Consider the following 53693-nt stretch of genomic DNA (forward strand, 5'->3'; position numbering starts at 1 on the left):
GACGCTCGGGCGCCGAACCGCCGCTCCCGTGGGGGGAGTCGACGGTCGGGCCGGCGGGCGGCGGGGCCGTTCCCGCCGCCCGCCGGTCGCCGGGTCACTCGGGGAGGCGGTCCCCGATCAGGGCGAGGTTCTGGATGGCGGCCAGGCCGTACAGGGCCGTGGTGTTGGTGTCCACCCAGGAGGCCCCGCTGCCCTCGACCAGCGCCATGGGGCCGGTGATCCTCTCCGTCTTCCAGGGGGAGGACTCGGAGTAGCCCCACTGGTCCTTGGTGTGGAACTCCCGCCAGGCGCGGGTGGCGTACCTGTCCCGCTCGTCCTTCAGTCGGGAGGCCGCGTAGGCGGTGAGGCGGGAGTGCCCCTGCTGGAGGATGAGGTTGCCGGCGTACCCGCCGAGTTCGGCCTGCTGCTCCTCCCTCGTGGCGCCGTAGAGGCGGCAGTACTGGAGCCACGCCTCCTCGAAGCCCTCGACGTCGGTGATGTGGATCAACTCGGCGCAAATCTCCACCTGTCCGAACATCGCGCTCAGGTGGCTCATCGAGACTTTCTTCTCCGCTTCGGCGAACTCCCCGGTCTCGATGTCGTACAGGCCCTCGCCGGTGCAGAAGCCGTTGGGCATCCGCGCGATGGTGCGCATGGTGGCCTTGAGCTTCTTCTCGGCCTGTTCCGCCTTGGGGCCGCGGCGTTCCCACTCGGTGAGCCAGGCGGCGGCCAGTCCGCTCCAGTCGGTGCCCAGCCCGATGGCCAGCGCCCTGGGGTCGGGCTCGTAGGGCTCGGTGCGGATCTTGCGCAGGGGGTCGAGGGCGAGGAAGGTCTCGTCGGAGTCGACGAGGGCGTGCATGAGGTCGCCGCAGCGCTCGTCGGCGGTGAGGAAGTAGTACGGGCGCCGGTAGACGGCGGTGGAGATGCGCTGCTGCTTGGCGCTGTCGGCGTAGTGCTGGACGCCGTGGCGGGTGCCCAGTCCGGCCCACTTGCCGATGTGGTAGACGTCGACCTCGCCGGTGTGGCGGGTCATGGCCTCGGCGAAGCGGAAGATGTCGGCGCGGCCGGAGCGCAGGTAGGCGTACCACAGCCACAGGTCCGGGGAGAGTTCGGAGTTGTCCCAGGCGTAGCCGCCGACGTCGTACCGCCACTGGTGCCGGTCCGGGTCGTAGGTGTGCATGATGTCGCCGTAGTCCCAGAAGCCGTACCAACGGCGCTGCTCCACCTGGTCCTTGTAGTAGGCGAAGAGGAAGTCCAGGTGGTCCTCCAGCCTCGCCTTGGCGGGCGTGGAGCGGTCGACGGGGGCGAACAGGCCGCCGAAGACCCCGGTGGCGGCGAGGTGTTCGGGCGGCGCCACGAGTTGGGGCGGGGTCCGGACGGCCTCGGCCTGGCGGGCGAGGGTCTCGGCGTCGGGGGTGGCGGCGTTGGCCCAGAACATCAGCTCGCTGGTGCGGGCGATGCCGTAGGGGGTGCCGAAGCCCGGCTCGTGGTCCTCGTAGGTGATGTTGAGGCCCTCCAACTGCTCGGCGTGGGTGTCCTGGCCCAGGCCGTCGTGGTAGAAGCGCAGGTCCATCGGCTGGGCCTCGGGCGACCAGAGCCACAGGGTGACCTCGGCCTCGTCGCCCGCGGCGCCCCGGACGTCGAGCTGGGCGGGGTGCTTGCGCCAGAAGTCGCGCAGTCCGAAGGAGAGTCCGCCGCTCGCCCCGCCGACGTAGCCGAAGCCCGAGGCCCGGCGTCCGCCGCCCGCGGGGATCCAGCCGTGGCCGGGCCTGGTGCGCTTGCGGACGGTGAAGCCGTCGGCGGACAACTGGCCGAGGGTGTAGTCGCCCCAGGTGGGAACGAGGTGGAGCCGGCTGGTGACGCGCTGGTCCCAGGTGGCGGGGTCGGGCAGCTTCTCGCCCTTGACCTGCTTGGCGCGCACCTCGGCGCCGGGGTCGCGGCGCAGGCCGGTGATGCCCCTGACGGCCTCCGACAGCAGGCCCCTGCCCTCGCCGCCGAGGCGAATGTGCCGGTCGTGGGGCTCGTCGCGCATCGGGACGGTGAAGCGCACGCCGAGGCCGCGGATGAAGTCCTTGTGCTCGTCCCCGTCGTAGGTGATGGTGTGCAGCATCCGGAAGGACTCGGCGCCCGCGTGGAAGTACAGGCGGATGCCGAACGGCAGCCAACCTCGTTTCCCCCTGCGGTGCCTGCCCTCGACGCGGACCACCGCCCGTACGGGGCCGTCCTGTTCGACGGTGACCTTCTCGATGTCGCCGTCGAAGCGCTCCCACTTCTGTGAGCCCTGGTCGCCGTCGTCGATCTCCCCCTGGCGGAGGAGGACGAGGCGGCCGTCCCTGGCGATCTCGGTGCCGCCCCTGCGGACGGACTTCACCAGGGACGTGCCGTCCTTGCCGATGCGGACGGTGACGACGCCGGTGTCCACCTCGACGGTGCCGCCCTTGCGGCCGACGGTGACGGCCTTGGCGGGCGCGGCCGGGGCGGCGCCGGGGGCGAGCCGGTAGGAGGAGGCGTTCCCGGCCTCGGGGCCGACGGCGTGCGCGGTCCACTTGACGGTGCCGTCGGGCCAGTAGGCGGTGGTCCAGGTCTGGACGGGGACCCGCCTGCCGTCGGCGGTGGTGAGCGAGAACTCGGTGCCGGCCTTGACGCCGCCCTGGGGCCAGGGCACTCCGAAGGTGTTGCCGGGGGCCTCGCCGAGGCCGCCGTCCTCCAGCCAGGTGATCTTCACCGGACCGTCCGCGCCCTGGGGGCCCGCGGTCGTCGCGGTGGTGCGGGCCGCGTGGGCGGGTGCGCCGCCCAGCAGCCAGGACGCCTGGGCGGCGGCGCCGGCGACGGTCGCGGCCCGGAGGACGCCGCGTCGGGGGATCGAGGACATGGACACTCCTGTTCGTATGTCAGGCACATGACAGAAGAAGGTGTCGCCCGTGCCGTGCCGAGCCCGTTCCGGCCCGGCACGGACGGTGTGGGGGGAGGTGGTGGCGGGGATCAGCGGCGGGCGGACCGCCGTTCGACGGCCACCGCGCAGGCGGCCAGGGCGCCGAGTGCCGGCGCGACCAGCGGCGGCAGCATCCAGCCGGCGACGGCGACCACCGCCAGCCCGCCGGCGAGCAGCAGCGAGCCGCCCGGATCGGTGCGCCAGGCGCGGCGCACCACACGGCGGCCGGTGCGCAGCCAGTCGTCACCGGGCCGCCAGGCGGCGGCCGTGCGCAGTCCCGTGACCGTCACGGCCACCGCGCAGGCGGCCGTGACGGCCCCGACCGCGGTCGCCGCCGGGCCGCCGGGCAGGACTCCGGAGGAGACCACCCGCAGGTCGAAGGCGAGCAGCGCCAGGGCCGCCCACCACAGCAGCGAGAACCGCAGACCCCGGCGGAGGGCCGTCCGCAGGTCGGCGCCGAACTCCCGCCACCCGGCCCGCTCGGCGTCCAGGTACCGCCGCAGGTGCCCGCAGGCCGCGGCGAACGCGGGCAACGCGGTGACCAGGGGAAGCGCGGCGACCAGCAGCCAGACGCCGGCGAGCAGGCACTCGGCGAAGAGGGCGAACCGGGCCGCCAGGGGCCCGCGCTCCGCGGGGTCCGCGGCCGGGCCCGTCCCGTCCGCGGTCTCCGGGTCCGCGCGGCCGGCGGCCACGGCGGGTGCCTCGGTCCTCGTCGTCATCGTCCTCGCCTCACCCCTTGAGCCCGGAGGTGGCCGCGCCCTCGACGAGATGGCGCTGGAAGGCCAGGAAGAACAGCAGGACCGGCAGCAGGGCCGCCATCGACATGGCGATCATGCCTCCGTAGTCGGCGAGGCTGTCCTGGTCCATGAACATCTTCAGGCCGAGCGAGACGGTGTACTTCTCCGGCTCGTTGAGGTAGAGCAGCGGCCCGAGGAAGTCGTTCCAGGCCCAGATGAAGCTGAAGATGGAGCTGGTGATCAGCGCGGGGCGGCACAGCGGCAGGACGATGGTCCAGTAGATGCGCCAGTGGCCGCAGCCGTCGATGCGGGCCGCCTCGTCCAGCTCCCTGGGCAGGTTCCGCATGAACTGCACCATCAGGAAGACGAAGAAGGCGTCCACCGCGAGGAACTTGCCCAGCAGCAACGGCACGTAGGTGTTGACCAGTTCCAGCTTCTGGAACAGCACGTACTGCGGCACCAGCAGGACGTGGACGGGGAGCAGCAGGGTGCCGATCATCAGCGTGAACAGCAGGTTGCGGCCCGCGAAGCGGATGCGGGCGAAGGCGTAGGCCGCCAGGGAGCAGGAGAACAGCACCCCGACCACCGACCCCGCCGCCACGATCAGGGAGTTGAGGAAGAAGGTCTCGATGCCGATGCCCGCGATGCCGTCGGCGAGCCGCTCGTAGTTGTCGACGATCGGGTCGGTGGGCAGCAGTTCGAGGCTGCCCACGATCTCGTCGCCCGGTTTGAAGGACGCGCCGATCACCCACACCACCGGGTAGAGCACGACGACCAGGACGGCCAGGGCACCGACGTGCCACAGGACCGGCCCCAGCCGACGGCGCGCGGCGCCGGCGCGGGCGGGACGGACGGTTCCGGCGGGGGCGCTCATCGGCCTCCCTCCTCGTAGTGCACCCAGCGGCGCTGGGACCAGAACAGGACGGCGGTCACCACGGCGATCCCGGCCAGCAGCATCCACGCCATCGCGGAGGCGTAGCCCATGCGGAGGTTGGAGAAGCCCTGCTCGTACAGGTACCAGGTGTAGACGAGCAGGGAGTCGCCGGGGCCGCCCGCGCGTCCGCCGCCGGGGCCGGCGATCACGAGCGCGGAGGTGAAGATCTGGAAGGAGTGGATGATCTCCAGCAGGAGGTTGAAGAAGACCACCGGGGAGATCATGGGCAGGGTGATGGAGCGGAACCGCCGCCAGGCGCCGGCTCCGTCCACCTCGGCCGCCTCGTACAACTCGCGCGGCACCTGCTTGAGTCCGGCCAGGAAGATGACCATCGGCGCGCCGAACTGCCAGGCGGACAGGGCGATCAGCGTGGGCATCGACCACTCGGGGTCGCCGATCCAGCCGCCGCCGGACCAGCCGAACAGGCTCAGGGACCGGTCCACCACCGCGTCGTCCTGGAACAGGGCGCGCCAGACGATGCCGACGCTCACGCTCGCCCCGATCAGCGAGGGGGCGTAGAAGGCCGAGCGGTAGAAGCCCTGTCCCTTGCGGGGCCTGGCCAGCAGCATCGCCACGCCGAGCGCGAGGGCGAGTTTGAGCGGGGTGGCGATCAGCACGAACACCCCGGTGACCTTCACCGACTGCCACCAGCGGTCGTCGGAGAACATCTCGGAGAAGTTCGCCAGACCGACCCAGCGGGGCGAGTCGAAGAGGTTGTAGTCGGTGAACGCCAGGTAGAGCGAGACGAGCATGGGCCCCAGGGTGAGCAGCAGGATGCCGACGCACCACGGGGAGAGGAACAGGTAGCCGGCCAGGGTCTCCCGGCGGCCCCGCCGCCGGGCGGAGGCGGCGGGCGTGGGGGACGGCGCGGGACGCCGGGGCCGCCGGGCGTCCCGCTCCTTGCCGTCCACGGCCGGGGCGGAGATGTCGGTGCTTGTCACGGAGCTTTCCCCTCGGGTCAGGAGCCGAGCGCGGTCTTCGCCTCGTCGAAGAACTGGGCGACTCCGTCGTCGACCGAGGTGGTGCCCTGGGCGACCGAGCCGTAGATGCTCAGGAAGGCGGCCTCCACGGTGTCGGCGCCGGCCGGGTGCGGCGTGATCGGCTCCAGGTACTCGGTGACGCTGTCCTCGTACTCGGCGATCAGGGCGTCGGCGCCCTTGGGCTCGTACGCCTCGAACTGCGCGTTGGTCGGCAGGACGCCGCGGTTGTAGCCCATGATCTTCCCGACCTCGGGGTCGTTGACCATGAAGTCGATGAACGTGGCGACCTCCTCGGGGTGCTTGGTGCGGGCGGAGGCGCTGAGCATCAGCGAGGAGAGGTACTGCCCGGTCTTCTTGCCGTCCATGGTGGGGATCGGCGCCAGGGCGAGTTCCCTGTCGGTCTCGGAGGTGTAGCGGACCAGGAAGTTGTCCCAGGTGAACTCGGCGGCCGACAGGCCCGCGCTGACCGAGGACTTGGGCTTGACCTGCTCGGACTGCTTGGCCGGGACGAGCAGTCCGGCCTTGCTCTTCTCGTTGTGGTCGCCCCACCACTTCCTCAGGTCGGCCTCGGTGAAGCCGAGCCCCTTCTCGGTGAAGAACGCCTTGCCCTGCTGGCGCAGGTACAGGTCGTACAGGTACATCACGCCGCCGTTGTCGCTGGCGCCCCAGAAGTCCTTCTCCCCGCCGCTGATCTTCTCGACGGCCTTGTCGAAGTCCTCCCAGGTCCAGCCGGGCTCGGGGGTGACGCCGGCCTTCTCGAACGCCTCCACGTCGTAGACGAGGGTGAAGGTGTTGGCGCCCACCGGCACGCCCAGGAGCTTCCCGTCGACCTCGCCGGCCTTGTCCAGGCCCTGCCGGAAGTCGCCCAGGTCCAGGTTGCCCGCCTTCACCTGGGCGTTGAGGTCCAGCAGCAGGTTCTTCTGCCCGTACTTGCGCAGGAAGGCGTGGGAGTTCTGGAAGACGTCCGGCGGGTTGCCGCCCGCGGCCTGGGTGTTGAACTTCGTCCAGAAGTCGCCGTACTCCTGGAAGTCGGTCTTGACCTCGATGTTCGGGTGTTCCTTCTCGAACAGGTCGATGGTCTTGTTGATCAGGTCGGCCCGGTCCTGCGCGCCCCACCAGGAGTAGCGGATCGTCACCGTGCCGCTTCCGCTGTCGCCGCCGGCGCCGCATCCGGAGGCGAGCAGCCCCAGTGCGACAAGACCGGCGCCGAGCGTCCGCAGGCCCGCGGTCCTGCTCCGTCGAGAACTCATGACACGCCCCTCCCGGGCGGGTTCGTCCCGCCATCCCGAGTGCTTGAAACGTTTTAGGCAAGCGCTTGCCGGGCTAACCTAAGGACGAGGGACAGGGGCGTCAACGGTTCGGACAGAATTCGCCGGCGGGCATGCGCGATTCACCTCCGGACATCCGCGCGCCCCACGGGCGGACAGACGAAGAGCCGGGGCTCCGGAAGGCACTGCCGCCTTCCGGAGCCCCGGCTGTCTGTGGGCGATACTGGGATCGAACCAGTGACCTCTTCGGTGTGAACGAAGCGCTCTCCCGCTGAGCTAATCGCCCGGGTGCGTCGCCAACATTACCGCATGTCAGCGACTGCTCGTGACCCCCGCCCCCCGAGGGGACGGCACCGGCTCACCCCTTGATCTCCCACGGCATCGCCAGTCCGTACCACGCCAGATAGACGCCCACCAGGACCGCGGCGACGGCCACGCCGATCGCCGTGAGGAGCATGTTGCGACGCCGAACCTTCGGGTCGAGCGCGCGCTTGGCCGCCTCGGAGACCTTGTGCCGCGTCCACCGCAGGGCGATCTGCGCCCAGACGAACTCCGTCGCCCAGACCGCGAGCCCCGTGAAGATCACCAGCCAGCCCGGCCCGGGGAGCGCGAGCATCAGCACTCCGGCCACCACGATGGCGAGCCCGACGAGGAAGACACCCACCTGCCAACTCAGGTGGAGCGCGCGGGAGGACTTGATGAAGTGCGGCGCCCGCGAACCGAGGGCCCGTTCCTTACTCTCGGTTTCCACCCGCCCCACACTACCGGAGCCGCTCGACCGTTCGCCCGAACGGCAGACCTCCCCAAAAGCCCATTCCGCCATCTGAATGATATGAAGGCCAACAAAAGGGGCAGAGGTGTTTACAACAGTCTCGTAGGTGGCATGTCGACCTCGCCGACGTGCGAATCCCCGAGCGCACACTGAGCGAAAGGCCCTGGCGCTTATGAACACCACGGTCAGCTGCGAGCTGCACCTGCGCCTCGTTGTATCGAGCGAGTCCTCCCTGCCCGTACCCGCGGGCCTGCGGTATGACACGGCCGACCCGTACGCCGTCCACGCCACCTTCCACACCGGCGCCGAAGAGACCGTCGAATGGGTGTTCGCCCGCGATCTTCTCGCAGAGGGTCTGCACCGTCCGACCGGAACGGGCGACGTCCGCGTGTGGCCGTCCCGCAGCCACGGACAGGGCGTCGTCTGCATCGCTCTCAGTTCCCCGGAGGGCGAGGCACTGCTGGAGGCCCCCGCGCGGGCCCTGGAATCCTTCCTCAAGAGGACCGATGCCGCGGTGCCCCCCGGCACCGAACACCGGCACTTCGATCTGGACACCGAGCTCTCCCACATCCTCGCGGAGAGCTGAGAACCACCGAAGCCCCGCTGCCGTCCGACTCGGGGCGACGGCTCGGGGCCCGGCTCCCGGCTGCCGACGACGGCCGTGCCGCCGTCACGGATCACCGTGGCGGCGGCGTCGTCGTGTCCGGAAACGGCTAGAGTCTCACCGCAGCAAGGCCCGCAGGGCTGCCGACGAGACACCGGCCAGGGAGCGACGACCGTGCTGATCAACCATGACACCCGGTGTGCGCTCGACTGCGTCGTCGATCTGCTGAACACCGCCCCCGACGAGCACACGTCCGACTCGCTCACGGACGTCGAGGCCCTGCGCGCCTTCGTCGACCGCAACTCCATCAGCGGCGTGAACGACCTGGACGAGACGGACCTGGCCGCCGTGCGGAGCGTGCGCGAGCGGTTCGGCGAGGTGTTCGCCGCCCCCGACGCGCGCAGCGCGGCCGAGCTGGTGAACACGATGGTCGCCGCGGCCGGGACCACGCCGCAGCTCACCGACCACGACGGCTACGACTGGCACATCCACTACTTCGCGCCGGGCGCCTCCGTCGCCGAGCACCTCGCCGCCGACGGGGGCATGGCCCTGGCCTTCCTGCTCGTCGCCGGGGAGCGCGAGCGGCTGCGCCGCTGCGCGGCCCCCGACTGCCGCCGCGCCTTCATCGACCTGTCCCGGAACCGCTCGCGCCGCTACTGCGACAGCCGCACCTGCGGCAACCGTCTCCACGTGGCCGCCTACCGGGCGCGGCAGCGCGAGTCCGCCGGAGGCTGACCGCGCGGAGCCGCCCCGGAAGGAGGCGGCCGCGTCCGGCCGGGCCGCGCGCCGCGGGGCCCGCGACGGGGCTCACAGCAGGAACAGGTCGTGCACCGCGGCCAGGAAGACCAGGGTTCCGACGACGGCCAGGAAGAGCATCAGCGGAGGCTGGGAGAGGGCGAACAGACAGCCGCGGGCCTCCGCGGGGGCGTCGGGCGGTCCGTCGGGCCGGGACGCGGGCCGGACGTCGGTGCCGGTCCCGAGGTCGGTCCCGGTCCCGAGGTCGGTGCTGGTGCTGGTGCGGGGGAGGCGGTCCCCGGTGGTGTGCTGCATCTCGCCGCGATCATGGCGCAGAACGGACCGCCGTGTGGACCCAACACACCTTCGGGGCAGCGGGGTTCACCGGATTCAGATGCCGTGCTTCCGCAGAATCGCTTCGATGTCCGAGAAGTCGTCCGTGTCGCCGGCACCCGCCGCGGGTCGCCGCTCGCGGTCCTCGCCGCCCAGGGCGGGCCGCGACGCGCCGGACTCCGCCGGGCGCCGCTCCCCCCGCGCGGGTCGGCCGCGCGACCGCCTCCCGGCGGCACGGCCCACCACGTAGAGCACCACCGCGAGGGCGAGCACGCCGAAGCCCGCCCAGACCGTGGGTTCGAGCACCAGGTCGGAGGCCCAGGTCGCCACCGCCCCGCCCACCGTGCCGAACAGTCCCAGCAGGCCGGACATCGCCAGCCCGATGGGCACCAGGGACAGGGCGGCGATACGCGTGGCGGCGGCGTAACGGCGACGGAAGGCCGTCAGGAAGGCGACGGCCAGGCCCGCCGCGGAGAGCGCTGCGCAGACGGTCGTGGTCAGCATCTCTCCATCCTCTCGCCATTCGCCCCGTATGTGCCATGCCTCGTGGAACGGTTCGGGGGGATCTCCGGGGCGCCCTCCTCCCCTCGGCCGAGGCCCGGCCCTTCCGGCGGCGGGTACGCCGGAGCTGGGAGACTGTCACCATGAACGACACCCTCCCCGCCCACCCCACCCGTCCCGTCCTGGACGTCTGGTGCGAGTTGCAGTGTCCCGACTGCCACCGGGCCCTGGCCGACCTGCGCGCGCTGCGCGAGCGCTACGGCTACGCCCTGGAGATCCGGCTGCGGCACTTCCCCCTCGACAAGCACCGCCACGCCTACGCCGCCGCGCAGGCCGCCGAGGAGGCGTACGCGCAGGGGCGCGGCGACGAGTACGTCGCGGCGGTCCTGGCCCGCACCGACGAGCTGGGCAGGCGCGGCGAGGAGCTGCTGCTGGAGGTGGCCCGGGAGCTGGGCCTGGACGCCGAGGAGATGGAGATCGCCCTGATCGACGGGCGGCACACGCTGGTCGTCGACGCCGACCAGGCCGAGGGCCGGGCGATCGGGGTCACCGGCACCCCGACCTATGTGATCGGCGGCGAGCGGTTGGACGGCGGGAAGAGCCAGGAGGGCCTGCTCGAACGGATCGAGGAGATCGCCGACCGGCTGCTGGCCGAAGCGGGCGGCCGGGGCTAGAGCAGCGGTTTGTGCAGGTGGTGGACGGTCGCCCGGTAGCCGAGCGACTCGTACAGCCGCAGGGCCGGGACGTTGTCGGTGCAGACGTTCAGACCGAGCGTGCGCCTGCCCGCCGCCAGGCACTCGCGCTCGGCGGCGAGCATCAGGGTCCGGCCGTGGCCCCGGCCGCGGTGTGCCGGGGCCACCTCGACGTCGAAGACGTGGGCGGCGGACGCCGGCGGACCGCTCAGCGCGAGCCAGAGGGTGCCGACGTCCGTGTCCCGGTGGACCAGGACCCGCAGGACGGCACCGGCCGTGCCGGGTCCCCGGGGCAACAGCGCGGCGTGGGCCTCCCCCGCCCTGCGCCCGGCCTCCTCGGGCGGCAGGCCGAGATCGGTCCAGAACCGGGCGGCCCCGGCCCGGCGGGCCTCCAGCCACGCCGGGTACTCCGCCGCCTCCACCGGGCGCACCACGCTGCCGGCGGGGAGGGCGGGGGGCTCGGACAGCTCCTTGCCCATGGTCCGGTTGTGCTCGGCGTAGCCCAGCGCGGCGGCGAGCCGCAGGGCGGGGCCGGCGTCCGCCGGGACGCTCGCCTCGACCCGCCGACAGCCCCAGCCGCGCAGCACCTCCTCCGCGGCGAGCGCGGCGACGGTGGCCCGCCCCCGGCGGCGGTCGGGTTCGTCGACGACGATCTCCTCGATCCGGCCGACGGACGGGCCGAAGCGTTCGTCCGCGGCCAGTCGGACGCGGCCGACGGGCCGGCCGTTGACGCGGATGTCGTACGCGCGCGAGCGGGCGCCGTCCTCGGCGCGCCGCTCCGGTCCGGTGGGGCGCAGGGTCGTGGTCATCGCCTGGTTCCTACCCCCGCGGCGCGCCGCTGTCACCGGGGCGTCGGGCGGGCGGTCCTCACGGGTCGACGTCGGCCGCGGAGCGCTCGGCGAAGACCCGCATCGCCTCGGTGGTGACCGGTCCCGGAGCGGGCAGTTCGCGGTCGTCGATCCGGTGGACGGCCTGGACGTCGCGGGTGCTGGAGGTGAGGAAGACCTCCTCGGCCCGCGTCAGCACGTCCAGCGGCAGGTCGGTCTCCTTCGCCCCCAGCCACTCCAGCACCAGGGCGCGGGTGATGCCGGCGAGGCAGCCGGAGTCCAGCGGCGGGGTGTGCAGCTCCCCGTCGAGGACGACGAAGACGTTGGTGCCGGTGCCCTCGCACAGCCGGCCGACCGTGTTGGCGAACAGGGCCTCGGAGGCGCCCTGCCGGTGGGCGCGGGCGAGGGCGACGACGTTCTCGGCGTACGAGGTGGTCTTCAGGCCGGTCAGCGCGCCCCGCTCGTTGCGGACCCACGGCACGGTGATCACGGCGGTGGTGTCGGGACGCCGCTTGATCTCGCCCACCGCGACGACCAGGGTGGGCGGGGCGTCGCCGCGGTCGGAGCCGAGCGGGGACAGCCCGCCGGTGTAGGTGATCCGCAGCCGCCCCAGCGGCACGGGGTTGGCCTCGACGACGGCGGCGCAGGCGCGGCGCACCTCGTCCGCGTCGGGCTCGGGCAGGCCCAGGCCGCGGGCGGAGGCGGCGAGTCGGTCCAGGTGGCGGGTGAGGGCGAAGGGGCGCCCGTCGACGACCTTGGCCGTCTCGAAGACCCCGTCGCCGACGGTCAGTCCGTGGTCGAACACGGACACCCGTGCGCCGTCCGCGTCGCGCAGCTTCCCGTCCACCCAGATCCGCGTCATGGTGTTGTTCCTCCGGTCCTGCCTGCCGTGCTCGTCGCACGCGCCGCGGCGGTCTCGGGGGCCGCCGCCCCGTACGTCCCCGACGCTACCGCGAGCAGCCGGGACGCCTTGAGCTCGGTCTCCGCCCACTCCCGCTCCGGGTCCGACCCCCAGGTGATGCCGGCGCCGGTGCCGAAGCGCAGCACCGGGCCGGCGGGCGCGGCGCGGTCGATCCAGAAGGTGCGGATGCCCACGGCCAGCTCGCCGGTGCCGCGGTCGGCGTCCACCCAGCCGATGCCGCCGCAGTACGGGCCGCGCGGGGCGGTCTCCAGGGAGCGGATGACGCGCAGGGCGCTGGACTTGGGGGCGCCGGTGACCGAGCCGGGCGGGAAGGTGTGGGCCAGCAGGTCGGCCCAGCCCCGGCCCGGGGCCAGTTCGCCGCGGACGGTGGAGACGAGGTGGACGAGGCCGGGGTGGGGCTCGACGGCGCACAGGGCGGGGACGGTGACCGAGCCGGTGGCGCAGACCCGGCCGAGGTCGTTGCGGACCAGGTCGACGATCATCACGTTCTCGGCGTGGTCCTTCTCCAGCAGGTCCGCCGCGTCGCGTCCGGTGCCCTTGATGGGGCGGGACTCCACAGTGCGGCCGCGGCGGCTCAGGTACAGCTCGGGCGAGGCGGTGGCGACCTCGACGCCGTGGGCGGGGAGGCGGACGGTGCCCGCGTGGGGGGCGGGGTTGCCGCGCGCGAGGAGCGCGGTCAGCTCGTCGGGGTCGGCGGCGTCCGGGTCCGGCAGGGGCGCGGTGAGCACCCGGCAGAGGTTGGCCTGGTACACCTCGCCCGCCGCTATGTGCTCGCGTATCCGGCGCACTCCGGCGGTGTAGGCGTCCCGGTCCAGGGAGGACGTCCAGGCGTCCGCGGCCGGCCCCCGCCATCCCCCCGGGCGCGGACGGGGCACGGCGGCGGGCCGGACGTCGCCGAAGCGGGCGCAGACCAGGCGTCCTTCGAAGTCGGCGACGACCGCCCACCAGCCCGTGGAGTCCAGGGCCGCGGGATCGCTGGTGACGTCCCGCAGGTCGGAGGCGACGAGGCCGCCGAAGCGGGCGAGAGGGGCCGGATCGTGCACGTGGCGAGTCTATGGCGGGCACGCTGCGGAAACGGAATTTGAGCTGGCGGGGGAATCCGCTAAAGTTCATGACGTCACCGAGCGCGCGGGCGTTCGGGGGCGGCAGATCCCGGGCATGGTCCGGGGGATGCGCTGCGGACGTAGCTCAGTTGGTAGAGCACCACCTTGCCAAGGTGGATGTCGCGAGTTCGAGTCTCGTCGTCCGCTCGATGGGGGTCTCCCGGCCCCCGCGTTGGTGGAGTGGCCGAGAGGCGAGGCAACGGCCTGCAAAGCCGTCTACACGGGTTCAAATCCCGTCTCCACCTCGGACGATTAGCTCAGCGGGAGAGCGCTTCCCTGACACGGAAGAGGTCACTGGTTCAATCCCAGTATCGTCCACTGAGGGCCCCGCGGGGTCCTTGCCCAGCGCGATTAGCTCAGCGGGAGAGCGCTTCCCTGACACGGAAGAGGTCACTGGTTCAATCCCAGTATCGCGCACGCGGAACAACCGCCTGGCGGACGATTAGCTCAGCGGGAGAGCGCTTCCCTGACACGGAAGAGGTCACTGGTTCAATCCCAGTATCGTCCACGCGCGACAAGGGCCGGAGCACCTCAGCTCCGGCCCTTCGTCGTTCCTCCGCCGTCCCCGGTGCCCACCGCCTCCCGGCGCTCACCGCGAGCCGGTGAACGCCGGGAGGCCCGGCGGGACGCTCAGGAGGAGAACAGCATCCGGCTGAAGCTCTTGTGGTGGCCGTGATGACCGTGGTGGCCGTGGTGGCCGTGGTGCGGGGCGCCCCAGGCGGGCGCGGCCGGATAGGGCTGGGCGGCCGGGCCCGGCGGGGGCGGGGCGGGCTGCGACCACTGCGCCTCGAGGCGGGTGAGCGCCTCCAGCTCGCCGTAGTCGAGGAAGACCCCCCGGCAGCCGCTGCACTGCTCGATCTGGACTCCGCTGCGGTTGTACGTCTGCATGGGCGCTCGGCACTTGGGACACTGCATCTGCGGCCTCTTCTCGTGTGTCTGTGGCGGCTGGGCGGCCGTCACGTTCTTCTGGACGCGCGCGGGGCGCGTTCCGGATGCGTTCCGGGCGCGTCGATCGTCGCGTCCGACGCGGGGCCGCGGTCTCGCGCGGTCCCCGCGATGCGTGCGCAGGCGTCGATCAGCGCCTGCTCGACCTCGTCCAGAGGACGTCCCTCCGCACCGGCCTTGGTCAGCGCGCGGGCCGCCATCTGCGCGGTCAGGGCCCGCGCGGGCACGTCCAGCCACGGCCAGGGGTCCTCCGCCCCGCCGGGCAGGGCGGTGCCGCCCGCGGCGCCGTAGGCGTTCAGGAAGCGGCCGAAGTCGGCGGGGGGCAGCAGCCCGCCGGCGAACCAGGCGGCCGGTCGGGCCAGGTCCCAGGCCGGGTCGCCCAGGCCCAGGTCGTCGACGTCGATGAGCCGCCAGGGACCGTCGGGCGCCGGATGCCGGACCAGCTGTCCCAGATGGACGTCGCCGTGGCAGAGGACGTCGGCGCGCGGCGGTGCCGCGTCGCGCACCCGGGCGGGCAGGGACGCCCAGGCCGCCTCCACGGCCCGGGAGGCGGCCGTGCGGCGGACGGCGCGGCGCATCGATTCCAGGGCGCGGGCCGCCTTGGCCGGGCCGCGCGCCGGGGGGATCGGACCGGGGAGCTCGGCGACGGGCACGGCGTGCAGCCGGGCGAGCAGCGCGCCGGCCTCCTCCCAGGGCGCCGCCTCGGGGGCGCCGGGGTCGACGGGGACGCCGTACGGCCACAGGGTCACCAGGCGGCCGTCGGGCAGCGTCTCCAGCAGCGTCCCCTCCGGCTCCGGGACGCGGTTCGGGGCGACGGGGCGGGGGGCGGGCAGGGGCGCGAGCAGGACGGGGCGCAGCAGGGGGTGCGCGGCGACGCGCAGCCGGGCGGCGAGACGGGCCGGGTCGGTGTCCGGGGCGTGCGCCTTGGCCACGACGCTCCCGCCGCGGACGACGGTGGTGTCGGCCCGCCGGGCGAGCACCACCGCCCGGGAGGCGGCGGTGGCCGCGCCGGTGTCCGCGGCGCCGTCGGCGGCCGTCGCCCGGTGTGCCAGGTGTGCGGTGAGCGGTGCGTCCATGGCCTCCCCAGCCGTGGCCCGCGGCGCGGGCCGTCCACGGATCCTACGGCCCGTGCCGGGCGGACGACCCGGTGCGTACGCGCCCGTGAACGGCGCGATGCCCGGGCAGCTCCCCAGCTGCCCGGGCTCCACGCCGTCCGCCGTACCCCCGTCCCCACGGGGTGAGTGCCCGGATGTCCCCGGCTCGGGCCGCTCTCCCGAGCCCGGGGCCCTGCGTCAGAGCCCCAGCAGTCCGGCCACGGACGACGCCTGTGTGATCACCGCCTCCACACCGCCGAAGACGACGGCCAGGAGGGCGGCCAGGGGGAGGACCATGGCGATCGCCACCAGCGGGTGGCGACGGCTGCCCGGCCGGGTGCCGAGGGCGGAGATCTCCGCCAGGCGTCCCCGTGTCCGCGCCGCCGGACGCCCTGCCGTGTGCGTCATGGTTCCGCTCCCGTCGTGGTCTGGGGCGGCGGGTGTCTTGACCTCGGGGGACGAGTGCTGCACCCGCCGCTTGACCTCAACACTAGGCGCGGTGCCCACCCGCCGGCGTCATGCCCGCGTACCGACCCGGGGCCTCCCCCAGGATGACTCCGCGCCGCCCCGCGTACTCCCCAGGGTGGAGAACGCCCCCCACGGGCCCGGGACTTCCCGGAGGGGACGTGCCGTCACCGCGGGTCAGCGCGGCGCCTCCGCCGTGCTGTCCTCACGGGGTATCGGGTGCTCCACCAGGGCCAGCACCCGGTTGGCCATGAAGCGGGCGGTGCGCACGACCGAGCCGTTGCGCGTCACCTCGCTCACCTCCACCACTCCCCTGCGCACCTGCGTCTCGACCCTCCGGCCCGCACGTGTGGCCGCCATCTCGTAGGTACGAGTGGTGTCCCCGGCGTCCACCACGATCTCCACCCAGTCGCCCTTCATAGCGCAATCCCCCTTCTGCGAAGGCTTGTTGAGCGCCTCTGAACAGGACTTCTCCCCCGGTGGGCCACCGCTCGCCCACCTTTCAAGTGTCCCACCGGGCACCGACAATCGGCATGGCGCCGCGTGCGCGGCCTATCGGCAGCGAAGGGCGGCAGTCCGTAAGCTGTGGCACGTCAGAGGGACCGGGCAGTGTCGGGCCGACCCGCCGCGAGGGCGGGGACGGGCCTGTCGGCCGGAGGCAGGGGAAGGACATGGCGATGATGCGGCTCCGACGCGAGGACCCGCGAGTCGTCGGCTCGTTCAGGCTCCACCGGCGGCTGGGCGCGGGCGGCATGGGCGTGGTGTACCTGGGATCCGACCGGCGCGGACAGCGGGTGGCCCTGAAGGTGATCCGACCGGATCTCGCGGAGGACCCGGAGTTCCGTTCGCGCTTCGCGCGCGAGGTGTCGGCGGCGCGGCGGATCCGCGGCGGCTGCACGGCCCGGCTGGTGGCGGCCGACCTGGAGGCGGACCGTCCCTGGTTCGCGACACAGTACGTGCCGGGGCCGTCACTGCACGACAAGGTGAACGAGGAGGGCCCGCTGCCGGTGGCGCAGGTGGCCTCGATCGGCGCGGCGCTGGCCGAGGGGCTGGTGGCGGTGCACGAGGCCGGCGTGGTGCACCGGGACCTGAAGCCGTCGAACATCCTGCTGTCGCCCAAGGGCCCGCGCATCATCGACTTCGGCATCGCCTGGGCGACGGGGGCCAGCACGCTCACGCACGTCGGCACGGCGGTGGGCTCGCCGGGCTTCCTCGCGCCCGAGCAGGTGCGGGGCGCGGCGGTGACCCCGGCGACGGACGTGTTCTCGCTGGGCGCGACGCTGGCGTACGCGGCGACCGCGGACTCCCCGTTCGGCCAGGGCAGTTCCGAGGTGATGCTGTACCGGGTGGTGCACGAGGAGCCCCAACTGCAGGGAGTGCACGCGGCGTTGGCGCCCCTGGTCCGGGCCTGCCTGGCGAAGGACCCGGAGGATCGGCCGAGCACGCTGCAACTGTCGCTGCGACTGAGGGAGATCGCCGCCCGGGAGGCGCGCGGACTGCCGGAGGGCGCCGCCACCGGAGCCGCCGTGCGCCCGGCCCGTCCGTCGGCGGGACGGCGCACGGAGCAGTACGCGCGGCAGCGCACCGCGCGCGACGGCGACCGCCCCTCGGGGGGCCGCGGCCCCCAGGGGGCGTCGAGACGCCGGGAACAGGGCCGGCCGGGCGCCGTCCCGCGCACGCCGTCCCGGAACACCCCTCCCCGGAGCTCTCCTCCGCGCGACACCCCTCCCCGGAACACGCCTCCCCGCAACACTCCGCGTCCGGCCGGTGGAGGCGGGCGGACGCCGCGCCCGGCCTCCCGGGGGCCGGCGCGCGCCGGGGGCGCCCCGCGGAGCGGGACGCGGCGTCCGGGGTCGAACCGGCACCTGCTGCGCCAGCGTCTGGTGGTGTTCGTGACGGTGACGCTGCTGGTGGCGCTGGGCATCGCGGCGGCCCAGGGCTGCCAGGGCCCGGCACACGGACTGGAACGGCCCGCGGGCTCCGGCGTCCCCGGCGCCTCCTCCCCCGACACCGCGGGACCCGCGCGCGGCTGACGGCTCGTCACCGGCGGCCGCTCAGAGCACGGAGAGCGCGGAGAGGACGGCCAGGCACAGGGGGAGGGTCACGGCGAAGGCGCCTCCCGCCTGCAGAACGGCCTCGGGGAAGGATCTGCCCGTCACGGTGGCGAGGATGCCCGCCACCAGGGCGACGAGGGCGGAGAACAGGACGGTCACCAGGACCCACAGGGCCCTGACCGTACGGGGGTGCGAGATGGGCTCAGTGCTCACCGGTCGTCTTCCTTCCCTTCGGGAGGACGATCGGAGCGGAGCCTGGACGGTCTCGACCCGACCATCCTCTGGATGGGGCAAAGTCGAGGTCTGCGCCCCCGGTACAGACCTTGGAGTTGTCGACATGAGCGGGCGGGCCTGCGGTCTCCTCCTCGCCGGCCGACCCGCCGACCGAGTGCGGATGCGACCATTTTATCACTGAGTGTCACCAAATGCCGTTTTTCGGGTGAATGGGCGTCGTCGGTCCGGTCGCGGCCGGGGTCACCGCGCGGCGGGGCCGGTGGCGTAGAAGGCCACGGCGGCGGCCGCGGCGACGTTGAGCGAGTCGACGCCCGCGCTCATCGGGATCCGCACGCTCACGTCGGCGGCCGCGATGGTGGACGGCCGCAGGCCCTTGCCCTCCGAACCGAGGATCAGCGCCAGCCTGGGGGGTCGGCGGGCCACGAGTTCGGCGAGGTCGATCGACTCCTCGTCCAGCGCGAGCGCCGCCGTGACGTACCCGGCCTCGCGCAGTGCCGCGATGTCCCCGGGCCACGCCTCCAGGCGCGTCCACGGCACCTGGAGGACCGCGCCCATGGAGACCTTGACCGAGCGTCGGTAGAGCGGGTCGGCGCAGTCCGGGGAGAGCAGCACCGCGTCCATGCCGAGCGCGGCGGCGCTGCGGAAGAGGGCGCCGATGTTGGTGTGGTCGTTGACGGCCTCCAGGACCACGACGCGGCGCGCGTCCGCCAGCAGGTCCGCCGGCGCCGGGAGGGGTTTGCGGTGCATCGAGGCCAGGGCGCCGCGGTGGACGTGATAGCCCGTCACCCGCTCGGCGACCTCCGGGGCGACGGTGTAGACGGGCGCCGACACCTCCTCGATCACGTCGCGCATCGTCTCGACCCACTTGGGCGTCAGCAGCATCGACCGCATCGCGTACCCGGCGCCGAGGGCACGCCGGACGACCTTCTCGCCCTCGGCGATGAACAGCCCCTCCGCCGGCTCGCGCCGGCGCCGCAACTGGACGTCCGTCAGATCGGTGTAGTCGGCCAGGCGCGGATCGCCGGGGTCCTCGACGGTGATGAGCTCCTTCGTCACGACCGTCCCCGCCTCCTCCGTCCGTTCCCCGACCCCGTCACCGGGCGGTGGGGGCGGCCGGACCCACGCCGACCACCTCGCCGACGACGATCACCGCGGGCGGCCGTACGCCCTCCGCCTCGACCGTCTCCGCCACGGTCTCCAGGGTGGCGTCCACCCGGCGCTGGGCCGCCGTGGTGCCCTCCTGGACCACGGCGACGGGCGTCTTCGGGTCGCGGCCGTGTGCGACGAGGGCGCGGGCGATGGCGCCGATCCGCTCCACGGCCATCAGCAGCACGAGCGTGCCCCGCAGCCTGGCCAGGGCCTCCCAGTCCACCAGCGAGCGCGGGTCGTCCGGGGCGACGTGGCCGCTGACGACGGTGAACTCGTGGGCCACTCCGCGGTGGGTGACCGGGATGCCGGCGGCGCCGGGCACGCTGATGGAGCTGGAGATGCCGGGCACCACGGTGACCGGGATCCCGGCCTCGGCCAGCGCCTGGGCCTCCTCCATGCCGCGGCCGAAGACGAAGGGGTCGCCCCCCTTGAGCCGCACCACGAACCTCCCCGCCCTGGCGTGTTCCATCAGGGCCTCGTTGATGGCCTCCTGGGCCATCGCGCGGCCGTAGGGGATCTTGGCCGCGTCGATCACCTCGACGTGCGGCGGCAGTTCGTCCAGCAGGTCGCGCGGTCCGAGCCGGTCGGCGATCACCACGTCCGCCTCGGCCAGCAGACGACGGCCGCGCACGGTGATCAGGTCCGGGTCGCCGGGGCCGCCGCCGACCAGGGCGACACCGGCCCGGCGGGTCCGGTGCCGGGGGGCGGACAGGGTGCCGTCGCGCAGGCCCTCGACCACGGCGTCCCGCACGGCGGCCGAGCGGCGCGGGTCACGGCCGGTGAGGACCGCGACGGTGACGCCCTCGCTGCGGCCGGTGGCCGGGGTCCAGGCGGTGGCGGCCTCCGCGTCGTCGCTGCGGACGCACCACACGCGGCGCTCCTCGGCCTCGGCGGAGGCGGCGGCGTTGGCCTCCGCGTCGTCGGTGGCGACGACCGCGTACCAGGCGCCCTCCAGGTCGCCGGGGCGGTAGGGGCGGCGCTCCCAGCGCAGCTCGCCGGCCTCGGCCATGGCCTCCACCGAGGGAGTGGCCGAGGGGGCGATCAGCAGCACGTCGGCACCCGCCGCCAGCAGCGCGGGCAGCCGCCGCTGGGCGACGGTGCCGCCGCCGAGGACGACCACGCGGCGCCCGGTCAGGCGCAGTCCCACGGGGTAGGCGGGGTGCTCGGGGCGGTCGGACATGGCTGTGCGGCTCCTTGGACGGTGATCCCCCGGCCTGGCGGCGGGGACGGTGAAGGCACCCCACCGCGGCCTGACCGGCCGGGGAGGGGCCCTGCGCCGCTGCGGCGGTGGAGCGGCGGGGACGGGACTGCGGGCACGAGCAGCCTACGACGCGACGGCCCCGACGTGCTGTGCCGCGGGTCACCGGGGGACGGTGGACCCCGGCGACCCGCGGCGCGGCGCCGTCCGCGTCAGTTCTTCTCGGTGACGCCCGCCGAGTCGAAGGTGGCGACCTCGTGCATGGCCCGGGCCGCGCTCTGCACCACGGGCAGGGCCAGCAGCGCGCCCGTGCCCTCGCCGAGCCTCAGGTCGAGGTCGATCAGCGGGCGCAGGCCCAGCTTGGTCAGCGCGGCGACGTGGCCGGGCTCCGCGCTGCGGTGGCCCGCGATGCAGGCCGCCAGGGCCTCGGGGGCGATGGCCCGGGCGACCAGCGCCGCCGCGCCCGCGCTCACCCCGTCGAGGATGACGGGGGTGCGCAGCGAGGCACCGCCGAGGATCAGGCCGACCATCGCGGCGTGCTCCAGCCCGCCGACCGCGGCGAGGACGCCGAGGGGGTCGGCGGCGTCGGGCTGGTGCAGCTCCAGCGCGCGGCGCACGACGTCGATCTTGTGGGCGTGCATCTCGTCGTTGACGCCGGTGCCGCGGCCGGTGACCTCGGCCGGGTCGGCGCCGGTGAAGACGGAGATCAGCGCGGCGGAGGCGGTGGTGTTGGCGATGCCCATCTCACCGGTGAGCAGCGCCTTGTTGCCCGCCGCGACCAGGTCGCGGGCGGTCTCGATGCCCACCTCGACCGCGCGCACCACCTCCTCGCGCGTGAGCGCGGGACCGGTGGTGAAGTCCGCCGTGCCGGGCCGCACCCGGCGCGGCAGCAGACCCGGCATGTTGGGCAGGTCGCCCGCCACGCCCACGTCCACCACGCACACCTCGGCGCCGACCTGGTTGGCGAAGGCGTTGCAGACCGCGCCGCCGGCGAGGAAGTTGGCGACCATCTGCGCCGTGACCTCCTGCGGCCAAGCGGTGACGCCCTGGGCGTGCACCCCGTGGTCGCCGGCGAAGACGGCGACGGCCGCGGGCTCGGGGATCGGCGGAGGACACTGCCGGGCCAGCCCGCTGAGCTGGGCGGAGATGATCTCCAACATGCCGAGCGCGCCGGACGGCTTGGTCATCCGCTTCTGCCGCTCCCACGCCTCGCCGAGCGCCTTGGCGTCCAGCGGACGGATGCCGCCCAGCGTCTCGGTGAGGAGGTCGTGCGGCTCCTCGGCGCCGGGCAGCACGCGGCGGCCGTAGGCCTCCTCGTGGACGACCCACGACAGCGGGCGACGCTTGGACCAGCCCGCCTGCACCAGCTCGGGCTCGTCGGGGAAGGCGTCCACGTACCCGATGCACAGGTAGGCGACGATCTCCAGGTGCTCGGGGAGGCCGAGCACCCGGACCAGCTCGCGCTCGTCGAAGAAGCTGACCCAGCCCACGCCCAGGCCCTCGGCGCGGGCGGCGAGCCACAGGTTCTCCACGGCGAGCGCGGAGGAGTACGGCGCCATCTGCGGCTGGGTGTGACGGCCGAGGGTGTGACGGCCGCCGCGGGTGGGGTCGGCGGTGACGACGATGTTGACCGGGGTGTCGAGGATCGCCTCGACCTTCAGCTCCTTGAACTGCTTGGCGCGGCCCCTGGGCAGCGACCGGGCGTACGCCTCCCGCTGGCGCATGGCCAGCTCGTGCATCGTCCGGCGGGTCTCCTCGGAGCGGATGAGGACGAAGTCCCACGGCTGGGAGTGGCCGACGCTGGGGGCGGTGTGGGCCGCCTCCAGGACGCGCAGCAGCACCTCGTCGGGGATCGGATCGGGGCGGAAGCCGTTGCGGACGTCGCGCCGCTCGCGCATGACGCGGTGGAGCGCCTCGCGTTCGGCCTCGCCGTAGGCGGGGGCGGGGCCGTTGTCGACGGCGGCGGGGGCCTGCTCGGCGGGCGTCCCGTCGGCGGCGGGCTCCCCGGGCTCCCCCTCGTCGGACGCGGGCTCCGCGTCGCGCGGCTCGTCGGCGGCGTCCGTGGTCTCGGCGTTCTCGGCGTTCTCGGCGGGCCGGTCCTCGGCCTCCGGCTCCGGGGCGGCCTCCGGCTCCGGGGCGGAGGGCTCGGCGGGGGCCTGCGCGGGCGCGGCGCCGGAGGCCGGCACGGCCTCCATCACCTGCGGCCCGGCTCCGGGCACCGCCGCCATGGCGAGCTGCTGCTCGGGCACGGCGGCGGGCTCCGGCGCGGGCGCGGCCTGCTCCGGCGCGGCGGGCTCGTCGACGGCCTCGGCCACGGGCTCGGTCACGGGCTCGGTCACGGGCTCGACGGACTCCTGCCGAGGCGCGGGCACGGGGACGGGCTCGCCCGGCTCGCCGTCCGCGGCCGGCGGGGCCGCGGGTGCCGCGGTGTCCTCCTGCGCGGCGGCGTCCTCCTGCGTGGCGGGGGCCTCGGCGCCGGCCGGCGGCTCGGCCGGGGCCTGTGCCTGCGCGACGCCGTCTTCCGGGGCACCCTCCGGGGTGCCTTCCGTGTCCTCCGGCGCGTCGGCCTGCTGCACGGGCACGGCCTGGGCCTCGACCGCGGGCTCGGCCGCGGGCTCGGCCGCGGGTTCCGCCACGGGCTCGGCCGTTCCGGCCTCGGGCGCCGGAGCGGCGGGGGCCTGCTCCTGCGCCTCTTCCTGGACCTGTGCCTGTTCCTGTGCCGGCTCGGGGAACTCCGTCGGGAACGCCTCCCCGCCGTCCTGTGCCGGGATCGCGGCGAGGTCCGGCCCGGGCAGCGGGGGCTCGGCCTGCCGGCCGTCCGTCTCCGCGGGCGCCGGCGTCGGGCCCTGGGCGGGGGCCGGCGCCCAGGCGCCGGGCTGCACGGGCTCCTGCGGGAACGAGGCGAGCTGGGGGCCGGGCAGCGAGGAGGGCGCCTGGGCGGCGGGCGCCGCCGGCTCCTCGTGGGCCACGTCGAAGTACTCGGGACCCATGGTCGGCGGTCCGGAGTGCCGCACGGGCATGGCGTGCGGAGGGGTGTGCATCGGGCCGACCGGGGTGACCGGGACGCCCGCGCCGGGGGGAGGCGTCGGGGTCGGCCCGCGGTCGGCGAGGGAGCGCACCGTGCCCGACTGCTCCGGCACGGGCGGACCCAGGTGCAGCGGACGGTGCGGGGCCTGAGGGGCCTGGGGCACCTGGACGTGGGTCGCCTGCGGGTCGGCGACGGGCTGCGGCGGACCCTGCTGCGCCGGGGGCGCCGGGTGCTGCGCGGGCTGCGGGCCCCGGGCCGCGTCGGGTCCGTCCGTCTCGTACGGGCCCGGCGTGTGCGCGGTCTGCGCGGACACCGCCGCCTCGCTCCACGCGCCCTGGGCACCGGGCAGCAGCAGGTCGTCCTCGTCGCCCGCCACCACACCGTCGACCGGACCCGCGAAGGTGTACGTGCCGGGAGCCGGTGCGCCCGGCTGCTCCGGCTGTCCGCCTGCGTTCTCCGGCTGTCCCTCGACCGGGACCTGGCCGGTGTCAGTCATGCGTACCCCTCGCCCATCGGTAGTGCTCCTTCCAGCCCCAGCGGGTGCCGCGCCCTCCTCGTCGAGAACAACGAGCGTGGACACGGTGCGGTACGTACACCCCCGCCTGAACCATCCGGACATTGACGGACGAAGCGTCAATCCCGGTGGCGGCACAACGATCCATCAGCCTACCCGGCACCGCACGCCACGGAGGCGGGGGGTGGGTGACTGGCCCCGGTTGGTCATGGTTCCTCCCGGGAGAGATCACATCCGGCTGCCGGACAGCAGGAACACGACCGAGCGTTCCCGCTCCGTCCAGGCCCCGGTGTCCAGTTCGACGGACTGCAACAGCGCGCACTCCACGGCGTACCCGGCGTCCGCCAGGACCCGGCCGACGGCCTCGGCCTCGTCGCGGGTGGCGGCGTGCGTGACGATCCGCTCGGGCCTGCGGTCGGCGCACGCGGCGACCGTGCGCACTCCCCCGCCGCCGACGCGCACCAGGTCGGGTTCGGGGAGGTCCTCCAGCGCCAGGGGCGCCGTCCCCTGCACGACCTGGAGTTGGACGCCGAAGCGCCGCGCCGCGGCGGTCGCCCGGGCGCAGGCGGCGGCGTCGCGCTCGACGGCGAGGACGGCGGCGCCGAAGCGGGCGGCCTCCACGGCGACGGCCCCGCTGCCCGCGCCGATGTCCCACAGCAGGTCGCCGGGGCGCGGCCCGAGCCGGGCGAGTTGGGCGGCGCGGAGCTGGGCCGAGTCCCGGCCGCCGGGCGGCGGCGCGGCGGGGTCCTGCCCGGTGTACTCGGCGACCGGCAGCGCCCAACCGCGCACGGGAGGCGGGTAGGTGGGCTCGCGTCCGGCCAGCCAGCCGCCCCGGTCGGTGCCGGTCTCGGCCCCGGAGCCCGAGCCGCCCACGACGATCACGACGTTGGGGTCGCGCCAGACGTGGTCGGCGACCTTGTCGGAGGTCAGGACGGTGACCCGTTCGCGGTCGGTGCCCAGGGCCTCGCAGATGACGAAGGTGCGGTGCACCCCCTCCAGCAGCAGGGCCAGTTCGGCGGGCCCGGCGCCGGGCGAGGTGAGGACGGCGACCTTGGGGTGGGCGCGGCAGACGTTGACGGCGCGGCGGAGCGTGCGGCCGTGGGCGACGACGATCTGGGCGTCGTCCCAGGGCATTCCGGCGCGGGCGAAGGCGGCGGCGACGGAGGAGACCGCGGGGACGACCTCGACCTCCAGGCCGTACTCGGGCGCGCGCAGCGTGCGGACGACGCCGAAGAAGCCGGGGTCCCCGTCGGCCAGGACGACCGCGGTGCCGCGGTGTCCGGCTATGCGGCGGGCGGCCAGCGCCACGCTGCCCAGGCGGATGCGTTCGGCGCCGGGCGGGACCTCGGGCAGGGCCAGGTGGTGGGCGGCGCCGGCGACGAGGGTGGCCGCGCCGAGTGCGGCCCGGGCGGCCTCGGTCAGCGGCGAGCCGTCCCACCCGATCACGGTGACACGGTCGGCCATCGGCGGGTCTCCTGGGCGCGTCGCGGAGTGGGGACGGAGCGGGGCGGATCGGGGTCCGCGGAGGTGGGGCGGGGCGGCGGGATCGCCGCGGCGAGGTTCGCAGTGAGGTTACCGCGCCCGGCGCGGGCGGCTCTGCCAGGGGGCGGGCCGGGCGGTCAGCGCCACTCCGCGTAGGAGGAGTAGCCGGCCTCGGCCGTCTCCCCGGGCATGCCGTCCAGGTCCTCCGGCAGCAGGCTCCACACGATCAGGTCGGTGCGGACGTCGGTCCAGCGGCCGTCCTCGGCGCGGTTGCGGGCTATCCACGCGTTGCGCAGCACGCCCTCGCTGACGCAGCCGATCTTCTGGGCCACCTGCTGGGAGGCGGTGTTGTCGGCGGGGGTGCGGATCTCCAGCCGCTCGAATCCCCGGTCCTGGAAGAGCCACTGGGCCGCGGCCAGCACCGACTCGGCGGCGTAACCTTCGCCGCGCGCCCAGGGGGCGATCACGTACGCCGCCTCGGCGGACCGCACCCGCCAGTTCACCTTGCCCAGGTGGACGGTGCCGACCAGGCGCTGGGTGAGGAACTCGGTGACGGCGAAGACGACGCCGCGTCCCTCGGTCCGCTCGGCGGGCGCCCCGCGCGTGATCCACTCCCGGGCGTCGTCCTCGGTGTAGGGGACGGGTACGGAGGTCCAGGCGGTGACGAGCTCGTCGTTCATCATCTCCGCGAACGCGGGGACGTCGGCCTCCTCGAGGGGGCGCAGCACGAGCCGCTCCGTACTGATCGAGATCTCCGGGAAGTTGGATGTCATGCGCCGCTCCAGCCTGAAGGGGTCGGGTGCCCAGCATGCAGCATCGTCCGGACAGTGTGCAGCGCCGGGCCCGGCCCGTGGGGGCCGGGCCCGGCGTGGTGCGCCGCGTCAGGACTCGTTGCCCGCGGCGGAGACGATCGAACCGTGGTACTTCTTCTCGATGAACTTCTCGACCTCGTCGGAGGTGAGGAGTTCGGCGAGCTTCTTCACCCGCGGGTCGTCCTCGTTGCCCTTCTTGACGGCGAGGAAGTTGGCGTAGGGGTTGCCCTCCGCCTTCTCCAGGGCCAGGGCGTCCTTCGCGGGCTCCAGGTCGGCCTCGATGGCGTAGTTGCCGTTGATGACGGCGGCGTCCACGTCCTCCAGGGAGCGGGGCAGGGCGGCGGCCTCCAACTCCTTGAACTTCAGGCCCTTGCGGTCGGCGATGTCGGCGAGGGTGGCGTCGTTCCCGACGCCCTCCTTCAGCTCGATCAGGCCCTGCTCGTCCAGGAGCTGCAGGGCGCGGCCCTCGTTGGTGGTGTCGTTGGGCACCGCGACGGTGTCGCCGGCGCCGAGGTCGGCGGCCTTCTTCAGGGTGGAGGAGTACAGGCCGAGCGGCTCCAGGTGCACGTCCACCACGGGCACGATGTGGGTGCCCTGCTTGGCGTTGAAGTCGTCCAGGTACGGCTTGTGCTGGAAGTAGTTGGCGTCCACCTCGCCGTTCTCCGTGGCCGTGTTGGGCAGGACGTAGTCGGTGAACTCCTTGACCTCCAGCTTCAGGCCCGCCTCCTCGGCCAGGTTCTCCTTGACGAAGGTGAGGATGTCGGCGTGCGGGGTCGGGGAGGCGGCGACGGTCAGCGGCGCGTCGGCGTCCCCCTTGCCGGTGGAGGCGGCGGGGTCGGAGTCGGTGCCGCAGGCGGTCAGGCCCAGGGTGAGGGCGGCGGCGGCCGTGGCGGTGACGGTGGTCTTGACGATGGCGTGCACGAAGAGTGCCTCTTTTCGGTGTTGCCGTGTTCTGGTGTGGGCGCCGGACAAGGTGTCCGGCTTCTCGGTGGGGGGTTCTCCGCGGGACGCGGAAGCTTCAGGAGGCGGTGCGCTCGCGGCGGGACAGCAGCCGCACCACGCCGTCGCCCAGGAGTTGCACGGCGGTGACGATGGCGAGCAGCACCACGACGGTGGCGATCATGAAACCGGTCTCGAAGCGCTGGTAGCCGTAGGTGATGGCCTTGCTGCCCAGCCCCTCGGCGCCCACCGCGCCGGCCATCGCGGAGTAGCCGACGAGGGTGATGACGGTGGTGGTCAGGCCGGCCACGAGCGACGGGAGCGCCTGCGGGAGCAGGGCCTTGAAGACGACCGTGCCGGTGCCGCCGCCCATGGACAGGACGGCCTCGACCAGGCCGTGATCCACCTCGCGCACGGCGGTCTCCACCAGCCGGGCGAAGAAGGGGATGGCGCCGATGGAGAGCGGCACCACGGCGGCCGTCGGGCCGATGGAGGTGCCGACCAGCAGGCGGGTGAAGGGGATCAGGGCGACGACGAGGACGATGAAGGGCAGGGAGCGTCCGACGTTGACCACGGCGCCCAGCACCTTGTTGACCGCCCTGTTCGCCAGGAGTCCGCCGCGGTCGGTGAGGACCAGCAGCACGCCCAGCGGGAGCCCGCCGAGGACGGTGACGAGGGTGGACCAGCCGACCATGTACAGCGTGTCGATGGTGCCCTGGATCAGGATGGGCTGCATCTCCGGCCAGGTCATCGGGCGTCCTCCACGGTCTTCTCGGCGGCCTCGACGGGCTCGGCGGTCTCGGTGGTTCCGGCGGCCTCGGCGGTTCCGGCGATCTCCACGGTCAGGCCCCGCTCGCGCAGGAAGCCGATCGGCACGACGTTGTCCTCGAAGCGGCCCGGGAGCTCGATCCGCATCCGGCCGACCTGCCGGCCGCCGATGGTGTCCATGGCGGCGCCCAGGATCGACACGTCGATGTCGTAGGTGCGCGACAGTCGGGAGATCAGCGGCCGGGCCGTGCTGTCGCCGTGGAAGGTGACGTCCACGACGGTGCGGTCCGCGGCCGTGGGCGGGCCGCCGAGGGGGAACAGCTCGCGGGCGAGTTCCGAGCCCGGGGTGGCCAGCAGCCCGGAGACGGTGCCGGACTCCACGACCTTCCCGTCGCGCATCAGCGCGGCCGAGTCGCAGATCGACTTGACGACGTCCATCTCGTGCGTGATCAGCAGGATGGTCAGGCCGAGCTGTCGGTTGAGGTCGCGCAGCAGGTCCAGCACCGAGCGGGTGGTCTCCGGGTCGAGGGCGGAGGTCGCCTCGTCCGACAGCAGCACCTTGGGGTCGCCGGCGAGCGCGCGGGCGATGCCGACGCGCTGCTTCTGTCCGCCCGACAGCTGCGCGGGCCAGGCGCGGGCGTGGTCGGCGAGGCCGACCAGGCCGAGCAGTTCCCGCGCCTTGCGGGCGCGTTCCCGGCCGGGCACCCCCAGGATCTCCAGGGGCAGTTCGACGTTGCCCTGGACGGTGCGGGAGGACAGCAGGTTGAAGTGCTGGAAGACCATGCCGATGCGGCTGCGCGCCCGGCGCAGCTCGGCGCCGGCCCGCGGTCCGCGGCCGGCCAGCGCGGTGAGGTCCCGGCCGTCGACGACGACCGTGCCGGAGGTGGGTCTCTCCAGCAGGTTGACGCAGCGGATGAGGGAGGACTTCCCCGCCCCGCTGCGTCCGACGACGCCGAATATCTCGCCCTCGCGGACGTGCAGGTCGACGCCGTCGAGCGCGGTCACGTCGCGGCCGCGGGAGCGGTAGACCTTGGTGAGTCCCGTGGTGGTGATCACTGGGTGTCCATCACTGTCGAGTGCGCGGCGCGCGGTGGCGGCGCCGGGCACGGGATGTTCCTGACGAAAGGGTGGGAACCGACAGCCCGGAGCGGTGTGGCGGCCGGACTGCGGGTGAGCTCGGGGCCGAGCGCGTCCGTTCGCGCCTACGGGCGGCGCGGGACGGGGACTCGGATCTCGCTTCGGGGCGCGAGGCGGCTCAGGCGGGGGCCCTCGGCGGTCAACACATTCGACACAGGCGACGAGCACCGGGCGACATGGTCGCCTCGGTCGCAGGGGTGCGGTCGCTCGTCGGGGTCATGCGGACGAGTAAACCAGATGCCTGAGCGGAGCACGTAAAAACGGACGCCGTTGTCCGCATAGTGGACGCCTGGAGGAGGTGCACCGGTCGTTCACCGCTCCGCGACGATCTCCAGACCCTCGGCGGTGACCTGCACCGACAGGTCCGAGAGGTCCTTGACGACGAGGTCGGCGGAGAGTTCGTCGAACCGGTGGGTTGTGGCCAAGGCCACGGTCGTCATGCCCGCCGCGCGGCCCGCCTCCAGCCCGGCCGGCGCGTCCTCGAAGACCACGCAGTGGGCCGGGTCGACCCCCAGTTCGGCCGCGGCCAGCAGGTAGGGCTCGGGGTCGGGCTTGCCCCGGGTGACGTCGTCGGCCGCGACGACCAGCGGCGCGGCGAGCCCGGCCCGGGCCAGTCTGGCCTCGGCCAGGGCGCGGGTCGCGGAGGTGACCACGGCCCAGCGGTCGGCGGGCAGCGCGCCGGTCAGCTCGACCGAGCCGGGCAGCGGCGCCACCCCTCCCCCGTCCGGGCCCGTCACGTCCTGGAGCTCCAGCTGCTCGATGCGCCGCAGCGCCTCGGGCACCCGGTCGGCGGGCAGCAGGTCGGCGACGATCTCCGCGGCGGGACGGCCGTGCAGGCCGACCCGGGCGAAGTCCTCGCCGGTGACGCCGTACTCCTCCGCCCATCGGGTCCAGCAGCGGACGACGGATTCCAGGGACGACAGCAGGGTTCCGTCGTTGTCGAAGAGCGCGGCGGCGGCGAAGATCCTCACCCGGCCAGCCTACGAGGCGCCCCCGAGGGCGGACGCGGGGGGCTTTTCCGCCCGTGACCTCGCCCGTAATACAGTCTCGACATGCTCACCCCGTTGACGGTCGCGGTCGCCGTGGCCGCGCTCGCCCTGGCCGCCTGGTGCGGTTTCGCGGCCTACCGGGACCAGCCGACCAAGGACTGGCACTTCGCCGGCATGGCCGTGGTGACCGTGCTCGCCCTGGTCCAGCTGGTCGTCGGGATCGTGCAGCTCGCGCGCGGCGAGCGGCCGGCCGGTGGCACGGTGGTCTTCGTCTGCTACCTGCTGGGCGTCGTGGCCTGTCTGCCCGCCGTCGGGCTCATGTCGCTGGCCGAGCGCACCCGCTGGGGCTCGGCGACGGTGGCCGCGGGCGCGGTGGTGATGGCGGTGCTCCAGGTGCGGCTGTACGACGTGTGGGGAGGCGGCGGCCATGTCTGAGACGCCCCCCGAGGGCCCCCGGGACTCCGCGTCCGCCGCGCGGAACGCCCCCGACGGGCTCGGCCACGGTCCGGGCCGGCTGCTGCTGACGGTGTACGGGGTCTTCGCCGTCGGCGCCACCTCCCGCGCGGTCTACGAGCTCGCCACCCGCTTCGAGGAGGCGCCGCTGGCCTACGTGCTCTCGGCGGTGGCCGCGGCGGTGTACGTGGTGATCACCCTCGCCCTGATCCGCGGGGGCGAGGTCGCCCGCAGGGTGGCGACGGTCGGCTGCGCGGCGGAGCTGGTGGGGGTGCTGACGGTCGGCACCTGGACCGTGCTGGACCCGGCGGCCTTCCCGGACTCGACGGTCTGGTCGGGCTACGGCCTGGGGTACCTGCTGCTCCCGCTGGTCCTGCCGGTCCTCGGCCTGGTGTGGCTGCGGCGCTCGCGGCGGACGGCGTAGCGGCGCGGGCACCGCGTCCGACGTGCGGAACGGGCGTGCGGACGCGGCACGGTGCCGCGTCCGCACGCCCGTCGCGTTCCGGCGGTCGCCGCCCGGGTCAGGCGCTGGCGGCCAGGTCCCGCGGGACGGCCTCGCGTACGGCCTCCTTCTCCAGGAGGACCAGGCTCAGCCGGGGGGAGACCCGCTCGGTGGAGACCTGGGAGTAGCCGAGCCTGCGGTAGAGACGGAGGTTGCCCTCGCTGCGGTGGCCGGTGAACAGCCGGTAGCGCCGGGCGGACCGCTCCTCCGCCAGCTTCTCCTCGATCGCCGTCAGCAGCCGCCTGCCGAGGCCGTGCCGCTGCATCCGCGGGTGCACGATCAGCTTGGCGATGGTGGCCGTGCCGTCCTCGTCGACGCTGCCGCGTACCGAGCCGACGACCTCCTCGCCGAGCCGGGCCACCAGCACGCAGCCGCGGGCCAGTTCGGCCCGCAGGTCGTCGAGGGACTGGGTGAGCGGTTCGATGCCGTAGTCGCCGTACAGCGCGGCCTCGGACTGGTAGCACAGATACTGCAGCTTGAGGATCTGCTCGGCGTCGCCGTCCCTCGCCGCAGAGATGGTCACGCTCGTTCCCATGTGCGCACGTCTCCTGATCGTCGCGCCGGGCGCGCGTGTGGTACGAGGGTCGCGCGCCCGAACTGTCTGCCCTGATGACGCCGGTTGTTTACCGCACCCTTCCCCTGGGTCCGGGAGCCGCAACCTCCGCCGTGAGCATTCTGCGCAGGCAATCGATGCAACGGGAACGAATCGGTCCCAGGCTGCCCTGTGAGATTCCCAACTCGCGGGCGATCTCCGGATAGGTGGGGTCCCGGCGCGACAGCAGGGCGGTGAGCACCGCGGGGCAGCGGCCGGGCAGTCTCGCGACGGCCGCGCGCAGGACCCGCGAGCGTTCTCGGCGCAGGACGCGGCTCTCGGCGCTCTCGGTCTCCTCGGCGCCGTACGCCGGGGAGGGCGCCGTTCCGGGTTCCGTCGCGTCGTAGGCCACCTCGCGCCGCGTCCGGCGGCGCGCGGACCGCACCTCGGCCCGCACGGCCGCCCGCAGCCAGTGGGCCGGGCGGGGCGGCGGCCCGTCCGTCCGGCCGCGTTCCAACCAGCGCAGCCAGACGGCCTGTTCGAGGTCGGCGGGCTCGATGCCGTGGCCCGCCGCCTCCGCGGCGCACTCGGCCGCCAGCAGGGAGCGCAGCGGGGGCGGCAGGAGCGGGGGATGGGGAGGGGGAAGAGGAGGGGGTGCGTCCGGCGTCACGGCTGCCGGGACGGCTCCGGGCGGCGGGACGGTTGCGCGGCCGGCCGGCGATCACCCGTCCGGGTGGCGCGGCGGCGCGGTGCGGCCCCGGCGCGGAGGGCGCCGGGGCCGAGGGTGACGGGGCGCCGGGTCGCCCGGGTCGCCCGGGGTCAGCGCCGGCGGAAGTCCTCGGCGGCCAGCAGCGCCGTGTCCGGGTGGTCGGAGAAGATGCCGTCGATGCCGGTGGCGAAGTACGCCCGCAGGGCGCCGAAGGCGTCCCCGTAGGCGTCGGGGTCGGTGCCGCGGCGGAAGTCGGCGGGCAGGAACCGGTTCTCGTTGCGCAGGGTGTACGGGTGGAGCAGCAGGCCGCGGGCGTGGGCGTCGCGCACCAGGGTGGTGGGCTCGCCGAGCCGGCCGTCCGCCGTCCTGGGGACGACGAGGTCGAGCGTGGGGCCGATGCCCTGGGCGAAGCCGGAGATCCACCGCAGGCCCTCGGGCGTGACCAGGTCGGCCACGGTGCGCGGGTCGCCGGACTCCACGAAGTCCCACGGGCGGGAGGAGGCGGAGGACAGCAGCACCACGCGCGGGGTCTCCACCAGCTCGGCCAGCCGCCGCATGCTGGTGGGCTCGAAGGACTGCAGGAACGTCGGGGAGTTCGCGCGGTGCCGCCCGTACGCGCGCAGCAGCTTCGCCAGCGGCTCCTCCAGGCCCAGGCCCAACTCGCGGAAGTAGGTGGGGTGCTTGGTCTCGATGTGGAGCCAGACCGGGCGTCCGCGCCGGCGGCCCTCGCGCTCGGCCCAGCGCAGCACCTCTTCGAGGGTGGGCACCTCCCACCGGCCGTCGTAGAGGGTGTTGTTCGGCCGGGTCTCGGGGATGCGCTCGGTGGCGCGCAGGGTCTTGAGCTCGGCGAGGGTGAAGTCCTCGGTGAACCAGCCGGTGAGCCGCACGCCGTCCACCGTCCTGGTGGTCTTCCGGTCGGCGAACTCCGGGTGGTCGGCCACGTCCGTGGTGCCGGTGATGTCGTTCTCGTGACGGCACACCAGATGGCCGTCCTTGGTGGGGACGAGGTCCTGCTCGACGACGTCCGCGCCCATGTCGAGGGCGAGCTGATACGCACCCAGGGTGTGCTCGGGCCGGTAGCCGCTGGCGCCCCGGTGGGCGATCACGGTGGGCACCGGCAGGCGCGAACGCCCCCGGCCCGTGCCGCCGTCGCCGGCCGCCGCGGCCGTGGCCGCCGGGCCCAGCGCCGCCGCCCCGGCCCCCAACACCGCCGCGCCCAGCACGGTTCTGCGCCCCGGCCGCTGCTCCTGTCCCATGGACACTCCTCTCCCACGTCCGCTCATGGCTGTCCCGCACACGACAAGCGGCGGAACCCGCGCATGGTAGGCGCGCACCGCTTTCCGTCGGGAGACCGCGGAGGGAACGTGACGCAAACGGCTGACAAAGCACCCCGACACCGGGTATCCGTCGTGTGAACCCGGCGCTCGCCCCGCCGAGGACCGCGGGTACCGTACTGACCTGCGCGGGTGTGCGCGCTGACCGTCACGACCGGAGGACACGTTGTCCCGCTTCCAGTTCATCAAGGCGCTGCTCGGCCCGCTCCTGCGCGTACTGTTCCGTCCGCGGGTGGAGGGCGTCGAGCACATTCCCGGCAGCGGCCCGGTGATCCTGGCCGGAAACCACCTCACGTTCATCGACTCGATGGTCCTCCCCCTCGTCGTCGACCGGCAGGTCTTCTTCATCGGCAAGGACGAGTACGTCACGGGCAAGAGCCTCAAGGGCCGCCTGATGGCCTGGTTCTTCACCGGCGTCGGCATGATCCCCGTGGACCGCGACGGCGGGCGCGGCGGCGTGGCCGCGCTGATGACCGGCCGCCGGGTGCTGGAGGAGGGCAAGGTCTTCGGCATCTACCCGGAGGGCACCCGCTCCCCCGACGGCCGGCTGTACCGCGGGCGCACCGGCATCGCCCGGCTGACGCTGATGACCGGCGCGCCGGTGGTCCCGTTCGCGATGATCGGCACCGACCGCGTGCAGCCGGGCGGACGCGGCCTGCCCCGGATCGGTCCGGGCCGCCGGATCACGGTCCGCTTCGGCGAGCCGCTGGACTTCTCGCGCTACGACGGCATGGACCGCGACCGCTACGTCCTGCGGGCCGTGACGGACGAGGTGATGAGCCACGTGATGCGGCTGTCGGGCCAGGAGTACGTGGACGTGTACGCCACCAAGGCCAAGGCCGAGGCGGCCTGAGGCCCGCCCCCGCCGCCTCGTCTCCCGCCGACGCGGCCCGTCCGGCGACCGGACGGGCCGTCGACGCGGTCCCCCGGGCGGGTGACCGCGTCGCATTCGGTACGCACCGGTTCACCCCTTCCGGCGGCATGGGTCGGTGCGGTGCGGTCGATGCTCCCCCGGGATCGACCGCACCAGGGAGGAACGACGTGCCGCGCTCGCCGAGGAATCACCGCTGGACACTGCGCGGGGCCGCGCTCGGCGCCGCCGGGCTGCTCGGCTCCGTGCCGCGCCAGGGCACCGCGCCGAGGGACGGCGGGGGCGGCGAGGACGGCAGGGGCGACGGGGAGCGGCTCACTCCCCCCGCGGCGCTGCGGCTGCTGAAGGAGGGCAACCGTCGGGCCGTCGCACGGGGGCTCCCGGGAGGCGGGAGGGCGAGGCGGGGTGGCACCGCCCGCGCCGGGCGTCCGCTCGCCGCGGTCCTGGCCTGCGTCGACTGCCGGACGCCGCCGGAGACGCTCTTCGACCTGGAGCCGGGCGCGCTGCTGGTGATCCGTACGGCCGCGCACACCCTGGACGCGATGGTCGAGGGCAGCGTCGAGTACGGGCCGGTGGAGCTGGACGTCCCGCTGGTGGTCGTGCTGGGGCACTCCGACTGCGGGACGGTGGCCGCGGCGGTCCGGGCGCGGACGGTGGGCACCCGGCCGCCGGCCCATCTCGCCGTGGCGTCGGCCCGTCTGGCGGGGGCCTGCCGGGACGGCGCGCGGCTGCCGGGGGACGCGGTGGAGAACACCGTCCGCGCGCAGACCGACCGGGTCGTCGCGCGGCTGCGCGACGACCCGGTGCTGCTGCCGCTGCTGCGTCGGGGCGCCCTGGAGGTGGTGGGGGCCCACTGTCGGGCGGGGTCCGGCGCGGTGGAGTTCCTCAGCGGGTCCGCGCCCCGCCTCCCGGAGCGGTCCGCGCCCACTGCCTCTGCCGGGCCAGATCGTCCTTGACCTCGGCGAGTTGGACGGCGACCGCCGACGGCGCGGTGCCGCCGCGCCCGTCGCGGGCGGCCAGTGACCCGGCGACGCTCAGCACGGAGCGGACCTCGGGGGTCAGGTGCGGGGAGATCTTCGCGAACTGCTCGTCGGTGAGCCGGTCCAGCTCGATCCCGGCGTCCTCGCAGACCTTGACGCACTCCCCCGCGATCTCGTGCGCCTCGCGGAACGGCACGCCCCGCTTCACCAGCCACTCGGCGACGTCGGTGGCGAGGGAGAAGCCGGCCGGGGCCAGTTCCTCCATTCGCTCGCGGTTGACGGTGAGGGTGGCCATCATCCCGGTGAACGCCGGGAGGAGGATCTCCAGTTGGTCGCAGGAGTCGAAGACGGGCTCCTTGTCCTCCTGGAGGTCGCGGTTGTACGCCAGCGGCAGCGCCTTGAGGGTGGCCAGCAGTCCGGTGAGGTTGCCGATGAGCCGGCCGGACTTGCCGCGCGCCAGCTCGGCGATGTCCGGGTTCTTCTTCTGCGGCATGATCGACGAGCCGGTGGAGAAGGCGTCGTGGAGGGTGACGAAGGAGAACTCCTTGGTGTTCCAGATGATCACCTCCTCCGCGAGCCGGGAGAGGTCGACGCCGATCATCGCGGTGATGAAGGCGAACTCGGCGACGAAGTCCCGGGAGGCGGTGCCGTCGATGGAGTTGGCCGCCGAGCCGTGCTCGAAGCCGAGGTCGGCGGCGACCGCCCGCGGGTCCAGGCCGAGCGAGGAGCCGGCGAGCGCGCCCGACCCGTAGGGCGAGACGGCGGTGCGCTCGTCCCACTGCCGCAGCCGCTCGGCGTCCCGGGAGAACGCCTGGACGTGGGCGAGGACGTGGTGGGCGAAGAGCACCGGCTGGGCGTGCTGGAGGTGGGTGCGGCCGGGCATCGCCACGTCCGGGTGCGCCTCGGCGAGGGAGACCAGGGCCTCGTTCAGGTCGGCCAGCAGGCCGCCGATGATCCGGGCGTGGTCGCGCAGGTACATCCGGAACAGGGTGGCGACCTGGTCGTTGCGGGAGCGTCCGGCGCGGAGCTTGCCGCCCAGTTCGGGGCCGAGGCGTTCCAGCAGGCCGCGCTCCAGGGCGGTGTGCACGTCCTCGTCGGCGACGGTGCCGGTGAAGGAGCCGTCGGCGACGTCGGCCGCCAGCCGGTCGAGTCCGGCGAGCATCCGCTCCAGCTCGTCGTCGGTGAGCAGGCCGGCCTTGTGCAGCACCCGGGCGTGCGCCCGGGAGCCGGCGATGTCGTAGGGGGCCAGCCGCCAGTCGAAGTGGACGGAGGCCGAGAGCTTCGCCAGGGCCTCGGCCGGTCCGTCGGCGAACCGGCCGCCCCACAGCCGCACGTCACCGCCTGCGGAGGGAGGGGGGGTCTGCGGGCCGTTGGTCATCGGTGCTCCTCGTGCGCGTACCGGGGGTCGTACTGGAGTGCCGGCGGTGTGGCCGGGTGGGAAGACGCCCGCCTCCCCGCCGCGGGGCGGAGGAGGCGGGCGGCGGGCGGCTGCCGTGGAGGGCAGGTTACTGCCCGAGGTCCCGCTTGGCGGCGATCTTGCTGCTCATGCCGAAGATCTCGATGAACCCCTTGGACATCGACTGGTCGAAGGTGTCGCCGGTGTCGTAGGTGGCCAGGTTGAAGTCGTACAGCGACTCCCGGGAGCGCCGGCCGGTGACGACGGCCCGGCCGCCGTGCAGGGTCATCCGGATGTCGCCGGAGACGTGCTCGTTGGCCTCGTCGACGAAGCCGTCCAGGGCCCGCTTGAGCGGGGAGAACCACAGGCCGTCGTAGACCAGTTCGCTCCACCGCTGCTCGACCTGCCGCTTGTAGCGGGCCAGTTCGCGCTCGACGGTGACGTTCTCCAGCTCCTGGTGGGCGGTGATCAGCGCGATGGCACCCGGAGCCTCGTAGATCTCGCGGGACTTGATGCCCACCAGACGGTCCTCGACCATGTCGATCCGGCCGACGCCCTGGGCCCCGGCGCGCTCGTTGAGCTGCCGGATGGCCTGCAGGACGGTGACGGGCCGGCCGTCGACGGCGACGGGGACGCCCTTCTCGAAGGTGATGACCACCTCGTCGGCCTCGCGCGGGATGGCCGGGTTCCGGGTGTAGTCGTAGACGTCCTCGATCGGCGCGTTCCAGATGTCCTCCAGGAAGCCGGTCTCCACGGCCCGTCCGAAGACGTTCTGGTCGATGGAGTACGGCGACTTCTTGGTGGTCGCGATCGGCAGGCCCTTCTCCTCGGCGAAGGCGATGGCCTTGTCGCGGGTCATGGCGTAGTCCCGCACGGGCGCGATGCAGTTCAGGTCGGGCGCCAGGGAGGCGATGCCCGCCTCGAACCGCACCTGGTCGTTGCCCTTGCCGGTGCAGCCGTGGGCGACGGTGCCGGCGCCGTGCTTGCGCGCGGCGGCGACCAGGTGCTTGACGATGACCGGCCGCGAGAGGGCGGAGACCAGCGGATAGCGGTCCATGTAGAGCGCGTTGGCCTTGATCGCCGGGAGGCAGTACTCCTCGGCGAACTCGTCCTTGGCGTCGGCGATCTCCGCCTCGACGGCCCCGCAGGCGAGCGCGCGCTTGCGGATGACGTCCAGGTCCTCTCCGCCCTGGCCGACGTCCACGGCGACGGCGACGACCTCGGCGCCCGTCTCCTCGGTGATCCAGCCGATGCAGACGGAGGTGTCCAGGCCACCGGAGTAGGCGAGTACGACGCGCTCGGTCACGGGGGCTCCTTACGATGCATGCGGTGACTGGTATAAGTATGCACTCCTCTGCATGATTCGTCAATGAGCGGCGCCGTCCGGGTGACCCGCGGGCCGGCGCGGTGGACCGGCCCACGTACGGCGACCGGCGTGCGGCGGCCGGGGTCAGCCGGTGGGTCCGGGGGTGTTCCGCAGGACCTCGGCCAGGACGGGGAGGTGGCTGCGGTCCACCTCCCTCGTCGCCGTCAGCAGGGTCAGCGGCGCGTCTCCGGCCAGTTCCCGCAGCCGCTCCACCGCCTCGTGCCGCTCGGGTTCGGCCAGCTCCGCCCGGTAGCGCTCGGCGAAGTCCGCGTGGCGGTCGGGGTCGTGGCCGTACCAGCGGCGCAGGCCGTCCGAGGGGGCGACGTCCTTCACCCACTCGTCCAGCTCCGCCTTCTCCTTCGCCAGGCCGCGCGGCCACAGTCGGTCCACCAGCACCCGTGTCCCGTCCTCGGGCGCGGCCTCCTCGTACACGCGGCGCGTCCGCACCTCGAACCGTTCTCCCGTGGTACCCATGACCCCAGACTGCGCCGGAAACACCGACCGCGCAGCACGGCCGAGCGCGTGCGGCGGCGGCCCGTCCGCCCCCGTGTGACCGCTCCGCGGAACGCCGTTGCGCGACCGGCCGGAAAGGCGTTCCATCGAGCGGTGCGAACCGACCACGCGAACAGCGCCGCGCCCGTGATCACCCGGCTGTCGGCCACCGACCTCCTCGCCGCCCGCGACGGGCTCGCCGACCTGGTGTGCGACGCCGTCGAGGGCGGCTCCTCGATCGGCTTCCTCGCCCCTCCCGACCGGACGGGGATCGCGGCCTGGTGGGAGGGCCTGGCCCCCGAGACGGCCGCGGGCGGGATCACGGTGTGGGTCGCCCGGGACGGCACCGGCCGGATCGTCGGCACCGTGCAACTGCGCAGGAGCGGCATGCCCAACGGACGCCACCGCGCCGAGGTCGCCAAGCTGATCGTGCACCGGGACGCGCGCGGCCGGGGGCTCGGCCGCGCGCTGCTGACGGTGGCCGAGCGGGAGGCGGCGGCCTCGGGGATCTCCCTGCTGGTCCTGGACACCCAGACCGGCAGCCCGGCGGAGCGCCTCTACCGCTCGGCGGGCTGGACCGAGGCCGGCACGATCCCGGACTACGCCACCGACACCACGGGCGTGCCGCGGCCCACCACCCTCTTCCACAAGAGGACGGGCTGAGCCGGGGCACGACCGCCACCGGGTCGTCCGGTGGTGCGGCGCGGCGGGGTGCGGCTACCGTGACCGCGAGTGGATCACGACGGCCGTCCCGGTCACCGGCTCACCGGAACCGCCGGCGACCGCGACCGACCGCGATCCGACCGCGATCCGACCGCGATCCGAGGAGACGCCCATGCTCAGCACCCCTCTCGGCGACGGCGCGGAGCTGCGCCCCCTGGAGCCGTGGCAGGCGGCGGAGTTGGCCGCGTACACCGACCGGGTGCGCGACCACCTCACGCCCTGGCTGCCGTGGGCGCACTCCGTCACCGACACCGAGTCCGCGCGGGCCTTCCTCCAGCGCTACGCGGACAAGCAGGCCGCCGACCAGGGCCGCGTCTACGGCATCTGGCTCGACGACGAGCTGGTCGGCGGCATGCTCTTCCGCCTGTTCGACACCGGGGAGGGCTCCTGCGAGCTGGGGGCCTGGCTCGCCCCCGAGGCCCAGGGCCGCGGCCTGGTCACCACCGCCGCCCGCCGCATGATCGACTGGGCGGTCGGCGTCCGCGGCATGTCCCGCGTGGAGTGGCTGGTCTCCCCCGAGAACGCCCCCAGCATCGCGGTGGCCAAGCGGCTGGGCATGACGCACGAGGGCACCCTGCGCAGCGTGTTCGCCATGGGCGGTCGCCGTCACGACCTCCAGGTCTGGGCCCTGCTGGCCGAGGAGTGGCCGGCCGGGGCCGGGCGGGCGTGACCGGCGACCCCGCCGGCCCGGCGCGCGGCGGCGTCCCGGGACGCTAGTGGGGGTTCCGCTGCGGGGAGTTCTTCTGCGCCAGGCGCAGCAGGTGGTCGGCCAGGGCCTGGCCCCCCGTGGGGTGGCGGCTGATCAGCAGCACGGTGTCGTCGCCGGCGATGGTGCCGATGATGTCGTGGACCTCCGCCTGGTCGATCGCCGAGGCGAGGAACTGGGCGGCGCCGGGCGGGGTGCGCAGGACCACGAGGTTGGCCGATGCCTCGGCGGAGATGAGCAGTTCGCCCGCCAGCCGCGCCATCCGCGCCTCGCTCGCGGACTCCCCCAGCGGGGCCCGGGGGGTGCGGTCGCCGCCCTCGCCCGGGACGGCGTAGATCAGCTCGCCGCCGGTGTTGCGGATCTTCACCGCGCCCAGTTCGTCGAGGTCCCGGCTGAGCGTCGCCTGGGTGACGCTCAGCCCGTCGTCGGCGAGGAGCTTGGCGAGCTGACTCTGGGAGCGGACCGGCTCGCGGCCGAGGATCTCCACGATCCGGCGGTGCCGTGCCGTACGCGTGTGGGGTACGGCCGGGCCCCCGTGGTTGCTGCCCTGCGCCTCGGTCATCGTCTCGTCAGTCTCCGGCTCGTCGGGTCCCGTCAACGGCGTCGAGGATGTCGGGGAGGGAGCGGACCAGCGCGTCCACCTCGCCCTCGCCGATGATCAGCGGCGGCGCGAGCCGGACGACGTCCGGAGCGACCGCGTTCACCAGGAAGCCCGCGTCCTGAGCGAACTGCTGCACCTGAGGCGCGACGGGTTCGGTCAGTACGATACCCAGCAGCAGCCCGGCGCCGCGGACCTGGTCGACCAGCGGGTGGCCCAGCGCCCGGATGGCGTCGCGCAGCCGGCCGCCGACGCGCTTGACGTGGTCGAGCAGGCCCTCGTCGGCGATGGTGTCCAGGACGGCGAGCGCCGCCGCGCAGACCACCGGGTTGCCGCCGAAGGTGGAGCCGTGCTGGCCGGGCGTCAGCAGCTCGGCCGCCTTGCCGAAGGCGACCGTGGCGCCGATGGGCAGCCCGGCCCCCAACCCCTTGGCGAGGGTGACGACGTCGGGCTCGACGCCCTGGGCCTGGCAGGCGAACCAGTGGCCGGTGCGTCCGATGCCCGTCTGGATCTCGTCGAGCACCAGCAGGGTGCCGGTGGCGGCGGTGATCTCACGGGCCGCGGCCAGATAGCCCTCGGGCGGGACGACGACGCCCTTCTCGCCCTGGATGGGCTCCAGGATCACCAGGGCCGTCTCCTCGGTGACGGCCTCCCGCAGCGCGTCGACGTCGCCGTAGGGGACGTGGGTGACCTCGCCGGGCAGCGGCAGGAAGGGGTCGCGCTTGGCGGGCTGGCCGGTCAGCGCCAGGGCGCCCATGGTGCGGCCGTGGAAGCCGCCGTCGGCGGCGACCATGTGCGTGCGTCCGGTCCGACGGCCGATCTTGAAGGCGGCCTCGACCGCCTCCGCGCCGGAGTTGGAGAAGTAGACGCGGCCCGGCCGGTCGAAGAGCCGGAGCAGCCGCTCGGCCAGGGCGACCGGGGGCTCGGCGACGAAGAGGTTGGAGACGTGGCCGAGCGTGGCGATCTGGTCGGAGACGGCGCGGACGACCGCCGGGTGCCCGGTGCCCAGGGAGTTGACGGCGATGCCGCCGACGAAGTCCAGGTACTCCCCGCCCTCGGCGTCCCACAGCCGGGCGCCCTCCCCGTGGGTGATCGGGATGCGGGGGGTGCCGTAGTTGTCCATCAGCGCGCCCTGCCAGCGCCGGGTGAGGCCGGCGTTGCCGGTGGCGTTGGCCGTGCCGGCGCCGTTGGCGCCGTCGACGGTGGTCATTCCCGTTCCCCCTTGTCCGGCAGGATCATGGTTCCGATGCCCTCGTCGGTGAAGATCTCCAGCAGGATGGAGTGCTGGACGCGACCGTCGAGGACCCGAGCGGTGTTCACCCCGTTGCGCACGGCGTACAGGCAGCCCTCCATCTTGGGGACCATCCCGCTGGCCAGCTCCGGCAGCAGTTTCTCCAGCTCGCTCGCGGTGAGCTGGCTGATCACGTCGTCGCTGTTCGGCCAGTCCGCGTACAGCCCCTCGACGTCGGTGAGGACGATCAGCGTCTCGGCCCCGAGCGCGGCGGCGAGCGCGGCGGCGGCGGTGTCGGCGTTGATGTTGTAGACGTGACCGTCGTCGGCGCTGCGGGCGATGGAGGAGATCACCGGGATGCGGCCGTCGTCCAGCAGCGCCTGGATGGCGCCCGTGTCGACCTCGGTGATCTCGCCGACCCGGCCGATGTCCACCCGCTCGCCGTCCAGCTCGGCGTAGCGCTTGGTGGCGGTCATGGTGTGCGCGTCCTCGCCGGTCATGCCGACGGCCAGCGGACCGTGCCGGTTGAGGAGGCCGACCAGCTCGCGCTGCACCTGACCGGCCAGCACCATCCGCACGACGTCCATCGCCTCGTCGGTGGTGACCCGCAGTCCGGCCTTGAACTCCGAGACCAGCCCGAGCCTGTCGAGGTGGGCGCTGATCTGGGGGCCGCCGCCGTGGACGACGACCGGCTTGAGTCCGGCGTGCCGCAGGAAGACCACGTCCTGGGCGAAGGCGGCCTTCAGTTCCTCGTCGACCATGGCGTTGCCGCCGAACTTGATGACGACGGTCTTGCCGTGGTGGCGGGTCAGCCAGGGCAGGGCCTCGATGAGGATCTCGGCCTTGGGGAGGACCTTGTGCTTGCGGGTGCTCATGAGGAGTAGGCGCTGTTCTCGTGGACGTAGTCGGCGGTGAGGTCGTTGGTCCAGACGACGGCGGAGGCGTCGCCCGCGGCCAGGTCGGCGGTGATGCGGACCTCGCGGTAGCGCATGTCCACCAGGTCGCGGTCCTCGCCGACGGAGCCGTTCTTGCAGACCCACACGCCGTTGATGGCGACGTTCAGCCGGTCGGGGTCGAAGACGGCGGAGGTGGTGCCGATGGCGGAGAGCACCCGGCCCCAGTTGGGGTCCTCGCCGTGGACGGCGCACTTGAGGAGGTTGTTGCGGGCGATGGTGCGGCCGACCTCCACGGCGTCGTCCTCGGTGGCCGCGCCCACCACCTCGATCCGGATGTCCTTGGAGGCTCCCTCGGCGTCGCCGATGAGCTGCCGGGCCAGGTCGGCGCAGACGGTGCGGACGGCCTCGGCGAACTCCGCCTCGTCCGGCGCCACTCCGGAGGCCCCGGAGGCGAGCAGCAGCACGGTGTCGTTGGTGGACATGCAGCCGTCGGAGTCGATCCGGTCGAAGGTGGTGCGCGTGGCGTCGCGCAGCGCCCGGTCGAGGACGGCGCCGTCCACGTCGGCGTCGGTGGTGAGGACGACGAGCATGGTGGCCAGTCCGGGGGCGAGCATGCCCGCGCCCTTGGCCATCCCGCCCACGACCCACCCGTCGCCCTCGGCGACGGCGGTCTTGTGGACGGTGTCGGTGGTCTTGATGGCGATGGCGGCCTTCTCGCCGCCGTGCGCGGAGAGCGCCTCGGCGGCCTTCTCGATTCCCGGCAGCAGCCTGTCCATCGGCAGCCGCACCCCGATCAGGCCGGTGGAGCAGACCGCCACCTCGCCGGCGTTGTGGCCGAGGACCTCGGCCGCCTTCTCAGCGGTGGCGTGGGTGTCCTGGAAGCCCTGCGGACCGGTGCAGGCGTTGGCGCCGCCGGAGTTGAGGACGACCGCCGAGACCAGTCCGCCCTTGAGGACCTGCTCGGACCAGAGCACCGGGGCGGCCTTGACGCGGTTGGAGGTGAACACGCCGGCCGCCGCCAGACGCGGCCCGTTGTTGACGACCAGGGCCAGGTCGGGGTTGCCGTTCTCCTTGATCCCGGCGGCGATGCCCGCCGCCGTGAATCCCTTCGCCGCGGTCACGCTCACAGTGCTTCTCCGTTCGTCCCGTCCGTCGTCGTCTCGCCGTCTTCCCCGCACCGGGCGCTCACGGAGCGACCCCGATCACGGGGAGTCCGGTCTCCTCGGGGATGCCGAGGGCGATGTTCATGCTCTGCACCGCGCCGCCCGCGGTGCCCTTGGTGAGGTTGTCGAGGGCTCCGATGGCGACGACGCGGTTCGCCGCCTCGTCGTACGCGACCTGGACCAGCACCGTGTTGGAGCCGTACACCGCCGCGGTGGACGGCCACTGCCCCTCCGGCAGGAGGTGGACGAACGGCTCGGCGGCCAGCGCCTTCTCGTACGCCTCGCGCAGCCGGTCGCCGGTCAGTCCGGGCCGGGCCTTGGCGGTGCAGGTGGCGAGGATGCCGCGCGGCATCGGGGCGAGGGTGGGGGTGAAGGAGATCGTCACCGGTTCGCCGGCCACGGCCGAGAGGTTCTGGACCATCTCCGGGGTGTGCCGGTGGACCCCGCCGACGCCGTACGGGCTCATCGAGCCCATCACCTCGCTGCCCAGCAGGTGGGGCTTGAGCGCCTTGCCCGCGCCGGAGGTGCCGGAGGCGGCGACGACCACCACGTCGGGTTCGACCAGGCCGGCGGCGAAGGCCGGGAACAGCGTCAGGGAGGCGGTCGTCGGATAGCAACCGGGGACCGCGACGCGCCGGGACCCCCTCAGCGCGTCACGGGCCCCCGGCAGCTCGGGAAGGCCGTACGGCCAGGTGCCGGCGTGCGGCGTGCCGTAGAAGCGCTCCCACTCCCCCGCGTCCTTCAGGCGGAAGTCGGCCCCGCAGTCGATGACCAGCACCTCGTCCCCGAGTCGCTCGGCGACGGCCGCGGACTGGCCGTGCGGCAGGGCGAGGAAGACCACGTCGTGCCCGGCCAGCGTCTCGGCGGACGTCGGCTCCAGCACGCGGTCGGCCAGCGGCGTCAGGTGCGGCTGGAGCGTGCCCAGGCGCCGTCCCGCGTTGGAGTTGCCCGTCAGCGCCCCGATCTCGACCTCGGGGTGCCCGGTCAGCAGACGCAGGATCTCACCGCCCGCGTATCCGCTCGCTCCGGCCACTGCCGCTCGTACCGCCATGGATCCTCCTCCTCGATGGCATGACTATACGTAGCTCGGCAGTTTTATGCAATCAAGGAGGTGGCCGACCGCTCGCGGAGACGGCCCGCGCGGACCTCGGGGAGAGGACTTGAAGTTGACGCGACGGAAACCCCTAGCGTCGTGGTCACCGACGGAACGGAAGGTCCGCCCCGGTGGAGAGGGCGGCGGAGAGACCGCTGGAGAAGGCGAGGGAGAAGGCGATGGAGTGGTCGATCCAGGAGATCGCCCGCTCGGCCGGGACCACCAGCCGCACCCTGCGTCACTACGACGCCATCGGGCTGCTGCGCCCCAGCCGGGTCGGGCACGGCGGAATCCGCTACTACGACGAGCGCGCGCTGGTGCGGCTCCAGCGGATCCTGCTCCTGCGCGAACTGGGCCTGGGACTGGCCGCCATCTCCGACGCCCTCGACGGACAGCGGGACACGGCCGCCGCGCTGCGGACCCACCTGAAGCTGCTCGAACAGGAGCGGGAGCGGCTGGGCCGGCAGATCGAGTCGGTACGGACGACATTGACCAAGCTGGAAGGAGGCGAGCCTCTGATGCCCGACGAGGTTCTCGACGGTTTCGACCACACCCGCTACAAGGACGAGGTGATCGAGCGCTGGGGCCGCGACGCCTACGAGAAGGGCGACCGCTGGTGGCGCTCCCTGTCGGAGGACGAGAAGAAGGAGTTCATGCGGCGGCAGGCCGACATCGCCGCCGACTTCGCCCGCGCCCACCAGGCGGGCCTCGCCCCGGACAGCGACGAGGCGCAGGCGATCACGCGGCGGCACTACGAGTGGGTCGCCCTCGGCTGGCAGGGCAGGCGCCCGACCGCCGAGCAGTTCGCCGGGCTCGGGCGGATGTACGTCGACGACCCGCGCTTCGCCGCCGGCTACGACCGGCACGGCGAGGGCACGGCGGCCTACATCAGGGACGCGATGAGCGTCTACGCCGAGCGGGAGCTGTGACCCCGGCGGGGCGCGGCACGGCCGCCGCGCCCCGCCGGGCCCTCAGTGGTCCATGCTGAGCATCCAGTCCCCCGCCCGTCCGGTCAGGGTGACCGACGACAGGGGGTGGGCGTCGACGCGCCAGTAGGTGTGCGGCGGCGCCTTCAGCGCGTAGACGGTGGCCGCGCGGAGCACCGTCGGCTCCACGACGGCGGCGATCAGGCCGTCGTCGCCCGGCCGGGTGTCCAGCCAGGAGCCGATCCGCAGGATGAAGGAGAGCAGCGACTCCCCGCCGTGCGGGGTCGCCTGGGGGTCGGCGAGCCAGGTGTCCACGGCCCCCGGCTCGTACGCGGCCACCTCCCTGAAGGTGCGACCGCGCCAACGGCCCATGTCGCACTCGCGCAGCGCGGGCTGCGCGATGGGCCGTAACCCCAGGACCTCCCCGGTCTCCCTGCACCGCAGGGTCGGCGAGCAGTAGCGCAGCTCCGCGCCCGCCAGGTGCGCGTACGCCGGGATGGCCCGCTCGGCCTCCCGCCATCCGGCGGCGTCCAGGGGTCGGTCGTCCTCGAACCGCACATCCAGCAGGGAGGAGCTGCGAGCGGCGGCGAGCAGCGTGATCCGGAGGTGCATTACCGGATGGTAGATCCGGGAGGCCGGTTTGTGGACGGTCCGTCGGCATCCGTTTCCGGCCCTTCCGGCGGGGCGCGGCGGCCGGCGGGCCACCGGAGCCCCAGGACCATCCACTTCCGCGGTTCGTCCAGCGGACGGAAGCCGACCCGCTCGTACAGGCCGTGCGCGTCGTCGGTGGCCAGCATCACGCGGCGCAGCCCGTGGGGTTCCAGGTGGTCGCGGACGGCCTCGACCAGCGCCTTCCCCAGACCCCGGCCACGGGCGGCGGGCGCGACGTAGACGTCGCAGAGCCAGGCGAACGTGGCGTGGTCGGTGACCACCCGCGCGTAGCCGACCTGTTCGCCGGTGCCGGTGTCGTACGCCCCGAAGTTCAGCGATCCGGCGATGGCCCGATCCTGCTTCTCTCGGCTGCGGCCCAGCGCCCAGTAGGCGTCGGTGGACAGCCAGTGGTGGATGCGGGCGGCGTCGAGGCGGGCGGGGTCGGTGGAGATCTCGTACGGGGCGTCCATGGCGGGAGCCTGGCACCCCCGGCGGACGCCGTCGAGCGGTTTTCGCCGGGCCCGCGCACCCCTCTCACCGGTTCCCCCCCCCGTTTCCTCCCCCCGTTTTCTCCCCGTTTCGCTCCGGTTCCGGGCCGGCCGGCGCCGGGAGCGCCGGGTCCGCACGTCGGACCTAGAATCGGCATTACAGGTGCGTTCCTCGCATATCCGACAGAAGGGAACTCCGATGCAGGCGAACGAGGGTGACCTGCTGCTGGTCCACGGCAGGATCGTGGGACAGCACGACAGGATCGCGGAGATCATCGAGGTGCTGGGGACGAATGGCGAGCCGCCGTACCGGGTGCGCTTCGAGGACGGCCACGAGACCGTGGTGTCGCCGGGGCCCGACTCCGTGGTGCGCCACCACACCGCCGAGCCCCGGCGCCGGTGACGCCGGCGGGGCGCGGGACTAGCGAGGCGGCCGGACCCGGTCCTGGTAGTGGTCCCTCACCACCCGGGTCATCGCCCCGATCGGGTCCGAGGCGACGTGCTTCGCCGAGAAGTAGACGTTGCCGCGCACCTCGGGGTGGCGCTCGCAGAGCGTCAGGTGCCGGGAGAGTTCGGCCGGATCGTGCCAGGCCGGCCCCTGGGCCGGGTCCGCCACCTTGTACAGCGCCTCGCCGATGTAGAGCTCCACGCCGGTGCCCCGCACCACGTCGGCCCACCAGGGCACCAGCTTGGCGTAGTCGGCGGCGGTGAAGCCGATGTTCCAGTAGACCTGCGGCACGATGTAGTCGATCCAGCGCTCGCGCACCCACTTGCGGGTGTTGGCGTACAGGTCGTCGTACGTCTCCACCCCCGCGCGGGTGTCGGAGCCCTCCGGGTCGGTGCCCTTGTTGCGCCACACGGCGAAGGGGCTGACCCCGAAGCGCACCCGCGGCTTGGTCTTCCTCAGCCGCTCGGCCGTCTCGCTCACCAGCAGGTCGATGTTGTGCCGCCGCCAGTCGGCCCGGTCCGCGAAGCCGCCGCCGTACCGCTCGTACGCCGCGTCGTCGTCGAAGGTCTCCCCCGCCACCGGGTACGGGTAGTAGTAGTCGTCCCAGTGCACGGCGTCGATGTCGTAGCGCTCCACCGCGTCGAACATCGCGTCCTGCACGAAGCGGCGGACCTCGGGCAGTCCGGGGTTGTAGTAGAGCTTCCCGCCGTAGGGCACGACCCAGTCCGGGTTTCGCCGCGCCGGATGGCTCGCCACCAGCCGCCCCGGATCGGCGTGGTTGGCCACGCGGTACGGGTTGAACCAGGCGTGCAGCTCCAGGTCGCGGCCGTGCGCCTCGCGCACGGCGAAGTCCAGCGGGTCCCAGCCGGGGTCCTTGCCCTGGGTGCCGGTGAGGTACTGCGACCAGGGCTCGTGGCGCGAGGGCCACAGCGCGTCCGCCGTGGGCCGCACCTGGAGGATCACGGTGTTGAGGCGGCGTTCGACCGCCATGTCCAGATGGGCCCGCAACTGGGCCTGCTGCTCGGCGGCGCTCAGCCCCGCCTTCGTCGGCCAGTCGATGTTGGAGACGGTGGCCACCCACATGCCGCGCAGCTCGGGGCGCTGTCCGTACCGGGCGCCCGTGCCCCGCCCGTCCCGCGCCACCGCGGTCCCGGCTCCGGCTCCGGTCAGCAGCGCGCCGGAGACCACCCCGGCCGCCACCGCGCTGAAGGTCCTTCGAGAGAGATGCCCCATACCGCCACTGCCTCCTGCCGACGACACCACCACCCGATCATGAGCGCTGCGCAACGGAGTGGCAACTCCGCGTACGGGACCGACGGGCACTCGCTCCACGCCGCCGTGTCCTCTTGACATCCCCCTGGCGCGAACACCGTTCGACGACCGGCGTCCCGCACCACACGCGCCCGAGAGCGCTCCCACTCGCCGGTTCGCCCCCGTACCGCCCGTGTGGCGGATCGCCCGGGGAGGACGTGTCCGTGCGCAGACGGCGAACGGCCGGGGTCGCGCCGGCCGGGACAAGCGGGGCCACACGGGTGTCCGCCTCCCCCGCCACCGACCCCGTCGCTCCCGACCGGGCGCACGTCGCCGTCGGCGCCCACACCCACGACCGGGACCCCGACAACGGGCCGACCGCGTCCGGTCGGGAGGGGACCGGCCGGGCTCGTGCACCCGGCCGGTCCCCCGCTCCCCGCGGAGGGGTAACGTCGGACGGCGAGGCGCCGTGGCCGGAACCGTACGGGGGCGGCGTCACGGACCCGTCGATCAGCGAAAGGCACGATGTGACCGACATCGAACGCGTCGGAGTAGTGGGCTGCGGCCAGATGGGCTCGGGTATCGCCGAGGTGTGCGCGCGGTCCGGGCTGGAGGTCAGGGTCGCCGAGACCACCGGCGAGGCCCTGGAGATAGGGCGTACCCGCCTGGTGAACTCCCTGGACAAGGCCGCCGCGCGCGGCAAGATCAGCGAGGCCGAGCGCGACGCCGCCCTGGAGCGGCTCTCCTTCACCACCGACCTCGGCGAGTTCGCCGACCGCGATCTGGTGATCGAGGCGGTCGTGGAGAACGAGCAGGTCAAGACCGAGATCTTCCAGATCCTCGACCAGGTGGTGACCCGCCCGGACGCCATCCTGGCCTCCAACACCTCCTCCATCCCGCTGGTGAAGCTGGCCGTGGCGACCTCCCGCCCGGACCGGGTGATCGGCATCCACTTCTTCAACCCGGCGCCGGTGCAGAAGCTCGTCGAGCTGATCCCCGCGCTGACCACCTCCGACGAGACCATCGCCCGGGCCGAGGCCACGGTCACCAAGCTGCTGGGCAAGCACGCCATCCGCGCCCAGGACCGCTCGGGCTTCGTGGTCAACGCGCTGCTGATCCCGTACCTGCTCTCCGCGATCCGGATGTTCGAGTCGGGCATGGCCAGCCGCGAGGACATCGACAACGGCATGGAGCTGGGCTGCGCCCACCCCATGGGCCCGCTCAAGCTCTCCGACCTCATCGGCCTGGACACCGTCGCCTCGGTGGCGCGTTCGATGTACGAGGAGTACAAGGAGCCGCTGTACGCCGCCCCGCCGCTGCTCCAGCGGATGGTGGACGCCGGACGGCTGGGCCGCAAGACCGGCGCGGGCTTCTACACCTACGACTGACCTCTCCCGTCCCGGCGGTCGGCGTCGGAACCCCTGACCGTCCGACGTCCACCGCCGGGGCCGCACGACGCGACGGCGGGGTGCCCCCTTCCCGAGGGGCACCCCGCCGTCGCGTGCCGTGCGGGTGGCGGGCGCTACGCGCCGCGCAGCACCGCGCCCGTGCGCTCGACCGCCGCGGCCACGGCGGCCTCGCGCGCGGCCGTGGCCTCCTCGGCGGTCAGCGTGCGGTCGGGGGCGCGGAAGCGCAGCGCGTACGCCAGGGACTTCTTCCCCTCGCCGATCTGCTCGCCGGTGAAGACGTCGAACAGCCGCAGCGACTCCAGCAGGTCGCCCGCGCCCGCGCGCAGCGCCGCCTCGACCTCGGCGGCCGGGACGGAGGCGTCCACCACGAGCGCGACGTCCTGGGTGGCCACCGGGAAGGCGGACACCCGCGGTGCCTGCGCGGGACCGGCGGAGGCGCGCTCCAGCAGGTCGAGGTCGATCTCCATCGCGCAGGTGCGGGCGGGCAGGTGCATCGCCTTGACCACGCGCGGGTGGAGTTCGCCGGCGTGCCCGACGAGCGTGCGCTCGCCGTCGATCTCGACGTGGAGCGCGGCGCAGCGGCCGGGGTGCCAGGGGGCGTGCCGGTCGGCCGTCACGGTGAGCTCCGCACCGGCCTCCCGGGCGACGGTGCGGGCCGCCTCGACGGCGTCGGCCCAGGTCGCCGGGCGTCCCTTGCCCCACCAGCCGGCCTGCTCGCGCGCCCCGGCCAGGACCACCGCGACCCGGCGCGGCTGGTCGGGCAGCGCGGCGCCCAGCGCGGCGAGCTCCTCGTCCGTCGGGCGGCGGTCGACCGGCAGCCGGACGGCGGCGGTCTCCTCCCCGGTGGGCCGGAAGACCAGTCCGGTCTCGAAGAGGGCCAGGTCGTGGGAGCCCCGGCCGTCGTTGCGCCGCAGCGCGGCGAGCAGCCCCGGCAGCAGCGTGGTGCGCAGCGCCGGCTCCTCGTCGGAGAGCGGGTTGGTCAGCCGTACGGTGCGGCGGCGGGGGTCGTCCGGCTCCAGCCCGAGCTGGTCGAGGACGGCGTCGCCGACGAACGGGTAGTTCGGCGTCTCGACGTAGCCCGCCCCGGCCAGGGCGCGCCCGACCCGGCGGTGCAGCCGCTGCCGCTCGGTCAGACCGCGACCGGAGGGCAGGCGCGGCAGGGTGGAGGGCAGGTTCTCGTAGCCCTCCAGCCGGATGACCTCCTCGGCCAGGTCGTTGGGGTCGGTGAGGTCGGGCCGCCAGGAGGGCACGGTGACGGTCAGCTCGTCGGTGCCGTAGACGTCGCAGCCCACGTCCTGGAGACGCCGTACGACGGTCTCCCGGCCGTAGACCACGCCCGCGACCTTGTCCGGGTGGTCGGCGCGCATCTTGACGGTGTGCGGGCCGCTCGGCGAGACGATCTCGGTGACGCCCGCCTCGGCGGTGCCGCCCGCCAGCAGCACCAGCAGGTCGACGGTGCGCTGGGCGGCGGCGGAGGTGGCCTGCGGGTCCACGCCGCGCTCGAAGCGCCGGGACGCCTCGGAGGACAGCTTGTGGCGGCGGGCGGTGCGGGCGATGGAGACCGGGTCGAAGTGGGCGGCCTCGACGACGATCTCGGTGGTGCCCGCGGCGCCCTGCGCGTCGGCGATCTCGGTGTCGGCGCCGCCCATCACCCCGGCCAGGCCGATCGGTCCGTCGTCGTCGGTGATGACCAGGTCCTCGGGGTGCAGCTCGCGCTTGGTGCCGTCGAGGGTGGTGAGCTTCTCGCCCGGCCGGGCGCGGCGCACGCCGATCGTCCCGTTGACGCGGGAGCGGTCGTAGGCGTGCAGCGGCTGGCCGAGTTCGAGCATCACGTAGTTGGTGATGTCCACGGCCAGCGAGATCGGGCGCATCCCGGCCTTCTGCAGCCGCCGCTGGAGCCAGATCGGGGAGCGCGCCTCGGGGCGGATCCCGGTGACGGTGCGGGCGGTGAAGCGGTCGCAGCCGAGCCGGTCCTCGATCTTCACCGGGTGGCCGTAGTCGTTGGGGACGGGGACGTCCAGCAGCGCCGGGTCGCGCAGCGGCAGACCGTAGGCGATGGCCGTCTCGCGGGCGATGCCGCGCATGGACAGGCAGTAGCCGCGGTCGGGCGTGACGGCGATGTCGAGCACCTCGTCGACGAGCTCCAGCAGCTCGATCGCGTCGGTGCCGACCTCGTGCTCCGGCGGGAGCACGACGATGCCCTCGTGGTCGTCGCCCATGCCCAGCTCCCTGGCCGAGCAGATCATGCCCTCCGACAGCTTGCCGTAGGTCTTGCGGGCGCCGATCCGGAAACCGCCGGGCAGGCTGCCGCCGGGCAGGATCACCACGACCTTGTCGCCGACGGCGAAGTTGGTGGCGCCGCAGACGATGTTCTGCGGCTCGCCGGTGCCGTTGGCGTCGCCGACGTCGACCTGGCAGTACCGGATCGGCTTCTTGAAGCCCGTCAGCTCCTCGATCGCCAGCACCCGGCCGACGACGATCGGGCCCTCGAGCCCGGCGCCGAGCTGTTCGACGGTCTCGACCTCCAGCCCGGCGGCGATCAGCTTCGCCGCGACGTCGCGGCCGGTCTCACCGGCCGGCAGGTCGACGTACTCCCGCAGCCACGAAAGCGGGGCCCGCATCAGATCTCCATCCCGAACGGCCGGGTGAACCGGACGTCACCTTCGACCATGTCTCGCATGTCCTCGACGTTGTGGCGGAACATCAGCATCCGCTCGATGCCGAACCCGAAGGCGAAGCCGCTGTAGCGCTCCGGGTCCACCCCGCACGCGGTCAGCACCCGCGGGTTGACCATGCCGCAGCCGCCCAGCTCGATCCAGCCCTCGGAGGAGCAGGTGCGGCAGGGGCGGTCGGGGTTGCCGACGGACTCGCCGCGGCAGGCGAAGCACACCATGTCCATCTCGGCGGACGGCTCGGTGAACGGGAAGTACGACGGGCGCAGCCGGGTGCCCAGGTCCTCGCCGAACAGCGACCGGACCATGTGGTCGAGGGTGCCCTTGAGGTCCGCCATGGTCAGGCCCTCGTCGACGGCGAGCAGCTCGACCTGGTGGAAGACCGGGGTGTGGGTCGCGTCCAGCTCGTCGGTGCGGTAGACCCGGCCGGGGCAGATCACGTACACCGGCGGCTCGCGGTCCAGCAGGGAGCGGATCTGCACCGGCGAGGTGTGGGTGCGCAGCACCACGCCGGACTCCGCCCCGTCCCCCGAGCCCCGCGGGCCCTGGACGAAGAAGGTGTCCTGCATGGTGCGGGCCGGGTGGTCCGGGGCGATGTTGAGGGCGTCGAAGTTGAACCACTCGGCCTCGACCTCGGGTCCCTCGGCGACCTCGTAGCCCATCGCGACGAAGACGT

Annotated in this window: 54 protein-coding genes and 6 tRNA genes (1 of these 60 only partly in view); 18 read left to right on the forward strand and 42 right to left on the reverse strand. The window is 73.7% G+C overall.

Translation table 11 applies throughout. The features are described 5' to 3' along the window. Positions 1 to 94: 94 nt before the first annotated feature. From ABD335_RS10345 to ABD335_RS10375, 7 genes are all read right to left on the reverse strand, one after another. On the reverse strand, positions 95 to 2851 hold the full coding sequence (locus tag ABD335_RS10345; RefSeq protein WP_344321879.1) for an exo-rhamnogalacturonan lyase family protein: 2757 nt from the start codon (positions 2849 to 2851) through the stop codon (positions 95 to 97). A gap of 110 nt (positions 2852 to 2961) precedes the next feature. Next, complete coding sequence (locus ABD335_RS10350; protein ID WP_344321880.1) at positions 2962 to 3630, reverse strand: hypothetical protein; 669 nt, start codon at positions 3628 to 3630, stop codon at positions 2962 to 2964. 10 nt (positions 3631 to 3640) lie between these two features. Further along, complete coding sequence (locus ABD335_RS10355; RefSeq protein ID WP_344321881.1) at positions 3641 to 4522, reverse strand: carbohydrate ABC transporter permease; 882 nt, start codon at positions 4520 to 4522, stop codon at positions 3641 to 3643. Next, the gene (locus ABD335_RS10360; protein WP_425583593.1) at positions 4519 to 5523 is read right to left on the reverse strand and encodes a carbohydrate ABC transporter permease; all 1005 of its coding nucleotides are present in this window, start codon (positions 5521 to 5523) and stop codon (positions 4519 to 4521) included. The genes ABD335_RS10355 and ABD335_RS10360 overlap by 4 nt, the downstream gene beginning before the upstream one ends. Positions 5524 to 5540: 17 nt before the next feature. Then, positions 5541 to 6812 carry an ABC transporter substrate-binding protein gene (locus tag ABD335_RS10365; protein ID WP_344321882.1) on the reverse strand — a complete coding sequence of 424 codons (1272 nt, stop codon included), beginning with the start codon at positions 6810 to 6812 and terminating at the stop codon, positions 5541 to 5543. A 232-nt stretch (positions 6813 to 7044) separates the two neighbouring features. Next, positions 7045 to 7116: transfer RNA gene (locus tag ABD335_RS10370), tRNA-Val, on the reverse strand. A 72-nt stretch (positions 7117 to 7188) separates the two neighbouring features. Then, positions 7189 to 7653, reverse strand: a complete 465-nt coding sequence (locus ABD335_RS10375) for a TIGR02611 family protein (RefSeq protein WP_344321884.1) — start codon at positions 7651 to 7653, stop codon at positions 7189 to 7191. Between the two features lie 121 nt (positions 7654 to 7774). Here ABD335_RS10375 and ABD335_RS10380 point away from each other — a divergent pair, with 121 nt between their 5' ends. Beyond that, positions 7775 to 8188 (forward strand): SsgA family sporulation/cell division regulator, encoded by a 414-nt coding sequence (locus tag ABD335_RS10380; RefSeq protein WP_003959770.1) that lies wholly within the window; start codon positions 7775 to 7777, stop codon positions 8186 to 8188. A gap of 192 nt (positions 8189 to 8380) precedes the next feature. After that, positions 8381 to 8941: a CGNR zinc finger domain-containing protein gene (locus tag ABD335_RS10385; protein ID WP_344321885.1), complete on the forward strand. Its 561-nt coding sequence runs from the start codon at positions 8381 to 8383 to the stop codon at positions 8939 to 8941. Between the two features lie 72 nt (positions 8942 to 9013). Here the strand turns inward: ABD335_RS10385 and ABD335_RS10390 are convergent, their stop codons facing one another. Both ABD335_RS10390 and ABD335_RS10395 read right to left on the reverse strand, forming a co-directional pair. After that, positions 9014 to 9256, reverse strand: coding sequence for a hypothetical protein (locus ABD335_RS10390; protein WP_344322149.1), 243 nt, complete (start codon positions 9254 to 9256; stop codon positions 9014 to 9016). A gap of 75 nt (positions 9257 to 9331) precedes the next feature. Next, complete coding sequence (locus ABD335_RS10395) at positions 9332 to 9778, reverse strand: hypothetical protein (RefSeq protein ID WP_344321886.1); 447 nt, start codon at positions 9776 to 9778, stop codon at positions 9332 to 9334. A gap of 140 nt (positions 9779 to 9918) precedes the next feature. Between ABD335_RS10395 and ABD335_RS10400 the strand changes: the two genes are divergently transcribed. Beyond that, on the forward strand, positions 9919 to 10449 hold the full coding sequence (locus ABD335_RS10400; protein WP_344321887.1) for a DsbA family protein: 531 nt from the start codon (positions 9919 to 9921) through the stop codon (positions 10447 to 10449). Here the strand turns inward: ABD335_RS10400 and ABD335_RS10405 are convergent. The 3 genes from ABD335_RS10405 to ABD335_RS10415 are packed head-to-tail and all read right to left on the reverse strand — an operon-like array spanning position 10446 to position 13259. Then, positions 10446 to 11276 (reverse strand): GNAT family N-acetyltransferase, encoded by an 831-nt coding sequence (locus ABD335_RS10405; RefSeq protein ID WP_344321888.1) that lies wholly within the window; start codon positions 11274 to 11276, stop codon positions 10446 to 10448. The two genes, ABD335_RS10400 and ABD335_RS10405, sit on opposite strands and share 4 nt — an antisense overlap. A 58-nt stretch (positions 11277 to 11334) precedes the next feature. Beyond that, on the reverse strand, positions 11335 to 12156 hold the full coding sequence (locus ABD335_RS10410) for an aminotransferase class IV (protein WP_344321890.1): 822 nt from the start codon (positions 12154 to 12156) through the stop codon (positions 11335 to 11337). After that, positions 12153 to 13259: a chorismate-binding protein gene (locus ABD335_RS10415; protein ID WP_344321891.1), complete on the reverse strand. Its 1107-nt coding sequence runs from the start codon at positions 13257 to 13259 to the stop codon at positions 12153 to 12155. The genes ABD335_RS10410 and ABD335_RS10415 overlap by 4 nt, the downstream gene beginning before the upstream one ends. 134 nt (positions 13260 to 13393) lie before the next feature. Here ABD335_RS10415 and ABD335_RS10420 point away from each other — a divergent pair. From ABD335_RS10420 to ABD335_RS10440, 5 genes are all read left to right on the forward strand, one after another. After that, positions 13394 to 13466: transfer RNA gene (locus tag ABD335_RS10420), tRNA-Gly, on the forward strand. A gap of 27 nt (positions 13467 to 13493) precedes the next feature. Next, positions 13494 to 13564 (forward strand) — tRNA-Cys (locus ABD335_RS10425). Between the two features lies 1 nt (position 13565). Further along, a tRNA-Val gene (locus ABD335_RS10430) sits at positions 13566 to 13637 on the forward strand. 27 nt (positions 13638 to 13664) lie between these two features. Next, positions 13665 to 13736 (forward strand) — tRNA-Val (locus ABD335_RS10435). 19 nt (positions 13737 to 13755) lie between these two features. Beyond that, positions 13756 to 13827, forward strand: a tRNA-Val gene (locus tag ABD335_RS10440). Between the two features lie 122 nt (positions 13828 to 13949). Here the strand turns inward: ABD335_RS10440 and ABD335_RS10445 are convergent. The 4 genes from ABD335_RS10445 to ABD335_RS10460 all read right to left on the reverse strand — a co-directional run bounded on the left by ABD335_RS10445 (position 13950) and on the right by ABD335_RS10460 (position 16243). Then, positions 13950 to 14234 carry a TFIIB-type zinc ribbon-containing protein gene (locus ABD335_RS10445; RefSeq protein WP_344321892.1) on the reverse strand — a complete coding sequence of 95 codons (285 nt, stop codon included), beginning with the start codon at positions 14232 to 14234 and terminating at the stop codon, positions 13950 to 13952. A 41-nt stretch (positions 14235 to 14275) separates the two neighbouring features. Further along, positions 14276 to 15340: a phosphotransferase family protein gene (locus tag ABD335_RS10450; protein WP_344321893.1), complete on the reverse strand. Its 1065-nt coding sequence runs from the start codon at positions 15338 to 15340 to the stop codon at positions 14276 to 14278. A 216-nt stretch (positions 15341 to 15556) separates the two neighbouring features. Continuing rightward, entirely contained in the window at positions 15557 to 15766 is a 210-nt protein-coding gene (locus ABD335_RS10455) for a hypothetical protein (RefSeq protein WP_344321894.1), read from the reverse strand. 234 nt (positions 15767 to 16000) lie between these two features. Next, on the reverse strand, positions 16001 to 16243 hold the full coding sequence (locus tag ABD335_RS10460) for a hypothetical protein (protein ID WP_344321895.1): 243 nt from the start codon (positions 16241 to 16243) through the stop codon (positions 16001 to 16003). A 251-nt stretch (positions 16244 to 16494) separates the two neighbouring features. Here ABD335_RS10460 and ABD335_RS10465 point away from each other — a divergent pair, with 251 nt between their 5' ends. Continuing rightward, the gene (locus ABD335_RS10465) at positions 16495 to 17856 is read left to right on the forward strand and encodes a serine/threonine-protein kinase (protein WP_344321897.1); all 1362 of its coding nucleotides are present in this window, start codon (positions 16495 to 16497) and stop codon (positions 17854 to 17856) included. A gap of 21 nt (positions 17857 to 17877) precedes the next feature. Here the strand turns inward: ABD335_RS10465 and ABD335_RS10470 are convergent, their stop codons facing one another. The 10 genes from ABD335_RS10470 to ABD335_RS10515 all read right to left on the reverse strand — a co-directional run bounded on the left by ABD335_RS10470 (position 17878) and on the right by ABD335_RS10515 (position 30109). After that, positions 17878 to 18090, reverse strand: coding sequence for a hypothetical protein (locus tag ABD335_RS10470; protein ID WP_344321898.1), 213 nt, complete (start codon positions 18088 to 18090; stop codon positions 17878 to 17880). A gap of 261 nt (positions 18091 to 18351) precedes the next feature. Next, a complete protein-coding gene (locus ABD335_RS10475; protein WP_344321899.1) occupies positions 18352 to 19167 on the reverse strand; it encodes a TrmH family RNA methyltransferase in 816 nt (271 codons plus the stop codon). Positions 19168 to 19204: 37 nt separating this feature from the next. Further along, positions 19205 to 20440 (reverse strand): uroporphyrinogen-III C-methyltransferase, encoded by a 1236-nt coding sequence (gene cobA / locus ABD335_RS10480; protein ID WP_344321900.1) that lies wholly within the window; start codon positions 20438 to 20440, stop codon positions 19205 to 19207. A gap of 230 nt (positions 20441 to 20670) precedes the next feature. Beyond that, a complete protein-coding gene (gene cobT / locus ABD335_RS10485; RefSeq protein ID WP_344321901.1) occupies positions 20671 to 23982 on the reverse strand; it encodes a nicotinate-nucleotide--dimethylbenzimidazole phosphoribosyltransferase in 3312 nt (1103 codons plus the stop codon). Positions 23983 to 24228: 246 nt separating this feature from the next. Further along, positions 24229 to 25464 (reverse strand): precorrin-6y C5,15-methyltransferase (decarboxylating) subunit CbiE, encoded by a 1236-nt coding sequence (gene cbiE, locus ABD335_RS10490; protein ID WP_344321902.1) that lies wholly within the window; start codon positions 25462 to 25464, stop codon positions 24229 to 24231. 155 nt (positions 25465 to 25619) lie between these two features. Beyond that, positions 25620 to 26255 carry a GNAT family N-acetyltransferase gene (locus ABD335_RS10495; RefSeq protein WP_344321903.1) on the reverse strand — a complete coding sequence of 212 codons (636 nt, stop codon included), beginning with the start codon at positions 26253 to 26255 and terminating at the stop codon, positions 25620 to 25622. Positions 26256 to 26363: 108 nt separating this feature from the next. Next, positions 26364 to 27215 (reverse strand): MetQ/NlpA family ABC transporter substrate-binding protein, encoded by an 852-nt coding sequence (locus ABD335_RS10500; RefSeq protein ID WP_344321904.1) that lies wholly within the window; start codon positions 27213 to 27215, stop codon positions 26364 to 26366. A gap of 97 nt (positions 27216 to 27312) precedes the next feature. Next, positions 27313 to 27984, reverse strand: coding sequence for a methionine ABC transporter permease (locus ABD335_RS10505; RefSeq protein WP_344321905.1), 672 nt, complete (start codon positions 27982 to 27984; stop codon positions 27313 to 27315). Then, positions 27981 to 29057, reverse strand: a complete 1077-nt coding sequence (locus ABD335_RS10510; RefSeq protein ID WP_344321906.1) for a methionine ABC transporter ATP-binding protein — start codon at positions 29055 to 29057, stop codon at positions 27981 to 27983. Before ABD335_RS10510 ends, ABD335_RS10505 begins: the two co-directional genes overlap by 4 nt. A 392-nt stretch (positions 29058 to 29449) precedes the next feature. Continuing rightward, positions 29450 to 30109: an HAD-IA family hydrolase gene (locus ABD335_RS10515; RefSeq protein ID WP_344321907.1), complete on the reverse strand. Its 660-nt coding sequence runs from the start codon at positions 30107 to 30109 to the stop codon at positions 29450 to 29452. Between the two features lie 81 nt (positions 30110 to 30190). Here ABD335_RS10515 and ABD335_RS10520 point away from each other — a divergent pair, with 81 nt between their 5' ends. Both ABD335_RS10520 and ABD335_RS10525 read left to right on the forward strand, forming a co-directional pair. Continuing rightward, the gene (locus ABD335_RS10520; RefSeq protein WP_344321908.1) at positions 30191 to 30562 is read left to right on the forward strand and encodes a hypothetical protein; all 372 of its coding nucleotides are present in this window, start codon (positions 30191 to 30193) and stop codon (positions 30560 to 30562) included. Next, complete coding sequence (locus ABD335_RS10525; protein ID WP_344321909.1) at positions 30555 to 31004, forward strand: hypothetical protein; 450 nt, start codon at positions 30555 to 30557, stop codon at positions 31002 to 31004. The genes ABD335_RS10520 and ABD335_RS10525 overlap by 8 nt, the downstream gene beginning before the upstream one ends. A gap of 97 nt (positions 31005 to 31101) precedes the next feature. On the opposite strand, the gene ABD335_RS10530 is transcribed toward ABD335_RS10525, so the two are convergent. The 3 genes from ABD335_RS10530 to ABD335_RS10540 form a co-directional block, all read right to left on the reverse strand. Continuing rightward, the gene (locus tag ABD335_RS10530) at positions 31102 to 31617 is read right to left on the reverse strand and encodes a GNAT family N-acetyltransferase (protein ID WP_344321910.1); all 516 of its coding nucleotides are present in this window, start codon (positions 31615 to 31617) and stop codon (positions 31102 to 31104) included. Between the two features lie 88 nt (positions 31618 to 31705). After that, entirely contained in the window at positions 31706 to 32284 is a 579-nt protein-coding gene (locus ABD335_RS10535; RefSeq protein WP_344321911.1) for an RNA polymerase sigma factor, read from the reverse strand. A gap of 149 nt (positions 32285 to 32433) precedes the next feature. Further along, the gene (locus ABD335_RS10540; protein ID WP_344321912.1) at positions 32434 to 33579 is read right to left on the reverse strand and encodes a glycerophosphodiester phosphodiesterase; all 1146 of its coding nucleotides are present in this window, start codon (positions 33577 to 33579) and stop codon (positions 32434 to 32436) included. Between the two features lie 244 nt (positions 33580 to 33823). Between ABD335_RS10540 and ABD335_RS10545 the strand changes: the two genes are divergently transcribed. Together ABD335_RS10545 and ABD335_RS10550 are read left to right on the forward strand one after the other, a co-directional pair. After that, positions 33824 to 34510 carry a lysophospholipid acyltransferase family protein gene (locus tag ABD335_RS10545; protein ID WP_344321913.1) on the forward strand — a complete coding sequence of 229 codons (687 nt, stop codon included), beginning with the start codon at positions 33824 to 33826 and terminating at the stop codon, positions 34508 to 34510. Between the two features lie 188 nt (positions 34511 to 34698). After that, positions 34699 to 35484, forward strand: a complete 786-nt coding sequence (locus ABD335_RS10550) for a carbonic anhydrase (RefSeq protein WP_344321914.1) — start codon at positions 34699 to 34701, stop codon at positions 35482 to 35484. Here ABD335_RS10550 and argH read toward each other — a convergent pair. From argH to ABD335_RS10565, 3 genes are all read right to left on the reverse strand, one after another. Then, positions 35414 to 36886, reverse strand: a complete 1473-nt coding sequence (gene argH / locus ABD335_RS10555) for an argininosuccinate lyase (protein WP_344321915.1) — start codon at positions 36884 to 36886, stop codon at positions 35414 to 35416. The genes ABD335_RS10550 and argH overlap by 71 nt on opposite strands. A 127-nt stretch (positions 36887 to 37013) precedes the next feature. After that, positions 37014 to 38210 (reverse strand): argininosuccinate synthase, encoded by a 1197-nt coding sequence (locus ABD335_RS10560; RefSeq protein WP_344321917.1) that lies wholly within the window; start codon positions 38208 to 38210, stop codon positions 37014 to 37016. Positions 38211 to 38354: 144 nt separating this feature from the next. Then, on the reverse strand, positions 38355 to 38744 hold the full coding sequence (locus ABD335_RS10565) for a DUF488 domain-containing protein (RefSeq protein ID WP_344321918.1): 390 nt from the start codon (positions 38742 to 38744) through the stop codon (positions 38355 to 38357). A gap of 132 nt (positions 38745 to 38876) precedes the next feature. On the opposite strand from ABD335_RS10565, the gene ABD335_RS10570 reads away from it, so the two are divergent. Then, positions 38877 to 39425, forward strand: coding sequence for a GNAT family N-acetyltransferase (locus ABD335_RS10570; RefSeq protein ID WP_425583594.1), 549 nt, complete (start codon positions 38877 to 38879; stop codon positions 39423 to 39425). Between the two features lie 172 nt (positions 39426 to 39597). Next, the gene (locus ABD335_RS10575) at positions 39598 to 40155 is read left to right on the forward strand and encodes a GNAT family N-acetyltransferase (RefSeq protein ID WP_344321919.1); all 558 of its coding nucleotides are present in this window, start codon (positions 39598 to 39600) and stop codon (positions 40153 to 40155) included. Between the two features lie 43 nt (positions 40156 to 40198). On the opposite strand, the gene ABD335_RS10580 is transcribed toward ABD335_RS10575, so the two are convergent. The 5 genes from ABD335_RS10580 to argC are packed head-to-tail and all read right to left on the reverse strand — an operon-like array spanning position 40199 to position 45130. Then, on the reverse strand, positions 40199 to 40753 hold the full coding sequence (locus tag ABD335_RS10580; RefSeq protein ID WP_344321920.1) for an arginine repressor: 555 nt from the start codon (positions 40751 to 40753) through the stop codon (positions 40199 to 40201). A gap of 7 nt (positions 40754 to 40760) precedes the next feature. Beyond that, on the reverse strand, positions 40761 to 41999 hold the full coding sequence (locus ABD335_RS10585; RefSeq protein WP_344321921.1) for an acetylornithine transaminase: 1239 nt from the start codon (positions 41997 to 41999) through the stop codon (positions 40761 to 40763). After that, positions 41996 to 42895, reverse strand: a complete 900-nt coding sequence (gene argB / locus ABD335_RS10590) for an acetylglutamate kinase (protein WP_344321922.1) — start codon at positions 42893 to 42895, stop codon at positions 41996 to 41998. Before argB ends, ABD335_RS10585 begins: the two co-directional genes overlap by 4 nt. Then, positions 42892 to 44043 (reverse strand): bifunctional glutamate N-acetyltransferase/amino-acid acetyltransferase ArgJ, encoded by a 1152-nt coding sequence (argJ, locus tag ABD335_RS10595; protein WP_344321924.1) that lies wholly within the window; start codon positions 44041 to 44043, stop codon positions 42892 to 42894. The genes argB and argJ overlap by 4 nt, the downstream gene beginning before the upstream one ends. A 58-nt stretch (positions 44044 to 44101) precedes the next feature. Further along, positions 44102 to 45130: an N-acetyl-gamma-glutamyl-phosphate reductase gene (argC, locus tag ABD335_RS10600; RefSeq protein ID WP_344321925.1), complete on the reverse strand. Its 1029-nt coding sequence runs from the start codon at positions 45128 to 45130 to the stop codon at positions 44102 to 44104. Positions 45131 to 45351: 221 nt separating this feature from the next. Here argC and ABD335_RS10605 point away from each other — a divergent pair, with 221 nt between their 5' ends. Beyond that, on the forward strand, positions 45352 to 46101 hold the full coding sequence (locus tag ABD335_RS10605; protein ID WP_344322127.1) for a MerR family transcriptional regulator: 750 nt from the start codon (positions 45352 to 45354) through the stop codon (positions 46099 to 46101). A 42-nt stretch (positions 46102 to 46143) separates the two neighbouring features. Here ABD335_RS10605 and ABD335_RS10610 read toward each other — a convergent pair whose 3' ends face one another. Together ABD335_RS10610 and ABD335_RS10615 are read right to left on the reverse strand one after the other, a co-directional pair. Next, the gene (locus ABD335_RS10610) at positions 46144 to 46710 is read right to left on the reverse strand and encodes a histidine phosphatase family protein (protein WP_344321926.1); all 567 of its coding nucleotides are present in this window, start codon (positions 46708 to 46710) and stop codon (positions 46144 to 46146) included. Next, the gene (locus ABD335_RS10615; RefSeq protein WP_344321927.1) at positions 46710 to 47219 is read right to left on the reverse strand and encodes a GNAT family N-acetyltransferase; all 510 of its coding nucleotides are present in this window, start codon (positions 47217 to 47219) and stop codon (positions 46710 to 46712) included. Before ABD335_RS10615 ends, ABD335_RS10610 begins: the two co-directional genes overlap by 1 nt. Positions 47220 to 47436: 217 nt before the next feature. On the opposite strand from ABD335_RS10615, the gene ABD335_RS10620 reads away from it, so the two are divergent. Next, positions 47437 to 47640 (forward strand): DUF1918 domain-containing protein, encoded by a 204-nt coding sequence (locus tag ABD335_RS10620; protein ID WP_344321928.1) that lies wholly within the window; start codon positions 47437 to 47439, stop codon positions 47638 to 47640. Positions 47641 to 47658: 18 nt separating this feature from the next. Here the strand turns inward: ABD335_RS10620 and ABD335_RS10625 are convergent, their stop codons facing one another. Continuing rightward, on the reverse strand, positions 47659 to 48918 hold the full coding sequence (locus ABD335_RS10625) for a glycoside hydrolase family 10-like protein (protein WP_344321930.1): 1260 nt from the start codon (positions 48916 to 48918) through the stop codon (positions 47659 to 47661). A 545-nt stretch (positions 48919 to 49463) separates the two neighbouring features. Between ABD335_RS10625 and ABD335_RS10630 the strand changes: the two genes are divergently transcribed. Beyond that, positions 49464 to 50324, forward strand: a complete 861-nt coding sequence (locus tag ABD335_RS10630; protein ID WP_344321931.1) for a 3-hydroxybutyryl-CoA dehydrogenase — start codon at positions 49464 to 49466, stop codon at positions 50322 to 50324. A gap of 134 nt (positions 50325 to 50458) precedes the next feature. Here the strand turns inward: ABD335_RS10630 and pheT are convergent, their stop codons facing one another. Together pheT and pheS are read right to left on the reverse strand one after the other, a co-directional pair. Further along, positions 50459 to 52966 carry a phenylalanine--tRNA ligase subunit beta gene (pheT, locus tag ABD335_RS10635; protein WP_344321932.1) on the reverse strand — a complete coding sequence of 836 codons (2508 nt, stop codon included), beginning with the start codon at positions 52964 to 52966 and terminating at the stop codon, positions 50459 to 50461. Then, a protein-coding gene (gene pheS, locus ABD335_RS10640) for a phenylalanine--tRNA ligase subunit alpha (protein WP_344321933.1) crosses the window boundary here: on the reverse strand, positions 52966 to 53693 show its 3' portion. Its footprint extends 403 nt past the window's final position; 728 of the gene's 1131 nt are visible here — the last part of the coding sequence; its start codon lies beyond the right edge, outside the window — the gene reads right to left on this strand; it ends in the stop codon at positions 52966 to 52968. Before pheS ends, pheT begins: the two co-directional genes overlap by 1 nt.

It is taken from the genome of Streptomyces macrosporus, assembly GCF_039533145.1.
In the GTDB taxonomy this organism is placed as follows: Bacteria; Actinomycetota; Actinomycetes; order Streptomycetales; family Streptomycetaceae; genus Streptomyces; species Streptomyces macrosporus.

What these genes read in the sequence shown, in the direction of transcription:
- ABD335_RS10410 (WP_344321890.1), bottom strand. Translation starts at nt 12,156, where the DNA reads ATGACGCGGATCTGGGTGGACGGGAAGCTGCGCGACGCGGACGGCGCA.
- ABD335_RS10350 (WP_344321880.1), bottom strand. Translation starts at nt 3,630, where the DNA reads ATGACGACGAGGACCGAGGCACCCGCCGTGGCCGCCGGCCGCGCGGAC.
- ABD335_RS10445 (WP_344321892.1), bottom strand. Translation starts at nt 14,234, where the DNA reads ATGCAGTGTCCCAAGTGCCGAGCGCCCATGCAGACGTACAACCGCAGC.
- ABD335_RS10345 (WP_344321879.1), bottom strand. Translation starts at nt 2,851, where the DNA reads ATGTCCTCGATCCCCCGACGCGGCGTCCTCCGGGCCGCGACCGTCGCC.
- cobT (WP_344321901.1), bottom strand. Translation starts at nt 23,982, where the DNA reads ATGACTGACACCGGCCAGGTCCCGGTCGAGGGACAGCCGGAGAACGCA.
- ABD335_RS10580 (WP_344321920.1), bottom strand. Translation starts at nt 40,753, where the DNA reads ATGACCGAGGCGCAGGGCAGCAACCACGGGGGCCCGGCCGTACCCCAC.
- ABD335_RS10390 (WP_344322149.1), bottom strand. Translation starts at nt 9,256, where the DNA reads ATGCAGCACACCACCGGGGACCGCCTCCCCCGCACCAGCACCAGCACC.
- ABD335_RS10380 (WP_003959770.1), top strand. Translation starts at nt 7,775, where the DNA reads ATGAACACCACGGTCAGCTGCGAGCTGCACCTGCGCCTCGTTGTATCG.
- ABD335_RS10620 (WP_344321928.1), top strand. Translation starts at nt 47,437, where the DNA reads ATGCAGGCGAACGAGGGTGACCTGCTGCTGGTCCACGGCAGGATCGTG.
- ABD335_RS10610 (WP_344321926.1), bottom strand. Translation starts at nt 46,710, where the DNA reads ATGCACCTCCGGATCACGCTGCTCGCCGCCGCTCGCAGCTCCTCCCTG.
- cobA (WP_344321900.1), bottom strand. Translation starts at nt 20,440, where the DNA reads ATGTCCGACCGCCCCGAGCACCCCGCCTACCCCGTGGGACTGCGCCTG.
- ABD335_RS10450 (WP_344321893.1), bottom strand. Translation starts at nt 15,340, where the DNA reads ATGGACGCACCGCTCACCGCACACCTGGCACACCGGGCGACGGCCGCC.
- ABD335_RS10405 (WP_344321888.1), bottom strand. Translation starts at nt 11,276, where the DNA reads ATGACCACGACCCTGCGCCCCACCGGACCGGAGCGGCGCGCCGAGGAC.
- ABD335_RS10365 (WP_344321882.1), bottom strand. Translation starts at nt 6,812, where the DNA reads ATGAGTTCTCGACGGAGCAGGACCGCGGGCCTGCGGACGCTCGGCGCC.
- pheT (WP_344321932.1), bottom strand. Translation starts at nt 52,966, where the DNA reads ATGCGGGCCCCGCTTTCGTGGCTGCGGGAGTACGTCGACCTGCCGGCC.
- ABD335_RS10585 (WP_344321921.1), bottom strand. Translation starts at nt 41,999, where the DNA reads ATGACCACCGTCGACGGCGCCAACGGCGCCGGCACGGCCAACGCCACC.
- ABD335_RS10525 (WP_344321909.1), top strand. Translation starts at nt 30,555, where the DNA reads ATGTCTGAGACGCCCCCCGAGGGCCCCCGGGACTCCGCGTCCGCCGCG.
- ABD335_RS10540 (WP_344321912.1), bottom strand. Translation starts at nt 33,579, where the DNA reads ATGGGACAGGAGCAGCGGCCGGGGCGCAGAACCGTGCTGGGCGCGGCG.
- argB (WP_344321922.1), bottom strand. Translation starts at nt 42,895, where the DNA reads ATGAGCACCCGCAAGCACAAGGTCCTCCCCAAGGCCGAGATCCTCATC.
- ABD335_RS10615 (WP_344321927.1), bottom strand. Translation starts at nt 47,219, where the DNA reads ATGGACGCCCCGTACGAGATCTCCACCGACCCCGCCCGCCTCGACGCC.
- ABD335_RS10530 (WP_344321910.1), bottom strand. Translation starts at nt 31,617, where the DNA reads ATGGGAACGAGCGTGACCATCTCTGCGGCGAGGGACGGCGACGCCGAG.
- ABD335_RS10375 (WP_344321884.1), bottom strand. Translation starts at nt 7,653, where the DNA reads ATGGCGGAATGGGCTTTTGGGGAGGTCTGCCGTTCGGGCGAACGGTCG.
- ABD335_RS10455 (WP_344321894.1), bottom strand. Translation starts at nt 15,766, where the DNA reads ATGACGCACACGGCAGGGCGTCCGGCGGCGCGGACACGGGGACGCCTG.
- ABD335_RS10520 (WP_344321908.1), top strand. Translation starts at nt 30,191, where the DNA reads ATGCTCACCCCGTTGACGGTCGCGGTCGCCGTGGCCGCGCTCGCCCTG.
- ABD335_RS10465 (WP_344321897.1), top strand. Translation starts at nt 16,495, where the DNA reads ATGGCGATGATGCGGCTCCGACGCGAGGACCCGCGAGTCGTCGGCTCG.
- ABD335_RS10565 (WP_344321918.1), bottom strand. Translation starts at nt 38,744, where the DNA reads ATGGGTACCACGGGAGAACGGTTCGAGGTGCGGACGCGCCGCGTGTAC.
- ABD335_RS10355 (WP_344321881.1), bottom strand. Translation starts at nt 4,522, where the DNA reads ATGAGCGCCCCCGCCGGAACCGTCCGTCCCGCCCGCGCCGGCGCCGCG.
- ABD335_RS10395 (WP_344321886.1), bottom strand. Translation starts at nt 9,778, where the DNA reads ATGCTGACCACGACCGTCTGCGCAGCGCTCTCCGCGGCGGGCCTGGCC.
- argH (WP_344321915.1), bottom strand. Translation starts at nt 36,886, where the DNA reads ATGACCAACGGCCCGCAGACCCCCCCTCCCTCCGCAGGCGGTGACGTG.
- cbiE (WP_344321902.1), bottom strand. Translation starts at nt 25,464, where the DNA reads ATGGCCGACCGTGTCACCGTGATCGGGTGGGACGGCTCGCCGCTGACC.
- ABD335_RS10400 (WP_344321887.1), top strand. Translation starts at nt 9,919, where the DNA reads ATGAACGACACCCTCCCCGCCCACCCCACCCGTCCCGTCCTGGACGTC.
- ABD335_RS10625 (WP_344321930.1), bottom strand. Translation starts at nt 48,918, where the DNA reads ATGGGGCATCTCTCTCGAAGGACCTTCAGCGCGGTGGCGGCCGGGGTG.
- ABD335_RS10460 (WP_344321895.1), bottom strand. Translation starts at nt 16,243, where the DNA reads ATGAAGGGCGACTGGGTGGAGATCGTGGTGGACGCCGGGGACACCACT.
- ABD335_RS10505 (WP_344321905.1), bottom strand. Translation starts at nt 27,984, where the DNA reads ATGACCTGGCCGGAGATGCAGCCCATCCTGATCCAGGGCACCATCGAC.
- ABD335_RS10605 (WP_344322127.1), top strand. Translation starts at nt 45,352, where the DNA reads ATGGAGTGGTCGATCCAGGAGATCGCCCGCTCGGCCGGGACCACCAGC.
- ABD335_RS10495 (WP_344321903.1), bottom strand. Translation starts at nt 26,255, where the DNA reads ATGACATCCAACTTCCCGGAGATCTCGATCAGTACGGAGCGGCTCGTG.
- ABD335_RS10575 (WP_344321919.1), top strand. Translation starts at nt 39,598, where the DNA reads ATGCTCAGCACCCCTCTCGGCGACGGCGCGGAGCTGCGCCCCCTGGAG.
- argC (WP_344321925.1), bottom strand. Translation starts at nt 45,130, where the DNA reads ATGGCGGTACGAGCGGCAGTGGCCGGAGCGAGCGGATACGCGGGCGGT.